Source organism: Massilia agri, assembly GCF_024753255.1.
GTDB lineage: Bacteria > Pseudomonadota > Gammaproteobacteria > Burkholderiales > Burkholderiaceae_D > Telluria > Telluria agri.
This window is the reverse complement of the sequence record NZ_JANUHA010000003.1, coordinates 340,435-396,826: the sequence shown is the minus strand read 5'-3', so window position 1 is coordinate 396,826 and position 56,392 is coordinate 340,435. Positions and strand designations below refer to the sequence as shown.

Annotated in this window: 53 protein-coding genes and 1 tRNA gene (2 of these 54 running past the window's edge); 39 read left to right on the top strand and 15 right to left on the bottom strand. The window is 66.0% G+C overall.

Annotated features, from left to right (window positions below; translation table 11 throughout):
- From NX780_RS06850 to NX780_RS06830, 5 genes are all read left to right on the top strand, one after another.
- Positions 1-414: the 3' portion of an LPS-assembly protein LptD gene (locus tag NX780_RS06850; protein ID WP_258827100.1), read on the top strand. 1,866 nt of this gene lie to the left of the window's left edge; the window shows 414 of its 2,280 coding nt (coding positions 1,867-2,280); the start codon falls outside the window, past its left edge; it ends in the stop codon at positions 412-414.
- Positions 415-562: 148 nt separating this feature from the next.
- Positions 563-1,936, top strand: coding sequence for a peptidylprolyl isomerase (locus NX780_RS06845; protein WP_258827099.1), 1,374 nt, complete (start codon positions 563-565; stop codon positions 1,934-1,936).
- A gap of 4 nt (positions 1,937-1,940) precedes the next feature.
- Complete coding sequence (pdxA, locus tag NX780_RS06840; protein ID WP_370663585.1) at positions 1,941-2,984, top strand: 4-hydroxythreonine-4-phosphate dehydrogenase PdxA; 1,044 nt, start codon at positions 1,941-1,943, stop codon at positions 2,982-2,984.
- A gap of 24 nt (positions 2,985-3,008) precedes the next feature.
- Positions 3,009-3,776 (top strand): 16S rRNA (adenine(1518)-N(6)/adenine(1519)-N(6))-dimethyltransferase RsmA, encoded by a 768-nt coding sequence (gene rsmA / locus NX780_RS06835; protein WP_258827098.1) that lies wholly within the window; start codon positions 3,009-3,011, stop codon positions 3,774-3,776.
- A gap of 195 nt (positions 3,777-3,971) precedes the next feature.
- Positions 3,972-4,145 (top strand): hypothetical protein, encoded by a 174-nt coding sequence (locus NX780_RS06830; protein WP_258827097.1) that lies wholly within the window; start codon positions 3,972-3,974, stop codon positions 4,143-4,145.
- A 168-nt stretch (positions 4,146-4,313) separates the two neighbouring features.
- Here NX780_RS06830 and NX780_RS06825 read toward each other — a convergent pair whose 3' ends face one another.
- Together NX780_RS06825 and NX780_RS06820 are read right to left on the bottom strand one after the other, a co-directional pair.
- Positions 4,314-4,958 carry a hypothetical protein gene (locus NX780_RS06825; RefSeq protein ID WP_258827096.1) on the bottom strand — a complete coding sequence of 215 codons (645 nt, stop codon included), beginning with the start codon at positions 4,956-4,958 and terminating at the stop codon, positions 4,314-4,316.
- A 10-nt stretch (positions 4,959-4,968) separates the two neighbouring features.
- A complete protein-coding gene (locus NX780_RS06820; protein ID WP_258827095.1) occupies positions 4,969-5,559 on the bottom strand; it encodes a hypothetical protein in 591 nt (196 codons plus the stop codon).
- A 225-nt stretch (positions 5,560-5,784) separates the two neighbouring features.
- Between NX780_RS06820 and NX780_RS06815 the strand changes: the two genes are divergently transcribed.
- Together NX780_RS06815 and hrcA are read left to right on the top strand one after the other, a co-directional pair.
- Entirely contained in the window at positions 5,785-6,498 is a 714-nt protein-coding gene (locus NX780_RS06815; RefSeq protein WP_258827094.1) for an HAD family hydrolase, read from the top strand.
- Positions 6,499-6,595: 97 nt separating this feature from the next.
- Positions 6,596-7,612 carry a heat-inducible transcriptional repressor HrcA gene (hrcA, locus tag NX780_RS06810; RefSeq protein ID WP_258827093.1) on the top strand — a complete coding sequence of 339 codons (1,017 nt, stop codon included), beginning with the start codon at positions 6,596-6,598 and terminating at the stop codon, positions 7,610-7,612.
- Positions 7,613-7,681: 69 nt separating this feature from the next.
- On the opposite strand, the gene fur is transcribed toward hrcA, so the two are convergent.
- Positions 7,682-8,110: a ferric iron uptake transcriptional regulator gene (gene fur / locus NX780_RS06805; RefSeq protein WP_258827092.1), complete on the bottom strand. Its 429-nt coding sequence runs from the start codon at positions 8,108-8,110 to the stop codon at positions 7,682-7,684.
- A 92-nt stretch (positions 8,111-8,202) separates the two neighbouring features.
- Here fur and NX780_RS06800 point away from each other — a divergent pair, with 92 nt between their 5' ends.
- The 19 genes from NX780_RS06800 (at position 8,203) to NX780_RS06710 (ending at position 34,902) form a co-directional block, all read left to right on the top strand.
- Positions 8,203-8,841 (top strand): outer membrane protein assembly factor BamE, encoded by a 639-nt coding sequence (locus tag NX780_RS06800; protein WP_258827091.1) that lies wholly within the window; start codon positions 8,203-8,205, stop codon positions 8,839-8,841.
- A gap of 5 nt (positions 8,842-8,846) precedes the next feature.
- On the top strand, positions 8,847-9,653 hold the full coding sequence (dapB, locus tag NX780_RS06795) for a 4-hydroxy-tetrahydrodipicolinate reductase (protein WP_258827090.1): 807 nt from the start codon (positions 8,847-8,849) through the stop codon (positions 9,651-9,653).
- Entirely contained in the window at positions 9,653-9,979 is a 327-nt protein-coding gene (locus NX780_RS06790; protein ID WP_258827089.1) for a barstar family protein, read from the top strand. Before dapB ends, NX780_RS06790 begins: the two co-directional genes overlap by 1 nt.
- 146 nt (positions 9,980-10,125) lie before the next feature.
- Entirely contained in the window at positions 10,126-12,768 is a 2,643-nt protein-coding gene (gene leuS / locus NX780_RS06785; protein ID WP_258827088.1) for a leucine--tRNA ligase, read from the top strand.
- 3 nt (positions 12,769-12,771) lie between these two features.
- Positions 12,772-13,281 (top strand): LPS-assembly lipoprotein LptE, encoded by a 510-nt coding sequence (locus NX780_RS06780; protein WP_258827087.1) that lies wholly within the window; start codon positions 12,772-12,774, stop codon positions 13,279-13,281.
- Between the two features lie 13 nt (positions 13,282-13,294).
- On the top strand, positions 13,295-14,308 hold the full coding sequence (gene holA, locus NX780_RS06775; RefSeq protein WP_258827086.1) for a DNA polymerase III subunit delta: 1,014 nt from the start codon (positions 13,295-13,297) through the stop codon (positions 14,306-14,308).
- 80 nt (positions 14,309-14,388) lie between these two features.
- Positions 14,389-15,654, top strand: coding sequence for a glutamate-5-semialdehyde dehydrogenase (locus NX780_RS06770; RefSeq protein ID WP_258827085.1), 1,266 nt, complete (start codon positions 14,389-14,391; stop codon positions 15,652-15,654).
- 14 nt (positions 15,655-15,668) lie between these two features.
- Positions 15,669-16,082, top strand: coding sequence for a CopD family protein (locus NX780_RS06765; RefSeq protein ID WP_258827084.1), 414 nt, complete (start codon positions 15,669-15,671; stop codon positions 16,080-16,082).
- Between the two features lie 83 nt (positions 16,083-16,165).
- Positions 16,166-17,371 (top strand): THUMP domain-containing class I SAM-dependent RNA methyltransferase, encoded by a 1,206-nt coding sequence (locus tag NX780_RS06760; RefSeq protein WP_441294992.1) that lies wholly within the window; start codon positions 16,166-16,168, stop codon positions 17,369-17,371.
- A gap of 6 nt (positions 17,372-17,377) precedes the next feature.
- Positions 17,378-18,667: a multidrug effflux MFS transporter gene (locus tag NX780_RS06755; protein WP_258827083.1), complete on the top strand. Its 1,290-nt coding sequence runs from the start codon at positions 17,378-17,380 to the stop codon at positions 18,665-18,667.
- Positions 18,668-19,006: 339 nt separating this feature from the next.
- A complete protein-coding gene (locus NX780_RS06750; protein ID WP_258827082.1) occupies positions 19,007-21,172 on the top strand; it encodes an HDOD domain-containing protein in 2,166 nt (721 codons plus the stop codon).
- A 4-nt stretch (positions 21,173-21,176) separates the two neighbouring features.
- Positions 21,177-23,393 (top strand): EAL domain-containing response regulator, encoded by a 2,217-nt coding sequence (locus NX780_RS06745; protein WP_370663584.1) that lies wholly within the window; start codon positions 21,177-21,179, stop codon positions 23,391-23,393.
- Between the two features lie 9 nt (positions 23,394-23,402).
- Positions 23,403-24,947: a tetratricopeptide repeat protein gene (locus NX780_RS06740; RefSeq protein ID WP_258827081.1), complete on the top strand. Its 1,545-nt coding sequence runs from the start codon at positions 23,403-23,405 to the stop codon at positions 24,945-24,947.
- 160 nt (positions 24,948-25,107) lie between these two features.
- Positions 25,108-27,876: a M16 family metallopeptidase gene (locus NX780_RS06735; RefSeq protein ID WP_258827080.1), complete on the top strand. Its 2,769-nt coding sequence runs from the start codon at positions 25,108-25,110 to the stop codon at positions 27,874-27,876.
- Between the two features lie 150 nt (positions 27,877-28,026).
- On the top strand, positions 28,027-29,256 hold the full coding sequence (locus NX780_RS06730) for a putative DNA modification/repair radical SAM protein (protein ID WP_258827079.1): 1,230 nt from the start codon (positions 28,027-28,029) through the stop codon (positions 29,254-29,256).
- Positions 29,253-30,728, top strand: a complete 1,476-nt coding sequence (locus NX780_RS06725; RefSeq protein ID WP_258827078.1) for a UdgX family uracil-DNA binding protein — start codon at positions 29,253-29,255, stop codon at positions 30,726-30,728. Before NX780_RS06730 ends, NX780_RS06725 begins: the two co-directional genes overlap by 4 nt.
- 173 nt (positions 30,729-30,901) lie before the next feature.
- Positions 30,902-31,696 (top strand): TorF family putative porin, encoded by a 795-nt coding sequence (locus NX780_RS06720; protein WP_258827077.1) that lies wholly within the window; start codon positions 30,902-30,904, stop codon positions 31,694-31,696.
- Positions 31,697-31,713: 17 nt separating this feature from the next.
- Complete coding sequence (locus NX780_RS06715) at positions 31,714-33,756, top strand: methyl-accepting chemotaxis protein (protein ID WP_258827076.1); 2,043 nt, start codon at positions 31,714-31,716, stop codon at positions 33,754-33,756.
- Positions 33,757-33,882: 126 nt separating this feature from the next.
- On the top strand, positions 33,883-34,902 hold the full coding sequence (locus NX780_RS06710; RefSeq protein ID WP_258827075.1) for a TraB/GumN family protein: 1,020 nt from the start codon (positions 33,883-33,885) through the stop codon (positions 34,900-34,902).
- A 1-nt stretch (position 34,903) separates the two neighbouring features.
- On the opposite strand, the gene NX780_RS06705 is transcribed toward NX780_RS06710, so the two are convergent.
- Both NX780_RS06705 and NX780_RS06700 read right to left on the bottom strand, forming a co-directional pair.
- Positions 34,904-35,932 (bottom strand): methyltransferase, encoded by a 1,029-nt coding sequence (locus NX780_RS06705; RefSeq protein WP_258827074.1) that lies wholly within the window; start codon positions 35,930-35,932, stop codon positions 34,904-34,906.
- A gap of 81 nt (positions 35,933-36,013) precedes the next feature.
- Positions 36,014-36,646 carry an MSMEG_1061 family FMN-dependent PPOX-type flavoprotein gene (locus NX780_RS06700; RefSeq protein WP_258827073.1) on the bottom strand — a complete coding sequence of 211 codons (633 nt, stop codon included), beginning with the start codon at positions 36,644-36,646 and terminating at the stop codon, positions 36,014-36,016.
- 92 nt (positions 36,647-36,738) lie between these two features.
- Here NX780_RS06700 and NX780_RS06695 point away from each other — a divergent pair, with 92 nt between their 5' ends.
- Together NX780_RS06695 and NX780_RS06690 are read left to right on the top strand one after the other, a co-directional pair.
- On the top strand, positions 36,739-37,542 hold the full coding sequence (locus tag NX780_RS06695) for an AraC family transcriptional regulator (RefSeq protein ID WP_258827072.1): 804 nt from the start codon (positions 36,739-36,741) through the stop codon (positions 37,540-37,542).
- Between the two features lie 12 nt (positions 37,543-37,554).
- Positions 37,555-37,628: transfer RNA gene (locus tag NX780_RS06690), tRNA-Gly, on the top strand.
- Here NX780_RS06690 and NX780_RS06685 read toward each other — a convergent pair.
- Complete coding sequence (locus NX780_RS06685; protein WP_258827071.1) at positions 37,594-38,895, bottom strand: sialidase family protein; 1,302 nt, start codon at positions 38,893-38,895, stop codon at positions 37,594-37,596. The genes NX780_RS06690 and NX780_RS06685 overlap by 35 nt on opposite strands.
- A 62-nt stretch (positions 38,896-38,957) precedes the next feature.
- Here NX780_RS06685 and NX780_RS06680 point away from each other — a divergent pair, with 62 nt between their 5' ends.
- A complete protein-coding gene (locus tag NX780_RS06680) occupies positions 38,958-39,875 on the top strand; it encodes an aldo/keto reductase (RefSeq protein WP_258827070.1) in 918 nt (305 codons plus the stop codon).
- Positions 39,872-40,582, top strand: coding sequence for a DUF6064 family protein (locus tag NX780_RS06675; protein WP_258827069.1), 711 nt, complete (start codon positions 39,872-39,874; stop codon positions 40,580-40,582). Before NX780_RS06680 ends, NX780_RS06675 begins: the two co-directional genes overlap by 4 nt.
- Here NX780_RS06675 and NX780_RS06670 read toward each other — a convergent pair.
- Both NX780_RS06670 and NX780_RS06665 read right to left on the bottom strand, forming a co-directional pair.
- Complete coding sequence (locus NX780_RS06670; protein ID WP_258827068.1) at positions 40,497-41,036, bottom strand: DUF3828 domain-containing protein; 540 nt, start codon at positions 41,034-41,036, stop codon at positions 40,497-40,499. The genes NX780_RS06675 and NX780_RS06670 overlap by 86 nt on opposite strands.
- Before the next feature lie 84 nt (positions 41,037-41,120).
- The gene (locus tag NX780_RS06665) at positions 41,121-42,236 is read right to left on the bottom strand and encodes a succinylglutamate desuccinylase/aspartoacylase family protein (RefSeq protein ID WP_258827067.1); all 1,116 of its coding nucleotides are present in this window, start codon (positions 42,234-42,236) and stop codon (positions 41,121-41,123) included.
- 173 nt (positions 42,237-42,409) lie between these two features.
- Here NX780_RS06665 and trmB point away from each other — a divergent pair, with 173 nt between their 5' ends.
- Positions 42,410-43,090: a tRNA (guanosine(46)-N7)-methyltransferase TrmB gene (trmB, locus tag NX780_RS06660; protein ID WP_258827066.1), complete on the top strand. Its 681-nt coding sequence runs from the start codon at positions 42,410-42,412 to the stop codon at positions 43,088-43,090.
- Positions 43,091-43,236: 146 nt separating this feature from the next.
- On the opposite strand, the gene NX780_RS06655 is transcribed toward trmB, so the two are convergent.
- From NX780_RS06655 to NX780_RS06645, 3 genes are read right to left on the bottom strand one after another with little or no spacing between them, the layout of a single operon-like run.
- Positions 43,237-44,547 carry a sugar MFS transporter gene (locus NX780_RS06655; RefSeq protein ID WP_258827065.1) on the bottom strand — a complete coding sequence of 437 codons (1,311 nt, stop codon included), beginning with the start codon at positions 44,545-44,547 and terminating at the stop codon, positions 43,237-43,239.
- Positions 44,548-44,581: 34 nt separating this feature from the next.
- On the bottom strand, positions 44,582-46,405 hold the full coding sequence (gene recQ, locus NX780_RS06650) for a DNA helicase RecQ (protein WP_258827064.1): 1,824 nt from the start codon (positions 46,403-46,405) through the stop codon (positions 44,582-44,584).
- Positions 46,406-46,441: 36 nt separating this feature from the next.
- The gene (locus NX780_RS06645; protein WP_258827063.1) at positions 46,442-47,275 is read right to left on the bottom strand and encodes an undecaprenyl-diphosphate phosphatase; all 834 of its coding nucleotides are present in this window, start codon (positions 47,273-47,275) and stop codon (positions 46,442-46,444) included.
- A gap of 226 nt (positions 47,276-47,501) precedes the next feature.
- On the opposite strand from NX780_RS06645, the gene NX780_RS06640 reads away from it, so the two are divergent.
- Positions 47,502-47,912, top strand: coding sequence for a hypothetical protein (locus tag NX780_RS06640; RefSeq protein WP_258827062.1), 411 nt, complete (start codon positions 47,502-47,504; stop codon positions 47,910-47,912).
- Between the two features lie 57 nt (positions 47,913-47,969).
- Positions 47,970-48,200, top strand: coding sequence for a hypothetical protein (locus NX780_RS06635; protein ID WP_258827061.1), 231 nt, complete (start codon positions 47,970-47,972; stop codon positions 48,198-48,200).
- A 145-nt stretch (positions 48,201-48,345) separates the two neighbouring features.
- Here NX780_RS06635 and NX780_RS06630 read toward each other — a convergent pair whose 3' ends face one another.
- The 4 genes from NX780_RS06630 to NX780_RS06615 form a co-directional block, all read right to left on the bottom strand.
- Entirely contained in the window at positions 48,346-48,675 is a 330-nt protein-coding gene (locus tag NX780_RS06630; RefSeq protein WP_258827060.1) for a DUF6968 family protein, read from the bottom strand.
- Positions 48,676-48,725: 50 nt separating this feature from the next.
- Entirely contained in the window at positions 48,726-49,586 is an 861-nt protein-coding gene (locus NX780_RS06625) for a DMT family transporter (protein WP_258827059.1), read from the bottom strand.
- A 66-nt stretch (positions 49,587-49,652) separates the two neighbouring features.
- Positions 49,653-50,441, bottom strand: coding sequence for a helix-turn-helix transcriptional regulator (locus NX780_RS06620; protein WP_258827058.1), 789 nt, complete (start codon positions 50,439-50,441; stop codon positions 49,653-49,655).
- Between the two features lie 56 nt (positions 50,442-50,497).
- Positions 50,498-50,776: a YkgJ family cysteine cluster protein gene (locus tag NX780_RS06615; protein WP_258827057.1), complete on the bottom strand. Its 279-nt coding sequence runs from the start codon at positions 50,774-50,776 to the stop codon at positions 50,498-50,500.
- Positions 50,777-50,876: 100 nt separating this feature from the next.
- Here NX780_RS06615 and NX780_RS06610 point away from each other — a divergent pair, with 100 nt between their 5' ends.
- The 6 genes from NX780_RS06610 to glf all read left to right on the top strand — a co-directional run.
- On the top strand, positions 50,877-51,767 hold the full coding sequence (locus tag NX780_RS06610) for an SDR family oxidoreductase (protein ID WP_258827056.1): 891 nt from the start codon (positions 50,877-50,879) through the stop codon (positions 51,765-51,767).
- 102 nt (positions 51,768-51,869) lie between these two features.
- A complete protein-coding gene (locus NX780_RS06605; RefSeq protein ID WP_258827055.1) occupies positions 51,870-52,526 on the top strand; it encodes a TetR/AcrR family transcriptional regulator in 657 nt (218 codons plus the stop codon).
- A 163-nt stretch (positions 52,527-52,689) separates the two neighbouring features.
- Positions 52,690-53,343, top strand: a complete 654-nt coding sequence (locus tag NX780_RS06600; RefSeq protein WP_258827054.1) for a protein-L-isoaspartate O-methyltransferase family protein — start codon at positions 52,690-52,692, stop codon at positions 53,341-53,343.
- A gap of 7 nt (positions 53,344-53,350) precedes the next feature.
- Complete coding sequence (locus NX780_RS06595) at positions 53,351-53,674, top strand: rhodanese-like domain-containing protein (RefSeq protein WP_258827053.1); 324 nt, start codon at positions 53,351-53,353, stop codon at positions 53,672-53,674.
- 39 nt (positions 53,675-53,713) lie between these two features.
- Entirely contained in the window at positions 53,714-55,078 is a 1,365-nt protein-coding gene (locus NX780_RS06590) for a TolC family outer membrane protein (protein ID WP_258827052.1), read from the top strand.
- A gap of 255 nt (positions 55,079-55,333) precedes the next feature.
- Positions 55,334-56,392: the 5' portion of a UDP-galactopyranose mutase gene (gene glf, locus NX780_RS06585; protein WP_258827051.1), read on the top strand. It continues 96 nt past the right edge of the window; only the first 1,059 of its 1,155 coding nucleotides appear in the window; its start codon is at positions 55,334-55,336; its stop codon lies off the right edge, out of view.

Here is a 56,392-nt window from a genome sequence, read left to right as displayed (position 1 = left end):
CTGAGCATGCAGTGGCAGCCGGCCCGGATGAAGGTCCTGAACGCCGAGTACCGTTATCAGCGCGACAGCTTCCGCAACGTCGACCTGTCCGGCCAGTGGCCGCTGTCCAAGCGCTGGTATGGCGTCGGCCGCGTGAGCTATGCGCTGCGCTCGTACACGGTCGGGAATGCGACGCCGGGCAAGGGCAAGCTGCTCGAGAGCCTCATCGGGCTCGAGTACAAGGCCGACTGCTGGGTGTTCCGTTTCGGCGCCCAGCGTTTCGTGACCGCCGCCCAGACCACGTCGACGCCGATCTTCTTCCAGCTCGAGCTCAACGGCCTGTCGCGCCTGGGCCTGGGCAGCAATCCGCTCGAGACATTCAACAAGAGTGTCCCGGGCTATACGCAGCTGAACACCAATGTGGGTCGACCTTAAGCCTGGCTTATCCAAACTACAATTAGTTAAGTAAAACTGATGCGAGCCGGTCGCCAAAAACCGGCTCCTTTAAGCCAAACTTAACAGCGTGTCCCTAAACTGATCCAGTTTTGCCGAACAATCTTTCACCTGAATGAGTGCTTTCCAGATGATGCGTTCCACCCGTTTGCACCACATTACCCTCGCAGCGGCACTGCTGTGCTCGCTTACCGCCGGCCAGGCGCTGGCCCAGGAAGCGGCCAAGCCGGGCAGCGGCTTCCTGCCGCCGGCATCGAGCAATGCCAAGGTGATCGATTCGATCCACGTGGTCGTCAACGATGAAGTGATCACCAAGAACGAGGTGCGCAACCGCCTCGCCGCCACCACCCAGAACCTGAAGGCGCGCAATATGCAGATGCCGGACCAGTCGGTACTGGAGCGCCAGGTGGTCGAGTCGATGATCATCGAGCGCGCCCAGCTCCAGCTGGCCAAGGAAATGGGCGTGCGCGTCAGCGACCGCCAGCTCGACGCCACCATCGGCCGCATCGCCGAGAACCAGAAGATGTCGGTGCAGGAGATGCGCAACCAGATGGAAAAAGAGGGCATGACCTTCGCCCAGTTCCGCGAAGACATCCGCAACGAGATCATGCTGAGCCAGCTGCGCGAGCACGAGGTCGACGCCAAGGTGCAGGTCTCGGAAGCCGAGATCGACACCTACCTGGTCGCCTCCAAGGCGGCGGCCGCCGAGAAGGTCGAGATGAACCTGGCGCAGATCCTGGTGGCGGTGCCCGAGAACGCCTCGCCCGAACAGATCGCCGCACGCCGCGCGCGCGCCGAGGAAGTGGCGCGCCAGCTGCGCACCGGCGCCGACTTCGCCAAGATGGCCGCCACTTACTCCGACGCGCCGGACGCCCTCAAGGGCGGCGATATCGGCTGGCGCGATCCGGACCGCCTGCCGCCGGTGTTCGCCACCGAGCTGCGCAAGCTGAACGCGGGCCAGGTCACCCCGATCATCAAGACCAACGTCGGCTTCCACATCCTGAAGATGGCCGACAAGCGCAGCCTGGCCGAGGCGGCCGAAGGCGGCGCGGAAGTGATCCAGCAGACCCGCGCCAGCCACATCCTCATGAAGCCGACGCCGACCATGGACGTGGCCGCGGTCAAGCGCAAGCTCCTCGAGATCAAGGAAAAGATCGCCAACAATGCCGGCACCTTCGAGGAACTGGCGCGCCAGTACAGCCAGGACAACATCACCGCCGTCAAGGGCGGCGACCTGGGCTGGCTGGCGCCGGGCGACGCCGGCCCCGAGTTCGACCAGGCCTTCGCCAGCCTGAAGCCGGGCGAGGTGTCGGACGTCATCGAATCGCCCTTCGGCTACCACCTGATCCGCGTGGCCGAGCGCAAGAGCGAAGACGTGAAGCAGCAGAAGGAGCGCAATGTGGCGCGCCAGGTCCTGCGCGAACGCAAGATTCAGGAAGCGATGGAAGACTGGATCCGCCAGGTGCGTGACCGCGCCTACGTCGAGTTCCGCGAAGAGGCGTAAGCGCATGACGATGCTGGGCAGCACGCGGCCGGCCCTTGCGATCACGGTCGGCGAGCCGGCCGGCATCGGTCCCGAAATCGCGATCCGCGCGGCCTGGGCGATGCGCGGGGAATCCAATTGCGTGCTGGTCGGCGACGCCGCCTTCCTGGCGCTCACCGCCGGCCTGATCGACCCCGCCATCCGCCTGTCGGCGCTGTCGATCCAGGCCCTGCGCAACGGCGGCCTGCCGCACTTCGGCAAGGAGCGGCTGGCCGTCATCGACGTGCCGCTCGCCGCCCACGTGCTGCCCGGCACCTTGAACCCCGAAAACGGCCGCGCCGTGCTCGACACCCTCGACCTCGCGATCGAGGGCGCCCTCGCGGGCTGGTTCGAGGGCATCGTCACCGCGCCGCTCCAGAAAAGCACGATCAACGACGCCGGCGTGGCGTTTTCCGGCCACACCGAATACCTGGCCGAGAAGACGAATACAGCGAAGGTCGTGATGATGCTGGCGGGCCAGCCCGGCGGCGGCCAGCCCTATCTGCGCGTGGCCCTGGCCACCACCCACCTGCCGCTGAAGGACGTGCCCGCCGCGCTCACGCGCGAGAACCTGGCGCAGGTGATCGGCATCATCGACGCCGACCTCAAATCGAAATTCGGCATCGCCGCGCCGCGCATCCTGGTCACCGGCCTGAACCCGCACGCGGGCGAGAACGGTTACCTGGGCCGCGAGGAAATCGAGGTCATCACGCCGGTGCTGGAGGAGGCACGGGCGCGCGGCATCGACGCGCGCGGGCCTTACCCGGCCGACACCCTGTTCCAGCCCAAGTACCTGGAGGGCGCCGACTGCGTGCTGGCCATGTACCACGACCAGGGCCTGCCGGTCCTGAAGCACGCGACCTTCGGACGCGGCATCAACGTCACCCTCGGCCTGCCCATTGTGCGCACCTCGGTTGACCACGGCACCGCGCTGGACCTGGCGGCCCGGGGCCTGGGCCTGGCCGACTGCGGCAGCATGATCGAGGCGATCCGCGCCGCCATGCAGATGGCGCATGCGCGCCGCGCCTGAAGCAATCAACAAGAAGAGAAACAGATGAAACACGTCGCCCGCAAGCGCTTCGGCCAGAACTTCCTGACCGACGACCACGTCCTGAACAACATCATCGATTCGATCGCGCCGCGCCGCGGCGAGGCGATGGTCGAGATCGGCCCGGGCCTGGCCGCCATGACGGCGCTGCTGCTCAAGCAACTCGACCACATGCACGTGGTGGAACTGGACCGCGACCTGGTAGCGCGCCTCGAAAAAGCCTATCCGCGCGAGAAACTCACCGTGCACTCGGGCGACGCCCTGAAGTTCGACTTCGCCTCCATCCCGGTGCCGGAAGGGCGGAAGCTGCGCATCGTCGGCAACCTGCCCTACAACATCTCGAGCCCGCTGCTGTTCCACCTGGCGGCCTTCTCCTCCCTGGTCGAGGACCAGCACTTCATGCTGCAGAAAGAGGTGGTGGAGCGCATGGTGGCCGAGCCCGGCACCAAGGCCTACAGCCGCCTGTCGGTGATGCTCCAGTGGCGCTACGACATGGACCTGCTCTTCATCGTGCCGCCCACGGCCTTCGACCCGCCGCCCCAGGTCGACTCGGCCATCGTGCGCATGATCCCCAAGCGCCAGATGCTCGAGGTGGACGGCGACACCCTGGAAAAGGTCGTGGCCAAGGCCTTCTCGCAGCGGCGCAAGGTGATCCGCAACTGCGTGGCGGGCATGTTCACCGAGGCGCAGCTGGTGGAAGCGGGCATCGATCCGGGCGCCCGTCCCGAGGCTGTCGGCCTCGAGCAGTACGTCGCGCTCGCCAATCTGCTCTGATGCCGCCGGGTGGCCGGCCTTGCCGGTCACCCTCTGATTTTTGCGGCGCACAATCGCCGCACATCCCCCATTTTCGCCCTTCACCCTCCCATTCCTGCAGTCCGTCGCACCTTGCTGGAGTGAGGGAGAGCCATTGGCTACAGTGCTTCCATCGACAGGCCGTTTTGGCCCGCAAATTCACCGAAGGAGCACGACATGAACGTCCTCAAGCACATGGAAGCCATCTTCCTCGCCGCCCTGGTCCTCGCCGGCGCCAGCAGCTTCGCCAATGCCGCTACCACTCGCGCGGCTGACGCCTACAACGCCCAGGTCTCGGTCGGCGCCTCGCAGGTCGCCGTAGTGAAGGTCAGCGCCAAGCGCGCCAACTGATCGGCCGCCGCGTCCGGCACAGGGACGAAAAAAAAGCCCGCTGTTGAAGGCGGGCTTGAAATCCAATTCTTTTCTGAGGAGAGTTGGAGGAGACAGGAGTAAGTATGCTGCGTCACAGCATATAAGTCCAATTCTCTTTTCGCATATTTATCATACGTTTTTGATATATCACACCGGAACGCAGTTGACGTCGACGTTGGTCACGGCGTTATCGCCCATGGTGCCGGTGGCATTGACCACGGTGCAGAAGCGGCCGACCGGTTGGGTCAGCACCGTCACGCCGTAGGTCACGCCATAGGGAACCTTGACCGGCAGGTCGTAGCGGAAGGGCTTGGCGGCCTTGATGGCGTCGAGGGATGGGGTATAGGTGCCGGTATTGCTGCCGTTGGTCAGCACCAGGCCGGTGTTGGCTTCCGTCAGGCCGGTAATGGTGCCGCCGACTGCTGCAGTGTTGATGTAGCACATCAGGCGCACGTCGATGGTGGCCAGGCGGCCGGCGGTGTCGGTCCGGCCATCCGCCACCTCGGGATCCGCTCCGCAGGTCTGGTGGGCCGGCTGGGTCTTGATGGAGACGTTGTAGACTTCGCCATACTCGATCTTGTTCGGGAAGGAAAAATTCACGCGATCGGTGGCATTGGCCGGCGGATTCAGCGTCAGGTCTTGTCCGCCATTATTCTGCAGCACGAGACCGGGATAGAGCAGGCCGCCGACGGAACCCGCCACCGTGAACTTGTCGTCGTCGCCACCGCCGCAGGATGCCAGGGCCAGCGCCAGGACCAGCGCGCCGGCCGGACGAATCAGGTAAGACTTCATGCATTGCTCCTTAAGTGCGGGGACCGCAGGTGACCGCCACATTGGTGACGTCGTTCGCGCCCATCGTGCCGGTGCCGTTGGCGACGGTGCAGGTCTGGTTGTCGGGCTGGGTCAGGATGGTGATGCCGTAGGGGGCGTCTTCGTCGATCTTGAGCATCGAGAAGGTGGTCGCGCCGGCCGGAACCGGAACCCGGGTCGAGCCGTTGATCAGCACCAGGTTGGCGCCGGTCAGGCCGGTGACGGTGCCGCGCAGCTCGTGCTGCTTGAGCGTGCAGATGATGCGGACGCTGAGCACGTCGTAGACGACGCGACCGGTGTTATAGAAGGGTTCGCACTTCTCGGCATTGCTCGGAATGCTCTTGACCTGCACGTCGTACTTGTCGTCGGATTCCAGCAGGCCAGGGAAATAGAATTCGCCGGTGCCGGTGCCGGTGGGGGTGACCGCCAGGTCGGAGCCGCCGTTGTTGGTCAGGACCAGGCCGGTCTTGGTGACGCCGGAAAACTGGCCGCCGAGCAGCATATTGCCGTCACTACCGCCGCAGGCGGACAGCGTCAGCGCGCATGCCAGTGCAGCACCGGCACGCAGGTAAGAACTCTTCATAATTTCTCCAAAATCTGACGGGTAGGGCGCGCAAGATGCCGCGAGAAAGTAATTTGGACGCGCGCCTTGACTGATAATCGCCCAACATTTTAGTCCATTTGGCAAGCAGCTGGACGGTTTCCCTTTGTATCACGGTGTAACCAACTGCAGATGCAAAGGCGCGTCCGATTGCTTTCCATGCCAGTGCTCGCTATGCTTGGCCAGACCACTTCCACCAATACAACCATGAGCTCCCCGCGCCGCCCCTGGCCCAAGGCCGTCCTGTTCGACCTCGACGACACCCTGTGGCCAATCGCCCCCGTGATCCTGGAGGCCGAACAGATCCTGTTCGCCTGGCTGCGCGAGAACGCGCCCCGGGTGGCGCAGCAGTACACCATCGAGACCCTGCGCCAGGCCCGGCTCGAGCTGCTGGCGCGCCAGCCCGAATTCCAGCTCGACCTCGGCGCCCTGCGCCGCGCCGGCCTGATCGCCGCCTTCGAGCAGGCCGGCGAGGATTCGGCCAAGGTGGAACTGGCGATGACCGAGTTCTTCGCCGCCCGCAATGCCGTGATCCCCTATGACGACGTGCTGCCGGGCCTCTTGCGCCTGAAAGGCCGGGTCCGCATCGGTTCCGTCACCAACGGCAATGCCGACCTGCAGACCATCGGCCTGGCGCGCCATTTCGACGCCTCGGTGTCGGCGCCCGCCTTCGGCGTGGCCAAGCCGAATGCCGCCATCTTCCTGGAATGCTGCCGCCAGCTGGGCGTGGCGCCGGGGGAGGCGGTCTATGTCGGCGACGACCTGCGCCTGGACGTCTACGGCGCCCAGCGCGCCGGTCTCAGGGCTGTGTGGATGAACCGTACCGGCCAGGTGAACTACCTGCCGGACGAGGTCAAGCCCGATGCCGAGGTGCACGACCTGGACGGCCTGCTCGATTGGCTCAAGCGCGAGCACGGATGACTGGCGCCCCCAAGGGCTGAACGTGCATAATATATGGACACACCATAGACACACCTTCCGCGTGTCTCCATCGCGCACCGTCACTCTGTTAGCCTGAATGCAACTCGAACCCCGCGCCCAGACCTTGCTCAAAGCCCTCGTCGAGCGCTATATCGCCGACGGCCAGCCGGTCGGCTCGCGCGCGCTCTCGAAGATCTCCGGCCTCGACCTGTCGCCGGCCACGATCCGCAACATCATGGCCGACCTCGAGGAAATGGGCTATGTCGCCAGTCCGCACACCTCGGCCGGCCGCATCCCGACCCCGCGCGGCTACCGCCTGTTCGTCGACACCCTGCTCACCGTGCAGCACCTCGACGAGCATGCGGTCGGCGCCCAGAACATGCGGCTGCCAAGCCAGCAGCCGCAGAAGATCATCGCCAACGCGGCCCAGATGCTGTCCTCGCTGTCGCAGTTCGCCGGCGTGGTGCAGAGCCCGCGGCGCGAATCCGTGTTCCAGCAGATCGAATTCCTGCGCCTGTCCGAGAAGCGCATCCTGCTCGTGATCGTCGACCCGCGCGGCGACGTGCAGAACCGCCTGCTGCTCACCGAAGTCGACTACACCCCGGCCCAGCTGATCCAGTCGGCCAACTACCTGAACCAGAACTACGCCGGCCTGACCTTCGACGAAGTGCGCGCCCGCCTGTCCGGCGAGCTGGCCCAGCTGCGCGACGACATGGGCCGCCTGATGCAGGTGGCGGTCGAGGCGGGGAGCGAGGCGATGTCCGAAGGCGACGACATGGTCATCGCCGGCGAGCGCAACCTGCTGTCGGTATCCGACCTGTCTTCCAACATGAGTTCGCTGCGCCAGATGTTCGAGATGTTCGAGCAGAAGACCGGCCTGATGCAGCTGCTCGACGTGTCGAGCAAGGCGGGCGGGGTGCAGATCTTCATCGGCGGCGAATCCAAGCTGGTGCCGATGGACGAGATGAGCGTGGTGACGGCGCCCTACGAGGTCAACGGGCGCATCGTGGGCACGCTGGGGGTCATCGGGCCGACGCGCATGGCCTATGAGCGCGTGATTCCGATCGTGGATATCACGGCGAAGCTCCTGTCGAATGCCTTGAGCCAGAATTGAAATTGGGGGAAGAATGCCGACGGCATTGTTCCCCCAATAGTGTAAAAGCGCGTGTAAAAGCGCGTAAATCTACTGCTTGCGCGGGCAGCCTACCTTCACGCAATTTCCGTAGATCGCCAGCGAATGCTCGGCAATCTTGTAGCCGCGCTCCACGGCGATCTTGTGCTGGCGCGACTCGATTTCTTCGTCGTAGAACTCTTCCACGTGGCCGCAGTCAAGGCAGACGAGGTGGTCGTGGTGCGAGCCGGCGTTGAGCTCGTAGATGGCCTTGCCGGTCTCGAAGTGGTTGCGGTTCAGCAGGCCGGCCTGCTCGAACTGGGTCAGGACACGGTAGACGGTGGCCAGGCCCACGTCCATATTGTCGGCCAGCAGAATCTTGTAGACGTCTTCCGCCGTCAGGTGCCGTACGGCGCTGTTCTGGAAGATTTCCAGGATTTTCAGGCGCGGCAGGGTAGCCTTCAGGCCGCTGGCCTTCAGGTCGGTCGGGTTGTTACTCATGGCGGTCGCTCACGTTTTGTTGCTCGTAGTTTTGCATAGTGCTTTATGATATAGCGTTTTGGAGCTCCCGCTCAAACGATTTGAGGTTACCTATGCATGTCAAACAAGCCGTTCTCCGTCGCGGTTTCCAGAAACGGGCAGCCATCGCCGCTGGTCTCGCGTGCGTCCTGACCCTGTCCGGCTGCGCCGCCTGGCGCAACCAGACCCGTCCCGCGCCGCCGGCGAGCACCGATCCGGCCGTCCAGGCCGCCGCTGCCGAGAAAGCGGCCGCCGCCGCGAATGCGGGCGCCCAGACCGTCCAGGCAACCAAGCTGCAGAAGTTCTTCTGGATCTTCTCGCCCTACCGCCCCGACATCCAGCAGGGTAACTTCGTGTCCCAGGAAATGCTCGACCAGCTGAAGGTCGGCCAGAGCCGCGAGCAGGTGCGCTTCCTGCTCGGTTCGCCGCTGCTGACCGACGTCTTCCATGCCGACCGCTGGGACTACCCCTTCTACCTCGCGCGCGGCAACGGCGAGCTGACCACCAGCCGCGTTACCATCTACTTCAAGGACGACAAGGTCGAGCGCTTCGAAGGCGGCAACCTGCCGAGCGAGCGCGACTACATCGAACGCATCGCCGGCCCGATCCGCGGCGCCAAGCAGCCGATCCTGCCGCCGAAGGCGCCCGAGCGCGGTCCGGTGACGATCGAGGGCAGCAGCAACGATCGAAACCCGGACGGAACCAGGAACTGACAGGCATGAGTACTTTGCGTATCGCCGTCGCCGGCGCCAGCGGCCGCATGGGCCGCATGCTGGTCGAAGCCATCACGAACGCCCCCGACGCCACCCTGGCCGGCGCCCTCGACCGCGCCGGCTCGCCGTCCATCGGCCAGGACGCCGGCGCCTTCGCCGGCCAGCCGACGGGCGTCATCATCCAGTCCGACTTCGCGGCCGCCCTGAAGGACGCCGACGTCCTGATCGACTTCACCCGTCCGGAAGGCACCCTCGAGCACCTGGCATACTGCGCGGCCAACAATGTGCAGCTGGTGATCGGCACCACCGGTTTCGATGAGGCCGGCAAAGCCGCCATCCGCGCGGCCGGCGAGAAGGTCGGCATCGTGTTCGCCCCGAACATGAGCGTGGGCGTGAACGTCACCCTCAAGCTGCTGGAAATGGCGGCGAAGAGCTTCAGCGAAGGCTACGACATCGAGATCGTCGAGGCGCACCACCGCCACAAGGTCGACGCGCCGTCCGGCACCGCCCTGAAGATGGGCGAAGTCATCGCCGACGCCCTGGGGCGCGACCTGAAGGAATGCGCCGTCTACGGCCGCGAAGGCGTGACCGGCGAGCGCGACCCGTCCACCATCGGCTTCGCCACCGTGCGCGGCGGCGACGTGGTGGGCGACCACACCGTCATGTTCCTCGGCACGGGCGAGCGCATCGAGATCAGCCACAAGTCCAGCAGCCGCGTCACCTATGCCCACGGCGCGCTGCGCGCCGCGCGCTTCCTGGCCGGCAAACCGAACGGCCTGTTCGGCATGGATGACGTACTGGGGCTGAACTGATGGCAGTCGTCCAGCTGAACGGCGCGGCCATCGTCGATGAAGCGTCCTTCCACGCCGAATCGCGGCGCGCCTTCGGTTTCCCGGAGGGCTATGCCGACTCGATCGACGCCTGGGTGGACTGCATGAGTTACCTGCGCGACGAGGAGAACATGACGCGCTTCCAGCTCAAGCCGAACGAGGTGCTGGAAATCGTCTTCCTGGACGCCGACAAGGTGAAGGCCGCCGTGCCCGAACTGCTGGAGGAAATCGCCTTCTGCGTGGGCGGCATCAACGAGCGCTACGAGGATTACGGCGAAAAGCCGGCCCTGAAGCTGACGCTGCGCTAGGCGTGGTTTTGTTTCCTTGATAACCGCCATCCCTGCTCCCGCAGGCATGGCGGTTTTTCATTCCGCGCTGCACGTCAGCCTTTCGCCGCAGTGCAAAATGAACCAGTATAATGTCCGGTTCCACCCTCATTACGTCTGCAGAAATCATGCAAGAAAAATATAGTCCAGCCGAAGTCGAACAGGCCGCCCAGGCCTACTGGAAGTCGATCGACGCCTACAAGGCCGTCGAGCACGACCCGCGTTTCCCGAAAGGCAAGTATTACGCCTGCTCGATGCTGCCTTACCCGTCGGGCAAGCTGCACATGGGCCACGTGCGCAACTATACGATCAATGACGTGATGTACCGCTACCTGCGGATGAACGGCTACAACGTGCTGATGCCGATGGGCTGGGACGCCTTCGGCATGCCGGCCGAGAACGCGGCGATGGCCAACAACGTGCCGCCGGCCGAGTGGACCTACTCGAACATCGCGCACATGAAGAAGCAGATGGAATCGATGGGCCTGGCCATCGACTGGTCGCGCGAGATGACCGCCTGCAAGCCGGAATACTACAAGTGGAACCAGTGGATGTTCCTCAAGATGCTCGAGAAGGGCATCATCTACCAGAAGACCGGCACCGTGAACTGGGACCCGGTGGACCAGACCGTGCTGGCGAACGAGCAGGTGGTGGACGGCCGCGGCTGGCGCTCGGGCGCGCTGATCGAGAAGCGCGAGATCCCGATGTACTACGTGCGCATCACCGAGTACGCGGACGAGCTGCTGGAATACGTGGAAAACAAGCTGCCGGGCTGGCCGGAGCGCGTGCGCGTGATGCAGGCCAACTGGATCGGCAAGTCGACCGGCGTGCGCTTCGCCTTCCCGCACCAGATCAAGGACGCCTCGGGTGAGCCGATCAACGACGGAAAGCTGTACGTCTTCACCACCCGCGCCGACACCATCATGGGCGTGACCTTCTGCGCCGTGGCGGCCGAGCACCCGCTGGCCCAGCACGCCGCGCAGGACAACCCGGAACTGCAGGCCTTCATCGCCGAGTGCAAGCTCGGTTCCGTCATCGAAGCCGACATGGCGACGATGGAGAAGAAGGGCATGCCGACCGGCCTGTCCGTCACCCACCCGGTCACGGGCGAGCAGGTCCCGGTCTGGGTCGGCAACTACGTCCTCATGACCTATGGCGACGGCGCCGTGATGGGCGTGCCCGCGCACGACGAGCGCGATTTCGGCTTCGCGAAGAAATACGATCTGCCGATCAAGCAGGTGGTGGCTGTCGAAGGCCAGGAATTCTCCCTGGATGCCTGGCAGGAGTGGTACGGCGACAAGGAGCAGGGCAAGACCATCAACTCCGGCAAGTACGACGGCCTCGATTACATCTCGGCGGTCAACGCCGTGGCCGGCGACCTGGCCGCACAGGGCCTGGGCGACAAGAAGGTCACCTTCCGCCTGCGCGACTGGGGCATTTCGCGCCAGCGCTACTGGGGCACCCCGATCCCGATGATCCACTGCGGCGACTGCGGCGCCGTGCCGGTCCCTGAACAAGACCTGCCGGTCGTGCTGCCGGAACACCTGGTCCCGGACGGCACCGGCAACCCGCTGAACAAGGACGAAGCCTTCCTGGCCTGCTCTTGCCCGAAGTGCGGCAAGCCGGCGCGCCGCGAGACCGACACGATGGACACCTTCATCGATTCGTCCTGGTACTACATGCGCTATACCTCGCCTGGTTCGAGCGAGAAGATGGTCGACGAGCGCAACGACTACTGGATGCCGATGGACCAGTACATCGGTGGCATCGAGCACGCGGTCATGCACCTGCTGTACGCGCGCTTCTGGACCAAGGTCATGCGCGACTTCGGCCTGCTGAAGTTCGACGAGCCCTTCGTCAACCTGCTCACGCAAGGCATGGTGCTGAACGAGACCTACTACCGCGAAGACGAGTCCGGCAAGAAGACCTGGTTCAACCCGGCCGACGTGGAACTCACCTTTGACGACAAGGGCCGCCCGCAGAGCGCCGTCCTGAAATCGGACGGCCAGCCTGTGCACATCGGCGGCACCGAGAAGATGTCGAAGTCGAAGAACAACGGCATCGACCCGCAGGCCCAGATCGAGCAGTACGGCGCCGATACCGCGCGCCTGTTCACCATGTTCGCCTCGCCGCCGGAACAGACCCTGGAGTGGTCGAACAGCGGCGTCGAAGGCGCGAGCCGCTTCCTGCGCCGCGTCTGGGCCTATGGCTACGCGCAGCGCGAGCGCATCGCCGCCGCCCTGAAGGGCCAGCAGCAAGGTTCGCTCGACGACGCCCAGAAAACCCTGCGCCGCGAAGTGCACAAGGTGCTGCAGCAGGCCGACTACGACCTGAAGCGCATCCAGTACAACACGGTGGTGTCGGCCTGCATGAAGATGCTCAACACCCTCGAGTCGGCCAAGCTGGCCGACGGTGTCGCATCGGATGCGGTGATTGCCGAAGGCTTCTCGATCTTCCTGCGCCTGCTGAACCCGGTGGCGCCGCACATCACCCACGCGCTGTGGACCGACCTGGGTTACGCCGCCGTCTACGGCGACATCCTGAACGTGCAGTGGCCGGAAGTCGACCCCGCCGCGCTGGAGCAGTCGGAGATCGAGCTGATGATCCAGGTGAACGGCAAGCTGCGCGGTTCGGTAAAAGTGGCCAAGGATGCCGACAAGGCGAGCATCGAAGCCGCCGCGCTGGCCGAGGAATCGGTCAGCAAGTTCATCGAGGGCACGCCGAAGAAGGTCATCGTCGTCCCCGGTAAACTCGTCAACATCGTGGTGTAAGCCATGAAGACCACCGTGGTGCGAGCAGTAGCAGGTCTCTTGTTTGCCGCAACCCTGGCGGGCTGCGGCTTCCAGCTGCGCGGTTCGAGCGGCCAGTACAACATGCCCTTCCAGAGCATCTACCTGGCCTTCCCCGAGACCTCGCCGCTGGGCACGGAGCTCAAGCGCAACCTGCGCGCGGGCGACACCGTGCGCATCGAGAACGACGCCTCGAAGGCGCAGGCGCTGTTCGACGTGCTGGGCGAATCGCGCGGCAAGTCGATCCTGTCGCTGAACAGCCTGGGCCGGGTGCGCGAATACTCGCTCAGCTACACGCTGGTCTTCCGTGTGCGCGACGCCAACAACAAGGAACTGCTGGCGCCGACCGAGATCACCCTGCGCCGCAATATCGCCTTCGACGAATCGCAGGTGCTGGCCAAGGAATCGGAAGAGGCGCTGCTGTACCGCGACATGCAGTCCGACCTGGTGCAGCAGATCCTGCGCCGCCTGGCTGCCATCAAACCCGCCGCCTGAAAGAGATGAAGTAATGCAGCTGCGGCCCGAGGCCCTCGAGGGTCACCTGGCCAAGGGCCTCGCGCCCTTGTACGTGATCACCAGCGACGAGCACCTGCTCGCGCTGGAAGCGGCCGACCGCATCCGCCGCACCGCCCGCGCCCAAGGCTATACGGAGCGCGACGTGCTCACGGTCGAGCGCAACTTCAAGTGGGGCGAGCTGCTGGCGGCGAACCAGGCCATGTCCCTGTTCGGCGACAAGAAGCTGATCGAGCTGCGCATCCCGGGCGGCAAGCCGGGCAAGGACGGCAGCGCCGCGCTGCAGAGCTATGCGAAAGACCTCGGTCCGGACAACCTGACGCTCATCACCCTGCCCAAGCTGGACTGGCAGACGGCGAAGGCGTCCTGGGTGACGGCGCTGCAGCAGGCCGCGGTCTACATCGAGATCCCGAACGTGGAACGCGCCCAGCTGCCGGGCTGGATCGGCATGCGCCTGGGGGCGCAGCAGCAGAGCGCCGAGCGCCAGAGCCTGGACTTCATTGCCGACCGCGTCGAAGGCAACCTGCTGGCGGCGCACCAGGAAATCCAGAAGCTGGGCCTCTTGTACGAGCCGGGCAAGCTGAGTTTCGAGCAGGTGCACGACGCCGTGCTGAACGTGGCGCGCTACGACGTGTTCAAGCTGTCGGAAGCCATGCTGGCGGGCGACGCGGGACGGCTGGCGCGCATGCTCGACGGCCTGAAAGGGGAGGGCGAGGCCCTGCCCCTGGTTCTGTGGGCCGTCAGTGAAGAAATCCGCACGCTGCTAAAATTGAAATCCGGGATGGCGCAGGGCCGGCCGCTGGGCGCCCTGCTGAAGGAATACCGCATCTGGGGTCCGCGCGAGCGCATGATGGAACCGGCCGTGCGGCGCGTGTCGATCGCCACGCTCGAGGCCGCGCTGCAGGAGGCGGCGCAGGTGGACCGCATGGTCAAGGGCCTGCGCGCGAAGGCGTTTGCGGGCGATGCGTGGGATGCGATGCTGCAGCTGGCATTGCGGGTGGCGCGGTAATCGTTCGCGGCTGTTCCCGGGCTGCTTGAACGCGTGGGCGGAGGACCGCCCACCCTACGAAACCCATTACGGGGATGACGATGGATATCACTGAATACATGCACGCGATGGGCCGCAAGGCGCGGCTCGCTTCGCGCGCGATGGCGCGCGCCGACGGCGCGACGCGCAACCGTGCGCTGCTCCTGATTGCCGACGCCATCGAGCGCGACGCCGATTCCTTGCGCGCCGCGAACCGGCAGGACATGGAGGCCGCCCGCGCAGGCGGCCTGGAGCCGGCCCTGCTCGACCGTCTCGCCTTGTCCGACAGCGCCATCAAGACCATGGTCGAAGGCCTGCGCCAGATCGTGACCCTGCCCGACCCGGTCGGCGAGATCACCAACATGAAATCGCGCCCGAGCGGCATCCAGGTCGGCCAGATGCGCGTGCCGCTGGGCGTCATCGGCATCATCTACGAAGCCCGCCCGAACGTGACGGTCGATGCGGCCGGCCTGTGCATCAAGAGCGGCAACGCGGCCATCCTGCGCGGCGGCTCGGAAGCCATCCACTGCAACCGCGCGCTGGCGAAACTCGTGAGCGAAGGTTTGGCTGGCGCCGGCCTGCCGCTGGACGCCGTGCAGGTGGTCGACACCACCGACCGCGCCGCCGTGGGCGCCTTGATCACCATGCCGCAGTACGTGGACGTGATCGTCCCGCGCGGCGGCAAGGGCCTGATCGCGCGCCTGATGGAAGAGTCCACGGTCCCGATGATCAAGCACCTGGACGGCATCTGCCACGTCTATATCGACGACAAGGCCGATCTGGCCAAGGCGCTGCCGGTGGCCTTCAACGCCAAGTGCCACCGCTATGGCACCTGCAACACGATGGAAACCCTGCTGGTCGCCCGCGCGATCGCCCCGACCGTGCTGCCCCAGCTGGCCACCCTGTACGCGGAAAAACAGGTCGAGCTGCGCGCCGACTACGAGGCGCATGCCATCCTGGCCGGCTACCCTTACCTTGCGCAGGCGACGGAACAGGACTGGGCCACCGAATACCTGGCCCCGATCCTGGCGATCCGCGTGGTCGAGGGCCTGGACGCGGCGATCGACCACATCAACACCTGGTCCTCGAAGCACACCGAGTCCATCGTCACCGAAGACTACAGCGCCGCGCTGCGTTTCCTGCGCGAAGTCGATTCCGCCTCGGTGATGGTGAACGCCTCGACCCGCTTCGCCGACGGCTTCGAATACGGCCTGGGCGCCGAGATCGGCATCTCGAACGACAAGCTGCACGCGCGCGGTCCGGTCGGGCTGGAAGGGCTTACCTCGCTGAAGTACGTCGTCTTCGGCCACGGCGAAATCCGCCAATAACAATAAGGAAATGCATGTACCTCTGGATCAAGGCCCTGCACATCGTCTTCATCGCCTCCTGGTTCGCCGGGCTGTTCTACCTGCCGCGCATCTATGTGAACCTGGCGCAGGAAAGCAATCCGGCGGTCATCGAGCGCCTGCTGGGCATGGCGCGCCGGCTGCTGCGCTTCACCACCATCCTGGCCGTGCCGGCCCTGCTGCTGGGCATCTGGCTGTGGCTGGGCTACGGCATCCGGGGCGGCTGGCTGCACGCGAAACTGGCGCTGGTGATCCTGGTGATCGGCTACCATCATGCCTGCGGCTCGCTCCTGAAAAAGTTCGAAGCAGGGCAGAACAAGCGCAGCCACAAGTGGTTCCGCTACTTCAATGAAGTGCCGGTCCTGCTGCTGCTGGCGATCGTCATCCTGGTCGTCGTCAAGCCTTTCTGAACTGCATTAATTGAATCGATTGCCGCCGGTGCGGACCGGCGGTCTGTAACGCATTATTCATCAACGGACAAAGGGTACTCCTCATGGCCTCCTACTTTTGCCCATGCCCGCGCGGCATGGAAGCGGCGCTTGCCGAAGAACTCGGCGAAATCGCCCAACAAAGCACCACGATGCGGGTGCACAACCAGGTGCCGGGCGGCGTGCACTGCTCCGGTTCGCTGGTCGATGCCTACCGCATCAACCTGCACTCGCGCATCGCCTCCCGTGTGCTGATGCGCATGGGCCAGCGCAGCTACAACAACGAAAACGACATCTACGACCTGGTGCTCGAGCAGCCCTGGGAAGACTGGTTCGGCGTGAACCACACCATCCGCGTGGACGTCACCGCCGTGAAGTCGCCGCTCAAGAGCCTCGAGTTCACCACGCTCAAGATCAAGGACGCCGTCTGCGACCGCTTCCGCGACCAGTTCAACAAGCGTCCCTCGGTCAACACCCGCGAGCCGGACATGCGCATCGTCGGTTTCCTCGACCAGCGCAACTTCATCATCTACCTCGACACCTCGGGCGAGGCCCTGTTCAAGCGCGGCTGGCGCGAAGAGACCGGTGACGCGCCGTTGCGCGAGAACCTGGCCGCGGGCATGCTGCGCGTGGCCGGCTGGAAGCCGGGCGTGCCGCTGTTCGACCCGATGTGCGGCTCCGGCACCATCCTCGTCGAAGCGGCGCAAATGGTGCAGGGCATCCCGCCGGGCGCGCGCCGCCGCTTCGCTTTTGAAAAATTCGCCGATTTCGACCGCGAGGCCTGGGCCGCGCTGAAGGCCGAGATCAAGCCGAACCCGATTCCTTCCGAGCCGACCATCTTCGGCTCCGACATCTCGGGCGACATGGTCGCGATGACGCGCCACAACCTGAAGGTGGCCGGCATCCTGTTCGACGTGCCCCTGAAGCAGATTGAGGCCCAGCACGTCTCGCCGCCGACATCGGCGCCGGGCATCCTGCTGACCAATCCTCCCTACGGCGAGCGTATCGGCGTGCGCGGCGACTCGACCGTGCCGCAGGACGAGATGGCGGTGTCCTTCTACTCGGCGCTGGGCACCACGCTCAAGCAGCGCTTCGCCGGCTGGACCGCTTTCCTGTTCACGGCGGACCTGCAGCTGCCGAAGCTCCTGCGCCTGAAGGAAGCGCGCAAGACTCCCTTCTTCAACGGCGCGCTCGAATGCCGCCTGTTCCGCTTCGATATGGTGGCCGGTTTCAACCGCCGCGAGGAAGCCAAACCCAAACAGGAACAATAAGCACCCATGCTGCCGCCGAGCGAACCCGACGACCTGCCCAAGGACCCGGTCACGCCGGTTCCGCTGCCCCCACCCCACAAGATCGCGATGCTGTCGGCCGGCGGCCTGGCCACCCTGCTGGCCATGCTGTCGATGCTGGGACCCTTCTCGATCGACGCCTACCTGCCGGCCTTCCCGCAGATCCGCGCCGACCTCGCCGCGACGCCGCTGGAAGTCCAGCAGACCCTGACGGCCTATATGCTGGCCTTCGCCGGCATGTCGCTGTGGCACGGCGCACTGTCGGACGCCTTCGGCAGGCGCAACGTGGTGCTCACCGCCCTGGTGGTGTTCGCGATCGGCACCTTCGGCTGCGCGGCCGCGTCGTCCGTGCATTACCTGTGGGTGTTCCGCATCATGCAGGGCGTGTCGGCGGGGGCGGGCGTGGTGGTGGGGCGCGCCATCATCCGCGACCTGTACTCGGATGCGGCGGCGGCGCGCCTGCTGTCGATGGTGACGATGATCTTCTCGATCGCGCCGGCCATCGCGCCCGTGCTGGGCGGCTGGATCGTCACCTTCTTCGACTGGCGCGCGATCTTCCTGGCCCTGTGCATCTACACCGTGGGCCTGGGCTGGTTCTCATGGAAGCACCTGCCCGAGACCGTGCCGAAGGAGAAGCGCCAGCCCTTCAATCCGCGCTTCCTGGCGCAGAGCTACGGCGCCATCTTCGGCTCCTTCCTCTTCCACATGAAATCGGGCGTGGTGGCGCTGAACTTCGCCGGCCTCTTCCTCTACATTGCCTCGGCGCCGGTGATGCTGCCCGAGCACCTGGGCCTGGGACCCTCGCAGTTCGCCTGGCTGTTCGTGCCGACCGTGAGCGGCATCTTCCTGGGCGCGCTGGCGGCCAACCGCATGGCGGGCAAGCTCACCTTTGCGCGCCAGATCCGCGTGGGCTTCTTCTTCATGCTGGGCGCGGTCACCTTCAACGTGGTGTACCACAGCTTCCTGCCGCCCGCGCTGCCCTGGAGCGTGCTGCACATGTTCTTCTTCACCTTCGGCAGCTCGATCATCGCGCCGGGCGCCACCTTGATGGCGCTCGACCTGTTCCCGCACATCCGCGGCACCGTGGCCTCCTGCCAGTCCTTCATGACGACGCTGGCCGGCGCCATCGTCGCCGGCGTGGTGTCGCCGATGCTCTCGCATTCGGTGCTGTCGCTGGCGCTGGGCCAGGCCGGCTTCACCCTGCTGTCGATCGCGCTGTGGGCGACGGCGCGGCGCTACCGGCGCGGCCAGATTCGCGAAGGCAAGCAGCTGCCCTGATTCGTCACGTTTCGAACAAAAGGCCCGGACTTGCGCCGGGCCTTTCCATTTGGGGTGAAATATTCTTTCAAATATGCATACAAATCGATATATTATTTCACCCGCTCTGGCAAAGCTTCTTTCTGCTCTTACTATTAGAGCGGCCTCTCGGCAACACTTTTGATTGAAAGTATTGTTCCCGATCAGAAATGTCTATATGCTAAGATAAGTTTTTCGTGCCCAGAACAAACATGTAAACTTTGTTCTGTTTGCACGATCAACAAGCTGGACCTTGTGGCAACCCGTCCTGGGAAGCTTCGGACAAACCTCGCAACCTCGTAAAGCGGCCGCTTTGAGATCATGCAACAATCGGATCAGGACATCCGCAATCGTTTATTGATTGCCAGACTGCCGGCCATGCCGCAGATCCTCGTGCGTCTGATCGAGCACTTGCAGGCCGACGACCTCGGGATGCCCGAGCTTGCCTCCCTGATCTCCAAGGACGCCGGCATGACCGGCAAGCTGCTCGCGGTCGCCAACAGCTCCGCCTACCAGCGCCACCACCGCAACGTCAATCTCGAACAGTCCCTGGTCGCCCTCGGCACCGACATGATCAAGACGCTGGTCATCAGCGACTCGGTGTTCCAGACCTTTAATAACTTCCCGCATTCGGGCAGCACCGACCTGCGCGCCTTCTGGAAGAATTCCCTGGCCGGCGCCGTGATCGCGAAAGAAGTCGCGCGCCTGGTCGAGTATCCGCACCTGGAAGAAGCCTATCTCGCGGGCCTGCTGCACAATGTCGGCCGCCTGGCCCTGCTCGCCACCGCGCCGAAAGAGTACGCCTACAACTTCACCGCGCGCGACGACGAAGACCTGTGCGCGGTCGAGCAGCGTACCCTGCAGATCACCCACGCCGAAGCGGGCGCCTGGCTGATCGAACGCTGGCAGCTCGATTCCTTCCTGGCCGACGCGGTGCTCTACCACCACGAGCCGAGCGACCGCCTGGAGTCGGCCCACCCCCTGATCCGCATCGTGCGCCTGGCCCACGTGCTGTCCAGCCATCCGCACGACGAGCCGGCCGTGCGCGAAGCCGCGGGCCTGTGTGGCGTCGACGCCGGGCAGATCGGCCAGTTGCTCGAAGGCGCGGCGCGCCAGGTCGACAAGGCCGCCGCCCACCTCGGCATCGACCTGGCCGGCGCCGACGATATCCCGGCCCCGCCGGCCTATGCGCCTCCCAACCTGGATCCGGTGCAGCAGCGCCTGTCGGAAGAGGTGCGCAATATGGTGCTGGTCTCGGAAGTGGGCCAGAGCTTCGCGCGCCAGCAGGGAGAATCGGGCCTGCTGGAAGCGATGACGCGCTCGGCGCGCATCCTCTTCGACTTCGGCAATGCCGTCGTCCTGCTGGAAAACCCGACCGGCCACGCGCTGGTGGGCGCGCCGACCCAGGGCAGCAAGCGCATCGCGGAATTCGCCGTGCCGCTCGCGAAAGGCGGTCCGATCGCCAAGAGCGCGCTGGAGCGCCGTCCGGCCTTCATCCAGCGCGAGGTGCAGGACGGCGAGCCGCTTGGCCTGGCCGAGGAACAGCTGCTGCGCATGCTCGGCACCGACAGCCTGGTCTGCGTACCCCTGGTTGCCGGCGCGCGCTGCCTCGGCGTCCTGATCGGCGGCGTCGCCGCCTGGCAGCTGCCTTACTGCCAGCGCCGCGAGCGCTTCATGCAATCCTTTGGCGCCCAGGCCGCGGCCGCGCTGGAAACCATGTTGGCCGAACGCGGCCATGCGCGCCGCCAGCTCGCCCACGTGGCCGAGGAATACCGCGAGGCCTCGCGCCGCGTGGTGCACGAGGTGAACAACCCGCTGTCGATCATCAAGAACTACCTGAGTGTCCTGGACAGCAAGCTGGCGCGCCAGGAACCGGTGACGAGCGAGATGTCGATCCTGAACGAAGAGATCGACCGCGTCGGCCAGCTGGTCGGCAGCCTGGCCGACCTCAAGCCGGCCGACAATGGCCCGCGCCCGACCGACGTGGCCAAGGTGGTGGACGAGGTGCAGCGCCTGTTCCGCAGCACCGGTTTCGTGCCGAGCACGGTCGACATCACAGTCACCATGCACGAAGAGGCGACCCGCATCGAGGGCGACGCCGACGTGCTCAAGCAGATCCTGGTCAACCTGGTGAAGAACGCCATCGAGGCGCTCGGCAACACGGGCGGACGCATCGAGATCATCAACCGCGGCCACGTGAACCGCGAGCGCCAGCTCTACCTGGAGCTGGTGGTCAGCGACAACGGCCCCGGCCTGTCGCGCGATGTGCTGGCTCACCTGTTCTCGCCGGTGAAGAGCACCAAGGACGGCGCGCACCACGGCCTCGGCCTGTCGATCGTGCACAGCCTGGTCAAGAAGCTGGGCGGCCACATCGCCTGCCGCAGCGGCCGCAGCGGCACGGCATTCGAAATTCTCCTGCCGGCGTGGACCGGGTCCGGCGCCGGCACTGCCGTAGCGCTGCCGGCCCGCGCGCTTGGCTCAGCTTAACGTCATGATGAACCCGCACAACGCCATGCTTGCCGGCGAACCCGCACCGTTTTCACCCACGCTCGACCTCGACAGCCAGCCGCGCCTGCTGCTGGTGGACGACGAGCCGCGCCTGTTGTCCTCGCTGTACGAGCTGCTGAAGGGCCGCGGCTACTCCCTGACTACCGCGAGTTCCGGCAGCGAGGCGCTGGCCCACCTGTCGCGCCTGCGCTTCGACCTGGTCCTGCTCGACCTGCGCCTGCCCGACATCGGCGGCCACGAGATCATGGACTTCATCAACGAGAAGGGCATCAACGCCGACGTGATCGTGATGAGCGGCGAAGTCGGCATCGACGCGGCCATCGGCGCCCTGAAGCGCGGCGCCTACGACTACCTGCGCAAGCCCTATGCGCGCGAGGAACTGCTGGCGACTGTCGCCAACGCCCTGAAGGGCCGCCGCCTGGCGCTGGAAAACCAGCGCATGGCGACCCAGCTGGAGAACTCCGAGAAGATGTACCGGTATCTCGTGGACTCCTCGCCGGACATCATCTACACGCTGAACCACGAAGGCCGCTTCACCTTCGTGAACGACCGCGCCTACCAGCTGCTCGGCTACTCGCGCGACGAGCTGCTCGGCCAGCACTATTCCATCCTCGTGCACGAGGAAGACCTGGAGCGCGCACGCTACGTCTTCAACGAGCGCCGCGTCGACGAGCGCGCCTCGCGCAACGTCGAGCTGCGCCTGAAGTGCCGCGGCGGGAACAGCCAGGACCGCACCTTCAACACCACCCTGATGACGATCTCGCTCAACGCGATCGGCATGCACGTGCCGGACCAGGAAGTGAAGAAGCTCGAGTTCTTCGGCACCTATGGCGTGGCGCGCGACATCACCGACCGCAAGCGCGCGGAAGAGGTGATCTCCTACCAGGCCTACCACGACATCCTGACCGACCTGCCGAACCGCATCCTGTTCAAGGACCGCCTGGGCCTGGCCGTGATCCAGGCCAAGCGCAAGCAGACCGAGCTCGCGGTGATGTTCATCGACCTGGACCGGTTCAAGCTGGTCAACGACACCCTCGGCCACGTCAAGGGCGACGAGCTGCTGCAGCAGGCCGCCACCCGCCTGAAGGGCTGCCTGCGCAAGGGCGACACCCTGGCGCGCCAGGGCGGCGACGAATTCACCATCGTGCTGCCCGAGCTGCGCGACCGCGACGACGCGCGCGTCATCGCCGACAAATTCCTCGAGACCCTGCAGGCGCCGTTCGACCTGGACGGCCACGAGGTGCACATCTCGGCCTCGATCGGCATCGCGATCTACCCGACCGACGGCGAATCGATCGACGAGCTGCTGCGCCACGCCGACATCGCCATGTACCAGGTCAAGGCCCAGGGGAAGAACGGCCACAGCTTCTACCACACGTCGATGCTGGACGTGTCGCACCAGAAGATCGCCCTCGAGCAGGCCCTGCGCCGCGCGCTCGAGCAGGACGAGCTGGAGATGTACTACCAGCCGCAGATCGACGCGCTCACCGGCCGTATCGTCGGCGCCGAAGCCCTGATGCGCTGGAACCACCCGACCCGCGGCCTGCTGTCGGCCGGCGAATTCCTGCCCTTCGCGGAAGAGAACTGCCTGATGCTGCCGATCTCGGACTGGATGATCGGCGCCCTGTGCCGCGACATGCTGCAATGGAATGCCACCGGCACCGACCACGTGCGCCTGTCGCTGAACCTGTCGCCGCAATACCTGGACCGCGGCGACTTTTTTGAAAAGATGCGCAATGCCCTGGTGCGCTACGGGATCGCGCCGGGCCAGATCGAAGTCGAGATCACCGAGAACATCTGCATCCGCAACCCGCAGTACGCGATCGAGCAGCTCAACAAACTGTGCCAGCTCGGCGTGTCGGTGGCGATCGACGACTTCGGCACCGGCTACTCCTCGCTCTCTTACCTGCACCGCTTCCCGATCCACACCGTCAAGATCGACCAGTCCTTCGTGAAGGAGATCCACGAGGAAGGCGGCCACTACCCCGTCATCCTGGCGATCATCTCGATCGCGCGCGGCCTGGGGCTGAACCTGATCGCGGAAGGCGTGGAGACGGAGGAGCAGGCGCGCTACCTGCGCTCGAACGGCTGCATGACGATGCAGGGCTACCTGTACTACCGCCCGATCCCGCTGTCCGAGTTCATGAAGGCGCTGCGCACCCAGCCGACCCTGTTCGGCCTGCGCGCAATCCAGGCTTGAGCCAAGGCCATGCTCGACATCCCGGCCCAGCCCAGCGAAGGCGAAGAACGCCATACGGCTGAATACCTGCGCGTGAAGGGCATGGCCGAGCGCGGCGTGCCCACGGCCCAGCACAGCCTGGGCTTCATGTACGCCAGCGGCCAGGGCGTGGCCCGCAACGACGAGATGGCGGTGGCCTGGTACCGCATGGCCGCGGCCAGCGGCCTGGAACTGGCCCAGTACAACCTCGGCGTGATGTACCAGAAGGGCCAGGGCGTGGGCCAGGACTACGGCCAGGCCGCCTACTGGTACCAGCGCGCGGCAAGCCAGGGCTATGCGCCGGCCCAGTACAACCTCGGCTGGCTGTATGCGAAAGGGCAGGGCGTGCCGAACGACGTGCAGCAGGCCCTGCACTGGTTCAGCCAGGCCGCCGAACAGGGAGAGCCGGGCGCCCAGCACAACCTGGGCATGATGTACGAGACCGGCAAGGGCGTGCCGCAGGACTTCGACGTGGCCGCCAGCTGGTACCGCCGCGCGGCCGAGCAGGGCTATGGGCGCTCGCAGTTCAGCCTCGCCCTGCGGAGCAGCGGCGAAGCGGCCGTGGACTGGTTCCGCCAGGCCGCCGAGCAGGGCTATGCGCCGGCCCAGTTCAACCTCGGCCTGCGCTACGACAAGGGCCAGGACGTCGAGCAGGACAGCTTGCGCGCCATCCTCTGGTATGAACGCGCCGCAAGCCAGGGCCACGCCAGCTCGCAGTTCAACCTGGCCCTGATCCATGACAGCGGCCATGGCGTGCCGCGCAACGAAACCCTCGCCCTGGAATGGTTCCGCCGCGCCGCAAGCCAAGGCCATGCGGGCGCCCAGGACACCCTCGGCCTGCGCTACGAGCATGGACAGGGCGTCGAACGCGACCCGGCCCAGGCCGCCCACTGGTACCGCGAAGCGGCCGAGCAGGGCATGCCCTCGGCCCAGTACCACCTGGCCCAGCTGATCGACGCCGGCAACGGCGTCCCGGCGGATGCGGAAGAGGCGGCGCGCTGGTACCGCAAGGCGGCCGAGCAGGGCCACCTGCGCGCCCAGTTCGACCTCGGCCTGCGTTTTGAAGCCGGCATCGGCGTGGCGCGCGACGAGGCGCAGGCGCTCGACTGGTACCGGCGCGCGGCGAACCAGGACTATGCGCCGGCCCAGTACATGGTCGGCATCCTGATCGACCGCATGGAGCACGGCAATCCGATGGAAGCAACCGACTGGTTCCACAAGGCCGCCGACCAGGGCCACGCCCTGGCCCAATTCGAGCTGGGCCTGCGCCACGACTGCGGCAAGGGCATCGAGCGCGATTACGAAGCGGCCCATTTCTGGTACCTGTGCGCCGCGCGCCAGGGCCATGCGCGCGCCCAGTTCAACCTCGGCGTGATGTATTCGGCCGGCCAGGGCGTACAGCGCGACCTGGTGCAGGCCTATGCCTGGCTGCAGCGCGCCGGCGGCGCCGGCGTGGCCGCGGCTTCCGGCTACCTCAAGAAAATCACGGCGCGCATGGAGCCGCAGCTGCTGGCGCAGGCGCAAAACTTCGTGTGACTTTTCCGCGTCCTTACAGGGGCGCGGAGATCGCATATGCATCCATTGCAGCTAGCGCAAGCATACCGTTTCCTGTAGGGTGGTCGGCTGTGCCGACCGCGCGTTCAGCCAGCGTTTGCGTGGACGGGACGTACTTACAACAACCAGTCCACGAGACGCCATGAAAAAACTCGCCCTCCCCATGCTGCTCGGCCTCGCCGCCTTCGCAGCAGTGCCCTCGCAGGCCGCCGCACCGTCCGCAAAATCCACCGCGCCGTTCAAGTTCGACCGCAAGGCCTACAGCATCGATCACAAGAAATTCGTGCTGCCCAACGGCCTGACCCTGCTGGTCCACACCGACCACAGCGTGCCCGTCGTCGGCGTGAACATGTGGTACCACGTCGGTTCGCGCAACGAGAAGCGCGGCAAGACCGGCTTCGCCCACCTGTTCGAGCACTTCTTCTTCAACGGCTCCGAGAACTACCCACACGGCTTCCGCGAAGCGATGGACGACCTGGGCGCGAACAACCGCAACGGCACCACCAATACCGACCGCACCAACTTCTTCGAAGACGTGCCGGTGTCGGCGCTGGAGCGCACCCTGTTCCTGGAATCGGACCGCATGGGCTTCCTCGGCAACTACATCTCGAAGGAGATGCTGGAGCGCGAGCGCGGCGTGGTGTCGAACGAGAAGCGCCAGGGCGAGAACCAGCCGTATGGCCGCGTGCGCATGGAAATCTCGGCCAAGATGTACCCGTACTCGCACCCCTATTCGTGGTCGACGATCGGCTACATGGAAGACCTGCAGGCCGCCTCGCTGGAAGACATCAAGGAGTGGTACCGCACCTACTACGGCCCGAACAATGCGGTGATCTCGCTGGCCGGCGACATCACGCCGGAGCGCGCCTATGAGCTGGTCAACAAGTACTTCGGCGCGATCCCCCCGGGCCCGCCGCTGCCGCGCACCGAGAAGTGGATCCCGCAACTGGACCGCAACATCCGCGACGAGATGGAAGACCACGTGCCGCAGGTGCGCATCTACCGCAGCTGGCACGTCTCCAGCTGGCGCGATGACGACACCCAGCGCCTGAACCTGCTGGCCGGCGTGCTGGCCGGCTCGAAGAGCGCGCGCCTGGACAAGCGCCTGGTGTACGAGAAGGGCCTGGCCACCAGCGTCAGCGCGGGCGTGAACGACGCTGAACTGAGCGGCACCTTCACCATGACCGCCACCGTCAAGCAGGGCGCCGATCCAATGGAAGTCGAGCGCGAGATGGAGCGCGTGCTGGCCGAGCTGCTGGAAAAAGGCCCGACCGAGGCCGAGCTGAAACGCGTGAAGACCAGCGACCTGGCAGGCTTCGCGCGCAGCGTGGAGCGCCTGGGCGGCATGGGCGGCCGTTCCGACGTGCTGGCCGAAAGCGAGACCTACGGCGGCAAGCCGGATGCCTACCTCGACCGCCTCGAGCTGTTCGCCACCAGCACCCCGCAAGACGTCAAGCTTGCTGCGAACCGCTGGCTGCGCGCCAACCACTACACCATGACCGTGCGTCCTTCGGCCAAGCTGGCGGCGACCAAGTCGACCATCGACCGCAAGAAGCTGCCCGCCCTGGGCGACGCGCCGGACGTGAAGTTCCCGGCCCTGCAGCGCGGCCAGCTGAAGAACGGCCTGAAGGTCGTGCTGCTTGAACGCCACACCGCGCCGATCGTCAACGTCTCGCTGGCGGTCGACGCCGGCGCGGCTTCCGACACGGTCGCCAAGGCGGGCGCCGCCTCGCTGGCGCTGGACCTGCTGGACAAGGGCACCAGGTCGCGCGACGCCTTTGCCCTGTCGGACGCGCTGGAAAACCTCGGCGCGCGCCTCTACACCGCAACCGGCCAGGACCAGTCCCTGGTGCGCCTGCAGGCCACCAGCGCCAACCTGGCGCCGTCCCTGAACCTGATGGCCGAAGCGGCGCTGGCGCCGAGCTTCCCGCAAGACCAGTTCGCGCTCGCGAAGACCCGCCGCATCGCCGGCATCGGCCAGGAAAAGGCGCAGCCGAACAGCCTGGCCCTGCGCCTGGTCCCGGCGGTCCTCTACGGCCCGGAGCACGCCTACGGCAAGCCGGCGTCCGGCTTCGAAGGCAGCGTCCAGTCGATCACCCGCGACGACCTCGCCGCATGGCACGCCACCTGGTTCAAGCCGGGCAGCGCCACCATCGTCGTGGCCGGCGACACCACCATGGACAAGCTCCTGCCGATGCTGGAAGCGAGCTTCGGCAAGTGGCAGCAGGGACAAGCCCCCGCCAAGAAGATGAGCACCGTGCCTGCGACCCAGGGCAAGCGCCTGATCCTGGTCGACAAGCCGGACGCGCCGCAGTCGACCATCGTCGCGACCCACGTCTCCCAGGTCCAGGGCCAGCCCGAGGACCTGGCGATGGAGCCGGTCATGATGAACTTCGGCGGCATGGCGACCTCGCGCCTGAACCGCAACCTGCGCCTGGACAAGCACTGGAGCTACGGCACCCAGGCCCGCCTGACCGACGTCCGCGGCCAGCGCCCCTTCTACATCATCGCGCCGGTCCAGACCGACAAGACGGTCGAAGCGATGCGGGAGGTGCAGAAGGAGCTGCGCGGCGTGGCCGGCGAGCGCCCCTTGGCCGGCGCCGAGTACGAGAGCATCATGCGCGGCATGACCTCGCGCCTGCCGGGCCGTTTCTCCACCCTCGCCGCGCTGGAAGCGGCCGGGCTGGAAACCGTGAACCTGGGCCTGGCCGACGACTACTGGAACAAGTACGCGTCGAATGTGCGCGCCTTGAGCCCGGAGCAACTGAACGCGGCATCAAGCAAGTTCATCAAGCCGGATGAGGCGGTGTGGATCGTGATCGGCGACCTGCGCAGGATCGAGGCGGGTGTGCGTTCGCTGGGCTGGGGGACGGTGAGCGTGGTGGATGCGGACGGCAAGCCGATTCGCTGATCTGCTGAGCTTGTTGTAATGAAAAGCCCGGTCCGATGACCGGGCTTTTTTCGCTCCTGCCCCGCCATTGAACCGCGCACAGTTGACCCCGCTCACCTGTGCATACACGCGCGATAGTATACTGTATGCCCATACAGTTCACCTCGTGCGATGGAACTTACCGACAAGCTAGAAATCCTGGCCGACGCCGCGAAATACGACGCGTCCTGCGCCAGCAGCGGTGCGCCGAAACGTAGTTCCGAAGACAAGGACGGCTTCGGCGCCACCACGGGCATGGGCATCTGTCACAGCTACACGCCGGACGGCCGCTGCGTGTCGCTGCTGAAGATCCTGCTCACCAATTTCTGCATCTACGACTGCCAGTACTGCATCAACCGCCGCTCGTCCAACGTGCCGCGCGCCCGCTTCTCGGTGGAAGAGGTGGTCAAGCTCACGCACGACTTCTACGTGCGCAACTACATCGACGGCCTGTTCCTCAGCTCGGGCATCATCCAGTCGGCCGACTACACGATGGAGCAGCTGGTGGCCGTGGCGCGCCGGCTGCGTGAAGTCCACAAGTTCCGCGGCTACATCCACCTCAAGACCATCCCCGACGCCGACCCGCTGCTCATCGAGGAAGCGGGCCGCTGGGCCGACCGCCTGTCCGTCAACATCGAGCTGCCCACCCACGACAGCGTCAGCCGCCTGGCGCCCGAGAAGAACGTCCACACCATCAAGCTGGCGATGGGCTCGATCCGCCGCAAGCTGGACGAAAAGCGTGAAGAGCCGAAGGCGCCGAGTTTCGCGCCGGCGGGGCAGAGCACGCAGATGATCGTCGGCGCCGACGGCAGCGACGACCACACCATCCTGAACACCGCCGAGACGCTCTACGGCAGCTATCGACTCAAGCGCGTCTACTACTCGGCCTTCAGCCCCATCCCCCAGAGCCCGAAGAGCGTGCCGGCGGCGCCCCCGCCGCTGCTGCGCGAGCACCGGCTGTATCAGGCCGACTTCCTGCTGCGCGGCTACGGCTTCACGGCGGGCGAGTTGATGCCGACGTCCGGCAACCTGGCGCTCGACGTCGACCCCAAGCTGGGTTGGGCGTTAGCTAACCGCGAGCACTTCCCGCTGGACCTGAACCGGGCCGACGAGACCATGATCGCGCGCGTGCCCGGCATCGGCATCCGCAATGCCAGGCGCATCGTCGAGCTGCGCCGCATCCGCCGCATCCGCTGGGAAGACCTGTCGCGCCTGCGCTGCAGCATGAAGAAGCTGGCCCCCTTCATCGTCACGGCCGACTACAAGCCGGCCGAGGGAGGCACGAGTTCCCACATCCTGCGGCGCCACCTGGCCGACGCGCCCGAGCAGATGAACCTGTGGCCGGAGCTGCAGGCAGCATGAGCATCGACGCAGCCGGCGCCGCCTTCCTCGAGGTGAACAACTTCGCCGACTGGCGCGAGGCGGCGCGCGAGCTGCTGCGCGCCGGCGTGCCGCCCGAGGCGGTGACGTGGAGCAGGCCGGGCGCCGACGACCTGTTCTCGGGTGCGACGCCAGTCGCCGGGCCGCCCGATAATGCAGCCATCCCATCCAATCAAACGAAAGCGGCGCCGCACCTGCCACGCTCGCTGATGGAGATGCTGGCCCGCGCCGCCTGCTTCCGGGACCCGGACCGCTGGGCCTTTCTCTACCGCGTGGTGTGGCGCTGGACCCAGGGCGAGCATGAGGTGCAGTCGCCCGCCGACCCGGACGGCGGACGCCTGCACGCCATGGTGAAGGCGGTGCGCCGCGAGGAGCACGACATGCATGCCTACATCCGATTCCGCGAACGTCCCGTCGACGCCGGCCCGCCGCGCTTCGTGGCCTGGTTCGAGCCGCGCCACGACGTCCTGCCCCAGGTGGCCGAGCATTTCGTTGCCCGCATGGGCAAGGTGAGCTGGATGATCGCCACGCCCGACGCCAGCGTGCTGTGGGACGGCGCCACGCTGCACAACACCGGCCCCCTGATGTCGAGCGCGGCGGACCTCGACGATGCGGGGGAGGCGCTCTGGCTGACTTACTACCGCAGCATCTTCAACCCGGCGCGCGTGAACGCCCAGCTGATGCAGAGCCACATCCCGGCGCGCTTCTGGAAGAACCTCCCCGAAGGCGCCATCGTGCCTTCGCTGGTGAGCCAGGCCGAACTCGGCGCACGCAAGATCGGGCAGGTCCAGGCGGTCGGCGCCAAGCGTGGGGCGACGACGATCCCGATTTCGGCGGAGAAGGCCCAACCCGATCGCGAGCAGCCCTCCAAACTCGACGAATGCCGGCGCTGCGAGCTGTGGCAGTACGCCACCCAGGCCGTGCCGGGGGAAGGATCGAAACGCGCGCCCATCATGATCGTCGGCGAGCAGCCCGGCGACCAGGAAGACCTGGCCGGCAAGCCCTTCGTCGGCCCGGCCGGCAAACTGCTCGACCAGGTCTTCGCCCAGGCCGAGGTGGACCGCAAGGCCATCTACCTGACCAACGCGGTCAAGCACTTCAAGTGGGAACCGCGCGGCAAGCGCCGCCTGCACAAGACCCCGGTCCAGCGCGAGATCGAGGCCTGCCACTACTGGCTCGAGAAGGAGCTCGCCGCCGTCAAGCCGAAGGTCATCGTGGCGATGGGCGCGACGGCCCTGAAGTCCGTCATGCGCAAGGGCACGGTCGCACTGAAGGACTTCCTCGGCAGGCCGGTGCGCGTCGACGGCTGCTGGGTGGTCACCATCTACCACCCTTCCTACGTCCTGCGCGTCCCCGACGAAGCGTCCAAGCACGAAGCCTTTGCCGTCATGGTGAAGGGCCTGAAGCTGGCGCAGGAGCTGCTCGAGCGGCCCGACGCGCCAAGCCCGCCCTGAACCCGTCCGCCGGCGCGGCTGTTGCGCCGGCGACGCAGGAAATGAAAAATTCTGTTATCGAATATTTACATTTCCGTGAATATTCACATTCGTCTCGTAAAATTTCCGTACGGCATTAATTGCTGAGTAAGCGGAGGCGCCGTGACGCCCCGCCGGATACTGACGAGACTTCCATGACTTCCCTGTTTTCCCGGCTCCTGCCGGCCTTTCTGCTGGCGCCGGCCATGTGCGCCGCCCAAGCCGGCGACGCCACCACCTCCACCGCCGCGCCGTCGCTGACGGCCAGCGCCACGGTCACCCTGGCCTCGCAATACGTGTCGCGCGGCATGCGCCAGACCTGGGGCCGCCCCGCGCTGCAGGCCGGCGTCGACGTCGTCCACGCGAGCGGCTGGTCGGCCGGCACCTGGATGTCGACCGTCAGCGACCGCTTCATCGAGGGCGGCCGCGTCGAATGGGACCTGTACGGCGGCTATGCCGGCACGCTCGGGCCGCTCGGCTACAGCCTGACGGCGGTGCACTACCGCTATCCGGGCGCCCGCATCTCATCCACCGGCACGACATTCGACTACACCGAACTGGCGCCCGGCCTCAGCTACAAGTCCCTGTACGCGAAGTACTACCGCACCGTGTCGCGCGACTTCTTCGGCATCGTGAATGCGCGCGGCACCGGCTACCTGGACATTGGCGCCAACCACGATCTGGGCGGCGGCTGGACGCTCAACCTGCACCTGGGCGACGGCCGCGTTGCCGGCGCCGGCAACGAGGTGTGGGACTGGCGCGACGCGAAGGCGGGCGTGACCAGGACCTTCGACGCAGGCTGGAGCGTCGCCGCCGCCTATACCCGCGCCTGGGGCGCCACCGACGCCTACGACCGCTACACCACGGGCGTGGCGCGCGCAAACGGCGCCATCGCCTATTCGAACCCCGCCGAGGGCACCTTCACCGTCAACCTCACCCGCACCTTCTGAGAACGAGAGACACGACCATGAACAAGCAAACCAGCAGTACGCGCCGCGCCTCCTTTTCCCTCAATTCGCTGTCCCTGACCGCCAAGATCTGCATCACCGCGACCATGCTGGTAGTGGCAAGCATGGGCGTGACCTCCGCCTTCATCGCGGTCAAGAACAGCGCGAGCGCCGAGGAGGCGGCGATGCGCGAGGCGCGTGCCCTCACACTGGAAGCATCGGCGCTGCTCAAGAGCCGCATTGCGGCCAACCTGGCCACGCTGGAAAGTGTCGCCACGACGCTGGGTGCGACCCAGGCAGGCGGCCAGGCGCTGACGCGCGAGCAGGTGGGCGCACTCGTGCGCGCAAACCTGGTCGGCTCGGAAGACTTCATCGGCAGCTCGGCTGCCTACGAGCCGGATGCGCTGGATGGCCGTGACGCCGAGTTCGCCGGCCAGGCGCCGCTGTACGATGCCAGCGGCCGCTACATGCCCTACTGGTCGCGTACGCCGGACGGCAAGGTGAACGTCGAGCCCATCGTCTTCACCACGACGCCTGGCGGCAACGACTGGTACGACGTGCCGAAGGCCAGCGGCCGCTCGCACTTCACCGAGCCTTATCTGTACCCGATCGCCGGCAAGGACGTGCTGATCGCCTCGCTTGCGGCGCCGATCCGCGTGAACGGCCAGTTCGTGGGCGCGGTCACCGGCGACTTCCAGCTCACCAAGCTCGGCGCGATGCTGGCCGAGATGAAGATCATGGACCAGGGCACGCTGACCCTGATCTCGAACCGCGGCATGTACGCCAGCAACCGGGACCACGCCCGCAACGGCAAGAAGGCCGACGACCTGCCGGCCGAAGCGCTGGCGGCGGTCGCCCAGGGCAAGTCCTACGAATACCTCGATGCCAAGGGCCTGGTGCACGTGCTGTATCCGTTGCGCATCTCGCGCGACATCGCGCCATGGGCAGTCTCGCTTACTTTCCCGCACAGCGTGGCGACCGCGCCGGCGCGCGAACTGGCCGGCTACGCGGCCCTCGTCTCGGTGCTGTGCGCCGTGGTCGCCGTGTTCGTGATGGTGACGGTGCAGCGCCGCCTGACCCGTCCGTTGCGCGTGCTGGGTCACGCGATGACCGAGCTCTCGGGCGGCAACGCCGACCTGAGCGCGCGCCTGGAAGTGCGCGGCAACGACGAGCTGGCGGAAATCGCCCGCGGCTTCAACGTTTTCGTGGCCAAGATCCAGGACGTGCTGGCGCGCGTTCGCAACAGCTCCGACGCGGTGGCGGTGGCATCGAACGAGATCCGCCAGGGGAACGCCGACCTGTCGGTGCGCACCGAACAGCAGGCCAGCGCGCTCGAGGAAACCGCGGCGTCGATGGAAGAACTGAACAGCACCGTGAAGCAGAACGCGGACAACGCGCGCCAGGCCAACCAGCTGGCCGGCTCCGCCAGCGACATCGCGGCGCGCGGCGGCGAGGTGGTGGCCCAGGTGGTCGACACCATGGCCTCGATCAGCGACGCATCGAAGAAGGTGGTGGACATCATCGGCGTCATCGACAGCATCGCCTTCCAGACCAATATCCTGGCGCTCAATGCCGCCGTCGAGGCGGCGCGCGCCGGCGAACAGGGCCGCGGCTTCGCCGTGGTGGCGACCGAGGTGCGCAACCTGGCGCAGCGCAGCGCCGCCGCTGCCAGGGAGATCAAGACCCTGATCGGCGACTCGGTCGACAAGGTGAGCATGGGAACCATGCTGGTCGAGGAAGCCGGCAAGACCATGCACGAGGTGGTGTCCAGCGTGCGCCGCGTCAGCGACATCGTCGCCGAGATCAGCGCGGCCAGCACCGAGCAGAGCGCCGGCATCGGCCAGGTCAACCAGGCCATCGTGCAGATGGATGGCGTGACCCAGCAGAACGCGGCCCTGGTCGAGGAAGCGGCCGCCGCGGCGGAAAGCCTGCAGGAGCAGGCCGCCACGCTGGTCGCCCTGGTGGGCGAATTCAGGCTGGAGGCGGCAGGCGAATCCCGGCCGGCCGCGCGTCCGGCCAAGCTTGCCGCGGCGCCGGCAAGGCTGTCCCTGCAGGCGGCGTAAGGGCAGGGCGGCCGCATATCCGGCGTTCATGCGCCGCGCATGGAATCGCGGCCGCGGCAAGGCGTTTAAGCATCGGCTCATCTTGCCGCACTACGCTTCGCGGACTACCAACAACAAGGATGTCCGATGCTGAAACGCGTACTGTTCACCGCACTGTGCCTGGTCTTCTGGTCCGCACCGATCCGGGCCCAGTCGGAACCCGAACCTGCGGCTGCGGCGGCGGCCACCGACACCGATGCCCCGCCGGCGCCGGAACAGATCCTGGTGGTCGGCCAGAAGCCCGGCCCCGGCATGTGGAAGGTGTCGAAAGGCGACCACGTGCTGTGGATCTTCGGCACCTACTCCCCGCTGCCGATCAAGATGGACTGGCGCTCGCACGAGGTCGACGCCGTCATCAAGCGTTCGCAGGAATACCTGGCGCCGCCGGGCTCCAAGCTCGACCTGCCCATCTTCGCGACTGCCCTGGCACTGCCCCAGCTCATCGGCATCAACAAGAATCCGAACGACGCCACCCTGCGCGACGTCCTGCCGCCGGAGGTCTACGCGCGCTGGCTGCCGCTCAAGGCAAAGTACCTGCCCAAGAACAAGGAACGTGACCGCCCCCTCATCGTGGCCTATGAACTCTACGGCGCCGCGCTGTACCAGGCCGGCCTGACTTCCAGCACCGAAGTGCGCAAGCAGATCGAGACGATGGTGAACGACAGGAAGGTCAAGGTGACCCGCTCCACCATCGAGGTCAAGATCGACAATCCGCGCGCCGTCCTCAAGGAACTCAAGAAGGCGCCACTTGAAGACCTGGCCTGCTTCACCGATACCCTGACGCGCCTGGAGACCGACATCGACGCCATGCGTGTGCGCGCCAACGCCTGGGCCAGGGGCGATATCGCCGGCATCCGCAAACTCGACTTCGTCGACCACCAGGAAAGCTGCGCCAACGTCATGCGCAACAACGCGGCGCTGCGCGACCATCCCGCCTTCAAGGAAGCGGAGCCGCGCATGCGCGCGCTCTGGCTCGCGAATGCGCAAGCCGCACTGGAGAAGAACGAATCGACCTTCGCGCTCCTGTCGATCAGGGACTTGCTCGACCCAAAAGGCCTGGTGGCCGCGCTGGCGGCGAAAGGCTATACCGTCGAGCAGCCGGAATGAGTCAATCCTTGGGGGCGCAGCGGATATAGGAGATGTCGAAGATGCGCGAGTGCGTGACCTGCTCGATGCGCAGGCCGGCCTGCGCCGACAGGGCCTCGAATTCCGGCAGGGTGCGCACCCGCCCCGGCGTCCACAGGCGCTGTTCGATATTGCGCGCGTGGAGGTAGCCCGGTTCCGGCTCCACGCCCTCGAAGGGCCGGTCGAGCAGGCCTTCGACGATCGTGAGCCGCGCGCCCGGTTCCATGGCGCGCGCGATGCAGCGCAGGATGGCGGCGGCGTTGGCGTCGTCCCAGTCGTGCAGCACGTGCTTGATCGTGTACAGCTCATAGCCCGCCGGCACGCTGGCGAAGATGTTCCCGCCGATGAAGGCGCAGCGTTCGGACAGGCCGCGCGCGGCGATCTTCTGGGCCGCGTTGCGGCTGTTCGAGGGCTGGTCGTAGACGTCGGCCCGCACGTGCGCATGCCGTTCGACCAGGCCGCAGGCCAGGCTGCCGGTGCCGCCGCCGACAGCCAGCACGCGGCTGGCGCCGTGCAGCGCGAGTTCCTCGATCACGACCGGCAAATGGGCCTGGTTGGTCACGCCGGCCATGTACTCGACGAAGAGTTCGTTCTGGCCTGGGTCGCTCGCATACCAGTCCCAGATGCGCTTGCCGTGGGCGAGTTCGAAGGCGTTGGCGCCGGTGGCCAGGTGCTCGGGCAGCTTTGCGAATGCGGGGTTGAGCTGCTCGCCCCAGAGCAGCAGGTAGGAGCGCAGCCAGGACTTGCCCTTCTCGGCCAGCGGGAAGGCGCGCCGCGCGACCGAATAGACCTCGCCGTCGCGCTTGAGCAGCTGGATCGCATGGGCGAACTGCAGCAGGGCTTGCAGGGCCTGCGCGTCCAGCCCGAGGTCCGCCGCAAGCGCATCGGCGCTGGCGGGCTTCACCAGCAGCTGGTCGAAGACGCGGGCTTTGGTGAGGGCGTACAGGACGTTGGCCGTGTAGGCGCTCTGGATCAGGTCGTAGACATGCTGGTCGATCAGTTTCTTGCTCACCGCTTCCTCGTCGTTGCTGGGCACATGGGCAGGCGGAAGGCCCGCCAACGCTGCCGATCATAGCAGAGGGCCGGCTGATTCCTAACCGTAGAGATCGTGGCGCACCGCATGGTCGTAATGCGCATCGAGCTGTGCCGCTTCATTGCGGTCTGCCGGCTGGCCCCTGGCCGCGGCGTTCATGGCGACGACCATCTGGCCCGGCGTCGGCAGGCTGGTGCGATCGATGTGCGATTCCGCTTTCCACAAGCCGGCGCGGTTGATGGCTTTGCCGCAATGGAACAGCACTTCGTCGATTGCCACCACGATGGCCGTCTTGGGCCGCTTGCCGTTCTCCGCCAGCTGATCGAGCAGTTCCGGCGTGGTGCGCACCCGGCCGCGCCCGTTGATGCGCATGAAGATTTCCAGGCCGGGGAAGAGGAACAGCATGCCGATGCGCTCATCCTGCTGCAGGTTGCGCATCGATTCGATGCGGTTGTTGCCGGGCCAGTCGGCGAAGGCGACATGGTGATCGTCGAGCACGTGGACGAAGCCGGGTGGCCCGCCGCGCGGCGAGGCATCGAGCCCGTGGGCGCTGCCGGTGGCCAGGCAGAAGAAGGTGGCGGTGCGCAGGTAGTCGCGGTGGAAATCGATCAGCCGGTCGAGCACGCTTTTCTGGATGCGCTCGGCAGGGGCGTCGTAGAGGGCGTCGAGATGGGGGAAGTCCTTGTCGGTCATGGTGGTCTCCAGAAGGAGGATCCAGTCTAGGGCAGGCCGAGCTGGCGGCTGTACAATAGATGAGCCAACTTATATCGATTTACCGCCATTCCATGCACGGTTTTTCCGTCGATCGCCATTTCGTCACCGAATCCGACGCGCCGCCGGTGATCGTCCTGGCCGGCAGCGACGAGGAAGAACACGGCTCGGAACCGCACCGCCATCGCCGCGGCCAGCTGTTCGGCTCGCTGCGCGGCCTGCTGACGGTGACGCTGGAAGCCGGGGTCTGGGCCGTGCCGGATACCCACGCGGTCTGGGTGCCGCCCTACCATGTGCACGGCGCCCGCTCGCACGGACCGTTTTCCGGTTTCGCGGTCTACGTCGCCTTCGATGCCTGCGCCACGCTGCCGCCCACGCCGGGCAGCCTGCGCGTGTCCGGACTGCTGCGCGAGGCCGTGCTGCGCGCGGCGGCCTGGCCCGCGGGCGGGCTGGACGAACGCGGCGAGCGCATCGCCGGCGTGATCCTGGACGAGATCCGCACGCTGCCGGTCGATCCCCTCGGCCTGCCGCTGCCGCGCGACGCTCGCCTGCTGCGCATCGCGCGGGCCATCCTCGATGACCCATCCGACAAGCGCAGCCTGGAAGCATGGGCCGCCTGGGCCGCGATCAGCGCGCGCTCGCTGAGCCGCCGCTTCGTCACCGAGACCGGCTTCACCTTCAGCGCCTGGCGCCAGCGCGCACGCCTGCTGCATGCGCTCGCGCTGCTGGCCGACGGGGTGCCGGTGACCCGGATCGCGCTGGAACTGGGCTATTCGACGCCAAGCACCTTCATCGCTTTGTTCAAGCGCACATTCGGGGCGCCGCCGGCCGCCTATCGCGAGCGCCTGCGGTTGTCATCCCCAGCCAAACCCGCGTAGAATGCAGGCAACGCGGGTGTAGCTCAATGGTAGAGCAGGAGCTTCCCAAGCTTAAGACGAGGGTTCGATTCCCTTCACCCGCTCCAGTCTTTCCTCCGGCGGCCTTGCACGCATCAGCCACACCCGGCTGCCGCGCCCCTGATCCAGGCTGCTGTTGACCACCGCGACGGCCCCCTCCACGTTCACCGCCAGCTTGCTGCCCAGGATGCCCTGCTGGCTGCCGCTGCGCCCCTGCGCGTCCCCGCTGCCGGGGATGAAGGAAGGGCGGCCGAAGCCGGCGCCCGCGTCGACCACATGCCACATGCCCTTGCGATCCGCGCCTTCCCAAGTGATGTGCACGCGATCCTGCCTGTCGACGGCAAGCTGTGGCGCCGTCGCGCCGCGCCCGGGCGTCGACAGCGTGCGCAGGTCCTTGCCGTCGCGTGCGTAGCGGATCACTGCCGCATCCTTGCCGGCTCGTTCCATGTAAGTCAGGTGCAGCCGGCCGCTGCGGTCGAGGGCCAGGCGCGGCGCATCCGCACGCGCCCCCGGCGCGCCCAGGAGGACGGGCGGCCCGAAGCTGGCGCCGCCGTCGCGCGACAGGGCGACGCGGATGTCGGCATCCGCATCTTCGCCGACGGTCCAGGCAAGCCAGACCAGGCCGCCGTCGCCGACGGCCAGCGCCGGGCCGCGCGCCGGAGAAGAGGCCGTGCCCGCGATCCGCTGGGGCGCCAGGAAGCTGCGGCCCTTGTTGCGCGAGCGCGCCAGCCACAGCGCGCCGTCGTACTCGGTCCATGCGGCGATCACGCTGCCGTCCGGGCCGGCCGCGATGTCCAGGCTGCCGTTCGACCAGATAGCGCGGCTCAAGCGTCCCTTGCCGTCCCCGCCCCGCGATGCGGACAGGTTCAGCGGCTCTGAAAAGGTGCGCCCGCCGTCCAGCGAGCGCGCGGACAGGATGTCGCCGCCGTGCGAGCCGCCGGAGAAGATGATCTCCTGCCAGAGCACGTGGAGCGTGCCGTCCTCGCCGCTTGCGAGGCGCGGCATCCAGGAGAAGGTCGCCGGGCTGCGCGAGACGTCCACCGGCTCTCCCCGCGGCTTGCCGTGCGCGTCGAGCACGCGCAGCAGCACCTCCTTGCGCCGCTGGTCCACCCACGCGACGGCCAGCGCGCCGCCGGGAAGGAAAACGGCGGTGCCGTCGTCGACGTAGTCGTAGTGCGACTCGTTCTGGCGCCACGGCCCCTTGGTGCCACCGCCTCTGGCGATCTCCACGACAGGCAGCCAGGACAGGGCGCGCGAGGCGGGCGCCGGAATGGCGGGCAGGGCCGCCAGCAGGACTATGCCGGCGAGCAGCCGGCCGAGGCGATGGATGCGCATGTGAATTCCCGGACGCGGTATGCTGGCATCCTATCCGCCACGCCAGGGAGGGAGCGCCCGCCATGCAGTCCGACTTCCGTATCCGCCGCCGCGTGCTGGCCACGCTCGCGGCCCTGCCGGCCATCGCCACCGCCCAGGCACAGGGCCGTCCCGCGCTCCTGACGCGGGCGATTCCCTCGTCCGGCGAGCAGATTCCCCTGGTCGGCCTGGGGAGCTGGATCACCTTCAACGTCGGCCGCGACCCGCAGGCGCGCGCCGAATGCCGGGAAGTCATGCGCGCCTTCTTCGCGGGCGGGGGACGGCTCATCGATTCCTCGCCCATGTACGGCTCGGCGCAGGACGTCATCGGCGAGGCCGTGGCGCAGCTGCGTCCGGCCCAGTTGTTCTCGGCCGACAAGGTCTGGATCGGTTCGGGCGCGCAGGGACCAGGCCAGGCGGAAGCCTCGCGCAGGCTGTGGCGCGTGCCGCGCTTCGACCTGCTGCAGGTGCATAACCTGCTGGCGTGGGAAGCGCACCTGCCCATGCTGCTGCGCATGAAGAAGGAGGGCAAGCTGCGCTACGTCGGCATCACGACTTCGGAAGGCCGGCGCCATGGCGAGATCGAGAAGATCATGGCGAGCCAGCCGATCGACTTCGTGCAGGTCTCCTACAATCCGCTCGACCGCGAGGTCGAACAGCGCATCCTGCCGCTGGCGCGCGAACGCCGCATCGGCGTGATCGTCAACCGGCCCTTCCGCCAGGGCGACCTGACGGCGGCGCTCGCGGGCAAACGCCTGCCCGGCTGGGCCGCGGAGCTCAAGTGCAACAGCTGGGCCCAGGCTATCCTCAAATTCATCGTCGCGCATCCGGCGGTGACCTGCGCGATTCCCGCCACCTCGCAGATTGCCCACGTGCGCGAGAACCTGCTGGCCGCAACCGGTGTGCTGCCCGACGAGGCGCTGCGTCGCCGTATCGTCCAGGACGTCGAAAGGCTGGCATGAGCGAGTGGTGGACCGAGGTTCAGACTTACCGGCTGTCGGATTTCCTGATGTTCTCGGCGAGGAGCTACTACCGCCAGTTCGAGCTGATGAACCGGGAACTGTGGCCGCTGCACCTCTTGGTGCTGGCGGCCGGGGTGCTGCTCCTTGCCGGCATGCTGCGGCCGCGCGCGACGGCATCCCGCGCCGCATTCGGCGTGCTGGCGCTGGCCTGGGCCTGGGTCGGCTGGGCGTATCACCTCCAGCGCTACGCGGACATCAACACAGGCGCGCCCTGGTTCGCTGCTGGATTCGGCATGCAGGCCGTGCTGCTGGCCTGGATGGCGCTGCGCACGGCAGCGCAGCCGGCAGCCGGTGTCCAAGGCCGGCTTGCACGGTTCCTGGTAATCGCAGCCCTGGCCTATCCTCTGCTCGCGCCGCTCGCCGGACGCAGCTTGATGCAGGCCGAAGTCTTCGGGCTTGCGCCCGATCCGACGGTTGTCGCCACGTTCGGCGCATTGCTGTTCTGGCGCGCACCGTGGCCGCTTTGGGTCGTCCCCTTGGCGTGGTGCGCGATCAGCAGCGCGACGCTGTTCGAGCTGCGGGCGGCGCAGGCCTGGGTGTTCCCGCTGTTGGTCCTGTTGCTTATCGCTGTCCGTTGCCAGGCAGTTTGGTGGCCAGCAGTTTTCGAAGCGAAGCGCCGCGCAGATCCTGATAAACGACATCGTTGATGCGCCAGGCTGCGCCGGACTGCTTCATATGGAACAGCAGCTTCGCCTTTTCGCCGCTGGATGGCGAGGTAAATGCCACTGCGATACGTCCAGCGCTTTCACGCTGAATGGTGAAATCGGTCACGGTGGCATCCTGCGATCCGAACAGCGGATCGAAGTCCATATTGCAGACCTCGGCCCGTCGGCTGACGCACTCGCGGTCCTGGACAATCAATGCTGAAAGTGTGGGATCGAAATACTGCTGCAGGACCGTCTCATCCTGCTGCTGGAGTGGTTTGCCGAATACATCCTGTGTCGTACCGAGGGCCTGCCACGCGAAGTTCTTGTATAGCTTCGCAATCAGCGCAATGTCGCCTGATCCATTCTGTCGGGGCGCCGCGTGGGAGTTTCCTGGGGCGAAGATGACCAGCAATATGCTGGCGTATGCCGCATACCTTCCCAGTCCGGTTCGCATATCCACCCTCCCGAGGAACAAGAAGGTGATTGTTCACGGAGTTCCGGTGTAGGAAATTGCGTTGCTTCAATCCCCCAGCATCTGTCATGCGCTCAGCAGGTCACCCGACCGGAACGACTCCGTCCCCGCAATCTTGCAGACATGCATGCCCCGCAGCAAATGCCGATGCGCCGTACTGGCGAACAGCAGCCCGGCATGGCCGGCCGACAGCGTCGTCACCTGTCCGGATACGGGGTTGACGATGTCCGCCACCGGCTCGCCTGCCTCGACCATATCGCCCAGCCGCTTGTGGAACACCAGCACCCCGGCGTGCGGCGCGGCCAGCGGTTCGACGGCGTTCAGCGGCGTCGCGCGGCAGGGCGTCTCCGGCAGCGGCAGCAGGGGAATGTCGAGCACGCCCGCATGCCCGAGGTATTGCAGGATGGCCTGGGCGTCCGGGCGCGCGTAGTCGTAGCGCACGTCGTTTTCGCCGCGCAGCTCGACGGTGACGGCGGCGCAGGCGGGTGGGATGGCCGTACCCTCGAAATGGTCGGCCAGGTCCCACCACAGGCGGCTGCAGGCTTCGTCGAAAGCTTCGCCGCCCGAGGCCTTGGCCACCAGCAGCACGCGCGCGCCGAGCAGGGCAGTGAGCGGGGCGACCGTCTCCACCAGCGGGGTGCCGGTGTACATGTGCATCAGTGCTTCGTTATCGCAGTGCAGGTCGAGCACGATGTCGGCGTCGATCGCCATCGACAGCAGGGTCTTCTTGAGCGTTTCGACGTCGTCCTTCGGTTCCCACAGGGCAACCTGCTGGCGCGCTTCCTCGCGGATCAGGGCGACGTTGGCGTCGATGTCGCTGCCCAGCCGGCCTTCGAGCGACTTTTTCAGCGCGTCGGCGACGTGCAGGTACATGCGGTTGAAGTTGATCCCGGTCGGCAGGTGGTAGCGGCCGAAGGGCGCGCCGTGGATGACCTGGGACAGGCCGATGGGGTTGGCCGCCGGCACCAGGATGATCTCGCCTTTGATCTTTCCCTCGGCATCGAGACGCTCGAGCTCCTGGCGCAGCACGTGGGCCACCAGCATGGCCGGCACCTCGTCGGCGTGCACGGCGGCCTGGATGTAGACCTTCTTGCCGCTGCCCGGGCTGCCGTAGTGGAACGAGGTCAGGTGGGCGGTGGCGACGTTCTCGTCGACGGCGATCGGGTGTTTCATCGAATGCATGGGGGGCGTCTCCGTGCGCGGCAGGGGCAAAGCATGATTATGCGCCATCGGGCGGCGATGCCCGCGCACGCGGCTCAGGCGCTGGCGCCTGGGCTATAATGACAGCCGTTTTTTCCTCACCCCTTCTTCCCATGTCCTCTGATACGCCTACCAACAACGGCCCGGCGCGGCCCATGCTTTACGATCCGACCGAACACCGCATCCGCAGCTTCGTCACGCGGGCCGGCCGCCTGTCGACGGCGCAGGCGCGCGCGCTGGAAGAGCTGGGACCGAAGTACCTGGTCGAGTACAAGCGCGAAGCGCTGGACCTCGAGGCCGCCTTCGGCCGCAAGGCGCCCGTGATCCTGGAGATCGGCTTCGGCATGGGCGACACCACCGCGCACATCGCGCGCCTGATGCCGGAGAAGGATTTCATCGGTGTCGAGGTGCATACGCCGGGCGTGGGCAGCCTGCTCAAGCAGATCGGCGAGCAGGGCATCACCAACCTGCGCCTGATCCAGCACGACGTGGTCGAGGTGCTGAACCACATGATCGCGGACGGTTCCCTGGCCGGCGTGCACGTGTTCTTCCCGGATCCCTGGCACAAGGCGCGCCACAACAAGCGCCGCCTGATCCAGCCGCCCTTCGTGAAGGTCCTGTGCGACAAGCTGGCCCCTGGCGGCTACCTCCACTGCGCGACCGACTGGGAAGACTACGCGGTGCAGATGCTGGACGTGCTGGGCAACGAGCCGCAGTTGCAGAACACGGCCGAAGGCTATGCGCCGCAGCCGGCATACCGTCCGCTGACCAAGTTCGAGAACCGCGGCCTCAAGCTGGGCCACGGGGTGTGGGACCTCGTCTTTACCAAGAAATAACCCGGCTGTTGCCGGGTTTGGTAGGGTGGACGGCTTCGCCGTCCGCGCGTTCAAATCACGGATGAAGTGACGCGGCGCGACGATTCACAGTGTCGTTGAACGCGTGGGCGGAGGACCGTGATTTGGTCCACTGGACCAAATCACCCCTACGAGACAGCAGCCTGCGAACGGCGTGCGTACCAGCCGAAGTACAGGATCACCGCATAGCACACCGCCGGCACCACCAGCGACATCTTCAGGCCGGCCTCGTCGGCCACATGGCCCATCAGCAGCGGCACGATGGCGCCGCCCACGATCGCCACGCACAGCAGCCCCGAACCTTCCGCCGCACGCTTGCCCAGCCCTTCGCAGGCCAGGGTGAAGATGGTCGGGAACATGATCGAGTTGAACAGGCCGATGGCCAGCAGCGTCCAGCCGGACAGCGCGCCGGTGGAGAGGCCCGAGACCAGCAGCAGGCCGATGGTGGCGAGCGCGGCGAAGGCCAGCACCTTGCCCGGCGCGACCAGGCGCAGGAGGCCCGCGCCGATGAAGCGGCCGATCATCGCGCCGCCCCAGTACAGCGGCACGTGCTTGCCCGCTTCCTCCGCCCCGAGTCCCAGCACCTGCGACTCCATCAGGTAGTTCACGATGATCGAGCCGATCGCCACTTCCGCGCCCACGTAGAGGAAGATGCACAGCGCGCCGAGGGCGAAGCGCGGCTGCTTCAGGAGGTCGAAGGCCTGCAGGATGCTTTCCGTCGGCGCCGCGGTTTCTACCAGCTTGCGGCGGTTCAGCCACACGGCGAAGGCCAGCAATCCCAGCGCGATCGCCAGGCCGATATAGGTGTTGACCACCACGCGGGTCTCTTCCTGGCGGTAGGCGTCGAGCGCCGCGCCGCTCAGGGTGCTCACGTCGACGGTCGCGAGCGAACCCAGGATCAGGATCGCGCCCACATAGGGGAAGACCGTGGTGCCGAGCGAATTGAAGGCCTGGGCAAAAGTCAGGCGGCTCGACGCCGTCTGCGGTTTGCCCAGCATCGAGATCAGGGGATTGGCCACCACCTGCACGATGGTGATGCCCGAGGCCAGCACGAACAGGGCCAGCAGGAAGGTCACGAACACGCCGGAGTAGGAGGCCGGGATGAACAGCAGGCAGCCCACCGCCATCGTGACCAGGCCGACCACGGCGGAGCGCATGTAGCCGATGCGCTGGACGATGGCCGCCGCCGGGATCGAGACGAAGAAGTAGGCGGCGAAGAAGGCCGACTGCACCAGCATCGCCTGGGCGTAGCTGAGGGTGAACAGGTCCTTCAGTTTCGGGATGATGACGTCGTTCAGGCTCGTGATGCCGCCGAAGACGAAGAACAGCGCGAACACGAAGCTTTGCAGTCCCGGCGCATTCACGGGGACGTATCCATCGGCGCCGTCCTTGGAAGGCGCGGCGGTGGTGCTGGTGGGAGTGGGTGTCTGGATTGCCATGGTGTCTTGGATTGAATTGAATCAATCCAAGACACTACATCATCTCGTTGATGATGGCGACGATTTCATCGCCGTAGGACACCAGCTTTTTCTCGCCCACCCCCGACACGCCGCGCAGCGCGTCGATCGAGGACGGCTTGACCTTGGCGATTTCGCGCAGGGTCGCATCCTGGAACACGACATAGGCAGGCACGCCGTGCTCGCGCGCGGTGCCCATGCGCCAGGAGCGCAGGCGCTCGAAGATCTGTTGCTCGGAACGCGACAGTTCCATTTCCTCGTAGCCGCCGCTGCGCGAGGACGAGGGCCGCTTGGCCTTGACCGGTTTCTGGTACTGGCGCAGCTGCACCTTCTGCTCGCCCTTGAGCACCGGACGCGCCGCGTCGGTCAGTTTCAAGGAACTGAAGGCGTCGTGGTCGACCGTGACGAAGCCGAGCGCGATGGCCTGGCGCACGATGGCGCGCCATTCCTGCTCGGAGCGGTCGGCGCCGACGCCGTAGACGGTCAGCTTGTCGTGATGCCACTGGCTGATGCGTTCGGTCTGGGCGCCGCGCAGCACGTCGATCACGTGGCCGGCCGCGAAGCGCTGGTCGACGCGATACACGGTGGACAGCAGCTTTTGCATCGGCACGGTACCGTCGACCTGCACCGGCGGGATCAGGCAGGTGTCGCAGTTGCCGCAGGGGCCGGAGCGTTCGCCGAAGTAATCCAGCAGGCGCATGCGCCGGCAGCTGAGCGTTTCGCACAGGCCGAGCATGGCGTCGAGCTTCATCGACAGCACGCGCTTGAAGGTCTCGTCGGCGTCGGATTCGTCGATCATCCGGCGCTGCAGCACCACGTCCTGCAAGCCATAGGCCATCCAGGCGCTGGCGGGAGCGCCGTCGCGGCCGGCGCGGCCGGTCTCCTGGTAGTAGCCCTCGATGCTCTTGGGGAGGTCGAGGTGGCACACGTAGCGCACGTCCGGCTTGTCGATGCCCATGCCGAAGGCGATGGTCGCCACCATCGTGATGTTCTCTTCGCGCAGGAAGCGCGCCTGATTGGCGGCGCGCACACTGTGCTCCATGCCGGCGTGGTAGGGCAGGGCGCGAATGCCGTTCTCGTTCAGGAAGTCGGCGGTCTCCTCGACTTTTTTACGCGACAGGCAGTAGACGATGCCGGAATCCTGCGGGTGCTCGCTGGAGATGAAATCGATCAGCTGCTTGCGGCCGTTGGTCTTCTCGACGATGGAGTAGCGGATGTTCGGGCGGTCGAAGGACGAGACGAACTGGCGCGCATCGTCGAGTTGCAGGCGGTGTGCGATCTCGGCCCGGGTCTGCTGGTCGGCGGTCGCGGTGAGGGCGATGCGCGGGATGGTCGGATAGCGCTCGTGCAGAACCGACAGGCGGATGTACTCGGGCCGGAAGTCGTGGCCCCACTGCGACACGCAGTGCGCCTCGTCGATGGCGAAGAGGGCGATCGGCGAGGCGTCGAAGAGCTCCAGGCAGCGCTGGGTCAGCAGGCGCTCTGGCGCCACGTAGACGAGGTCGATCTCGCCATTGCGCACCAGGCGCTCGATGCGCAGGGTCTCTTCGAAGGTTTGCGTGGAGTTGAGGAAAGCGGCGCGCACGCCGACTTCTTCCAGCGCGTCCACCTGGTCCTGCATCAGCGCGATGAGCGGAGAGACGACCACGCCCACGCCCTCGCGCAGCAGCGCGGGGATCTGGTAGCACAGCGATTTGCCGCCGCCGGTGGGCATCAGGACGAGTGCGTCGCCGCCGCCCGCCACGTGTTCGACGATCTCGGCTTGCTGCCCGCGGAAGGCGGGATAGCCGAAGACCGTCTCGAGGACGTGCAGCGCGCGCGCTTGAAGCTCGGAAGTCATGCTGAGAATGTTCTTACTGAAGTAGCTGCTGGATGCTTATTCCGCCCAGGTCACCAGATCGAAGTGCGCGGTCACGAGAACGACGATACCGAATACGATACGGTACCAGGCGAAGATCGTGAAGTCGTGGGTACTGATGTAGCGCAGCAGCCAGCGCACGCACAGGAAGGCCGAGGCGAAAGCGGCCAGGCCGCCGAGGCCGAACATCGGGATATCGGCCATCGACAGCAGGTGGCGCTCCTTGATCACGGCATACGCCGTGGCCGAGAGCAGGGTCGGGATCGCCAGGAAAAAGGAGAATTCGGTGGCCGCCTTGCGCGACAGGCCGAACAGCATGCCGCCAATAATGGTCGCACCGGAACGGCTGGTGCCGGGAATCAGGGCGAAGGCCTGGGCCAGGCCCACCTTCAGGGCGTCGAGCGGGCTCATGTCGTCCACACTTTCCACGCGCGCCACGTGCTTGTCGCCGGTATGGCGGCGCTCCACCCACAGGATGACCAGGCCGCCGACGATGAAGGCGGTCGCGACCGGCACCGGCGAGAACAGTTCCGCCTTGATCGTCTCGTTGAACAGGAAGCCGAGCAGGGCCGCGGGGATGAAGGCGATGACCAGGTTCGTCACGAACTTGCGCTGCTTCGGATCCGAGCCCAGGCCGGTGGCCACACTGGCAATGCGCTGGCGGTACTCCCAGATCACGGCCAGCATGGCGCCGGCCTGGATCGCAATTTCGAAGACCTTGACCTTGTCGCCGGTGAAATTGAGCAGGCTGCCCGCCAGGATCAGGTGGCCGGTGGAAGAGATCGGGAGAAATTCAGTAAAGCCCTCGACCAGGCCCATGATGATCGCCTTGATGGCGAGAAGGATATCCATGTAGTCGTAACAGTCGGTCAGCGATGAAGGTGGGTTACGGATGCTTGTGGGGGTGCGGCGGGGTCGAAGCTTACCATGCACGAGGCCGGCGCCATTGCGCGCGTCCGCCTCTTGTGCCCGGTATGAGATTGTACCGCGTGGACATTACTGCTGGGTTATAACGCGTGCGAGACATATGCATTTCTGTCGTGCGCCAGTCCCGAAAACGCGTGCTACACTCAAACCCATGAGTATTTTCGTAGTCCTCATCCTTGCCGCACTCGCCTGGGCGGCATTCCATGGTTGGCAGTTGCCCAACGCCTTGCGTTACCGTCCCTCCCAGGGCCGGGCCTGGCGCAGCTCATTCCCCGCCGCTTCCCGTAAAGACATCCGCGACTTCCTGTCGGTGTTCGTGTCGGCCTTTTCCTGCCGCGACAGCGAAAAGCTGCACTTCCGCCCCGACGACGAAGTGCTCGGCATCTACCGCGCGGTCAAGCCCACCCGCCGGCTGCCGGACGCGCAGGAGCTCGACGCGCTGGCCACCGCCCTGCGCGAGAAGTACGGCCTGATGCTCGACGAGATCTGGCACGAGGGATTGACCCTGGGCGGGCTGTTCCAGCGGGTGCAGCAGGCGCGCGGCAAACAGGCTGCGGCGTAAGCGCCCTCAGCCTGTTGTTCAGATTACCCTGCGTGGGTAAGGTGGACACTTGTATTTATGGCAGCACGTTCCCACGTGCGAGCCATGCTCAAACAGAAACTCAACTGGAAGCGGCCCCTGTTCTATCTGCTGCTGCCGATCTTCCTCGTGATGGTCTTCCTCGGCTTTCCCTTGCCGGTCGCGCCGCCGCCCGCGACCAAGCCGGCGCAGGAGCAGACTGCGGTCGTGAAAAAGAAGAAAAAGCGCGTCGGATTGTTCATGTCCGAGGCTGATCGCGATGGCAACTGAACAGCACCGGTGTCAGGTCTGACATCTGAACAGCACCGGTGTCAGGTCTGACATCTAGACACAAGCTCAGCCGTAACTCCACAAACATCAGGCATCACGAGATGGGGTCGTGTCCGGATACCCGACCCTTTGACCGCAGATGTCTTCAGCCTGCAAACACGACGTTGATCGTCTCGGCGTCGACCGCCATCGAGCGATCCTCAGGGTAATACAGCTTGCCGCCATCCTCGATGGTGGCGAGCAGGCGGGTACGGATCAGGCGCAACGCCAGTCCCAGGGGCTGCATCGAGCCTTCGCCGCAGATGTCCGGATATTGCCCGTCGATGCCGTCCAGGGCGGCCGGGCAGCGCCAGAAGGTCGCTTCTTCGAGATAGGGCTTGCCTACCTTCGCCGTCACAGCGACTTCGCTGCCGTCCGGCCTGACCAGGACGTAGTGTTGTTGCGCGATCGGATTGTCTATAGGGCTTTTGGTCATCTTGGAAGGCGGTGTGAAGAAGCGCTTTATGGTAGCGCGTTTTGCACAAGCTACTTGCGCTGCAGGGCTTGGAACACGATCGCGGCGACCACGAAACCCGCGCCGACGAACTGGCGTTCACTCAAGGTCTCGCCCAGCAACACAACCGAGAGCACCATCGCCGCGAGCGGCGCCACTGCCGTGAACAGCGACACCTCGTTGGCACCGACCCGCGCCGAGCCTGCGTACCACGCAATGAATCCGGCGAAGGTCGGAACGAATGCGTAGTAGACGGCGCCGAGCAGTGCTTCCGTGGGCAGCTGCGGCGCCGCGAGCAGCTCGATTGCCGCTGGAATGAGGCTGGCGATCAGGCCAAGCGCCACGAGTACGGTCGACAGCACGAGCGGCGACAAGGGCCTGCGCAGGCGGCGGTTGAGCAAGATAAATATCCCCTCGCAAACCACTGCAGCGCCCACCAGCAGGTTGCCCTCCAGGGAGCTGCCGCCCTGTGCCCCGGCCGTCATATACAGTACCCCACCCGCGGCCAGCACCACTGCGAGCCAGGCGCGCCAGCCCGGCCGTTCACCCAGCAGCAGCACGGACAGCAGCAAGGCGACCACCGGCAGCGTGCCCGTGATGACGCCCGCGGTGGCCGCGCTCGTCAGCCGGAGCCCGAGCAGCAGGAATGCCGTGAAGCCCACGCTGCCCGCGGCCGCCTGCGCCACCAGCAGCCAGCGGTCATGCCTGCACAGTCGCGGTATGGTCTGCCTGGACCAGCGCAGGGCCAGCACGAAGGCCGGCAGCGCAATCCCGAGCCGTAAAGCATTGGCCGTGAACGGCCCGATGTCTGCCATCCACTTCCCTGCCACGACGGTGCTCCCCACCGTCGCCATGGCGAACGACAGTTGTACATATCCTTGAATTGAACGCATGACCCATCCTCCTGATGCAGAGCGTAGGGAAGAAGGGGGTTCGTTTCTTGTACAAAATTGCGTTTGTCAGGAAAAGGCACGGCGGTAGGCAGCCGGCGTGATGCCGAGCGCACGCGTGAACAGCCGCGTGAGATGGCTTTGGTCGGCAAAACCCGCATCCGTCGCCGCCGTGACCACGGGGACGCCTTGCGCCAGGAGCGCCCGCGCCAGTTGCAGGCGCCGTTGCATGAGGTAGGCATGGGGCGTCAGTCCGAAGGCGCGGCCAAAGCCGCGTACCAGCTGGAACTTGTCCATGCCGGCGGCGTGGGCCAGTGCGCCCAGGGAAAGTTGTTCGGATGGACAGTCATCGATGAGCTGGCGCGCCAGCCGCAGCCGCCCTGGCGCCTCGACCCTCCCGAGGGAGCGCCCTGCCGCCAGGCCGAGCAGGCGCATGCCTTCCTGCTCGACCAGCAGGCCGTCGGCCTCCAGGCGCGCCAGGGTCGTGCAGGTCCGGAGCAGCAGGGTGGCAAGCCGTGCGTCGCTCAGGACCGGGCGCGCGAACTCGTAGGCGTCGGCTGCGCCGGCAACGAAGTCCGGGTCCATGTAGAGCATGAACCAGCGGCGCGGCCGGTCGCCGAGCGGCATGCCGTCGTGAACTTCGTCAGGGTGAACGGTGATGCAGTCGCCGGGAAGCGCTTCGACTGTTCCGGCGCAGCTGTGCGAAGCCTGGCCTCCATCCATCACCAGGCCCAGGCCGAACTGGCCGTGCGTATGCCTGCCGAAGCTGCGGGCCGACTCGGTGACGATCGCCTGCACGCCAGGAAGATGGGTGCGCAGGGGGCGGACATGATGGAAGGGGGCTGCCATGCGCATCATGGTAGCTGATGGTTGCGCGGAAAGCAGCGCAGCGGAAGGAAGAGGAAACGCGCCGCTCAGGCCGGCGCCGTCGCCCGCTCCAGCGCGTCCAGCCACCTGATCGCCTGCTCGCGGCTGCTGCCGCACATCTCCGCCGAGGGTTGCAGGCCGCCGCAGAAGGCGGGGCGTTCCGGCTTGCCGAAGATGCGGCAGCGGTTGTCCTCGGCCAGCTGCACGCAGCGCACGCCGGCCGGCTTCCCCTCGGGCATGCCGGGGATCGGGCTGGTGATCGAGGGCGCGGTGCAGCAGGCGCCGCAGTCGCTGCGGCATTGCATGGGAATCGGGGAGGTGGTCATGAGCCCGACAAGTATACCCGCCTTGCCGCCCGAAGCGGGCGCGTCGCCCCTGCATTTCCTGTTACGTTGTGCCTATCGCACAGTGCTCGTGGAGGCCCGCATGTCCAGTCCCCTGAAACCCCTGAATCGCCAGGTCATGGTGATCACCGGCGCCACCAGCGGCATTGGCCTGGCCACCGCCCAGGAAGCGGCGAAGCAGGGCGCGAAGCTGGTGCTGGCGGCGCGCGGCGCCGACGTGCTGGATGCCGTGGTGCAGGGGCTGGCAGACCATGGCTTTGACGCCATTGCGGTGGTGGCCGACGTGGCCGAACGCAGCGACGTCGAACGCGTCGCCCGGATTGCGGTCGAGCGTTACGGGCGCATCGATACCTGGGTCAACAATGCCGGCGGCACCATCTACGGGCGCCTGGACGAAGTGAGCGAGGAAGACAGCCGGCGCCTGTTCGACATCAATTTCTGGGGCATGGTGCATGGCTCGCTGGTGGCCTTGCCGTATTTGAAGCATCAGGGCGGAGCCCTGATCAATCTCGGCAGCGAAGCGTCCGAGGTGGCGATCCCCATGCAGGGCATGTACTCGGCCAGCAAGCACGCCGTGAAGGGCTTTACCGATGCGCTGCGCATCGAGGTGGAGCAGGTCGACCAGGCCCCGGTCTCGGTCACCCTGATCGAGCCGACCGCGGTCGACACGCCGCTGCCCCAGCACGCGCGCAACTACATGGACCGCGAGCCCAGGCTGCCTTCGCCCCAGGTCGACCCGCACCAGGTCGCCGCCGCCATCCTGCACGCGGCCGTGGTCCCGATGCGCACCGTGCGGGTCGGATTGGCGGCCGGGCTCGACATCATGCTGGAACGGCTCGCGCCCGGCGTGGCGGACCGCCTGTCGGTGCTGCAGGTCCCGCGTCAGCAGCGCGACATCCCGCCGCGCGAGCCGGGCGGATCCCTCTACGCCTCGCGCGCGAACGGCCGTATTTATGGGCCGGGCGCCGGCTAGCCATGTTGGTATTGACAGTTTCGTCTAAACAACGTTTCGATTGACTGCTCTACAGGCCCCATCTATATTCTGTGGCTCATGAGTTAGTTTCTAGGCAGAAACATGCAATGTCCACTCGACAGCAAGCCGCGCTGGGAACGCCGCAAGGATGCCCGTCCCCAGGAGCTTCTTGCTGCCGCGATCGACCTGTTCGTGGAACGGGGCTTCGCCGCCACTCGCCTGGAGGACGTCGCGCGCCAGGCCGGCGTGTCCAAGGGTACGCTTTACCTGTATTACACGAACAAGGAAGAGCTGTTCAAGGCCGTCGTGCGTGAAAGCATCGTGCCCGTGATCGGCGAGGCCGAGGTCTCGATCACCGCCTTCGAAGGCCATAGCGGCGACCTGCTGCGCATGGTGATGCTGAACTGGTGGCAGCGCGTGGGCCAGAGCAAGGTCTCCGGCATCAGCAAGCTGATCATGGCCGAGGCGGGCAATTTCCCCGAGCTGGCCAAGTTCTACCAGGAAGAGGTCATTACCCGCGGCACCCGCATGATCTCGTCCATGCTCGAGCGCGGCGTGGCGCGCGGCGAGTTCCGCAGCATCGACGTGACCCAGATGACGCAGGTCCTGATCGCGCCCATGATGATGCTGATTACCTGGAAGCACTCGGCGGTGGCGCCCTGCGACTGCGCCGAGCTGCAGCCCCAGGCCTTCCTCGACGCCTTCCTCGACATGGCCCTGCACGGGCTGCTGCCGCAGGCCGGCCGCCAGCCCGCCTGAGTTGCCGTTTGCATCATTGCGCCGTTTTTCAGGCGTTCAACCCCTCCAAACTGCAGACTGTCGCAATTTACCCTGGTCCCGGGGAGCCCATCGCTAAGATGTGCGTCCTGAGGCCGTTCAACGATAAAATATCGGATTATTTATTTTTCCACCGAGAACTCAGATGAATATCGAACAAGCCCGCTTCAACATGATCGAACAGCAGATCCGCCCGTGGAACGTCCTCGACCAGGACGTGCTGGACATGCTGCACGTCGTCAAGCGCGAACAGTTCGTGCCGGCGGCCTACCAGAACCTGGCTTTCGCGGACGTCGAGATCCCGCTGCCGGGCGGTGAAGCGATGTTCAACCCGAAGGTCGAAGCACGCATCATGCAGGAACTGGCGGTCAAGAAGCACGAGAACGTCCTCGAAATCGGCACCGGTTCGGGCTATATGGCGGCACTGCTGGCGCACAAGGCGCGCCACGTGACCACCGTCGAGATCCAGCCGGAAGCGGCCAAGCTGGCGCGCGAGAACCTGGCCAGGGCCGGCGTCGACAACGTGACCGTCGAAGAAGGCAATGGCGCGGCAGGCTGGGAAAAGGGTGCGCCGTACGACGTGATCGTCGTCTCGGGCGCGCTGCCGGTGCTGCCGGAAGCCCTCGTGAAACAGGTGAAGGTGGGCGGACGCCTGGCGGTGATCCTGGGCGAAGCCCCGGCGATGAGCTTCAACATCGTCACCCGTACTTCGGAAACGGCGACCGACACGGTCAGGATTTTCGAAACCATCGCCAAGCCGCTGACGGGTGCGCAAGCGCCGTCGCGCTTCCAGTTCTGAGGCCGCGATGCAGCACGTGACCGCCCCCGAGTTGGCCGCCAGGCTGGCCGACCCGGCGCAGGAACAGCCTTTGTTGCTGGACGTGCGCGAAAACTGGGAATTCGAGACCTGCCATATCGCGGGCTCGACCCAGATACCGATGCACCTGATCCCGCTGCGCGCCGGCGAACTGCCGGACGAGCGCGAGATCGTGTGCATCTGCCACCACGGAGCCCGCAGCATGCAGGTCGCGAGCTTCCTGGAACGTAACGGATTTGAAAACGTAACGAACTTGACGGGCGGTATACACGCCTGGGCCGTACAGGTCGATCCTTCGATGCCGAAGTACTGACCTGATTCCAAACTTTTGATGACTCCTGTGGAGAATGCAATGCAGAAACCCCTACTTGCCGTGCTGCTTGCCAGCGCATTTTGCTCGCTGAATGCAAGCGCGGCCGACCTGATCCAGGTGTACCAGCAGGCACTGGCCAACGACGCGACCTTCGCCAGCGCGCGTGCGTCGGCGGCCGCCGGCCGCGAGCGGATCACGCAGGGGCGTGCAGGGCTTCTCCCGGTCGTGGGCATCACCGGCAGCAGCATCAAGAACGATCGTGACGAATCGCCGTGGAACGAAAATGCGGTGATCGGCACCGACCCCGTCACCGGCGCCGACATCCGCGTGCCGGGCGGCGGCTCGAACCTGCGTACCTCGCAGTACCAGATCGCGCTGACCCAGCCGCTGTTCCGCTGGGCCGCCTGGGAAACCTACCAGCAGAGCAAGCTGCAGCAGGCCGTCGCCGAGGCGCAGTTCGCCCAGGCCCAGCAAGACCTGATCACCCGCGTGGCCCAGGCCTACTTCGACGTGCTGGCGGCCCAGGACAAGCTGGAATCGACCCGCGCCCAGAAGACCGCGGTGACCGAGCAGCTGGCATCGGCCAAGCGCAACTTCGAAGTCGGCACCCAGACCATCACCGACACCCATGAAGCGCAGGCGGCCTACGACCTCGTGATCGCCCAGGAATTCGCGGCCGTGAACGACCTCGACAACAAGCGCAATGCCCTGCAGGCCATCATCGGCACCGAGCCGGCCAGCCTGGCGCCGCTGAAAAGCGGCATCACCCTGAACGCGCCTTCGCCGGCGAACGTCGACCCGTGGGTGTCTTCGGCCGAGAACCAGAACTACGGCGTGACCGTGTCGCAGCTGCAGGTGGAACTGGCCAAGCGCGAGATCTCGAAGACCCGCGCCGGCCATTATCCGACCCTCGACCTGGTGGCGGGCCACACCCGCACCAAGGTCCATGGCCGCAGCGACACCTCGGGCGTGGGTACCAACAACAGCATCGGCGTGCAGTACACCGTGCCGATCTTCAGCGGCTTTTCCGTCACCAGCCGCGTGCGCGAAACCATCGCCCTGGAAGACAAGGCGCGCAACGACCTCGAAGCCAACCGCCGCCAGGCCGCCCTGCAGGCGCGCCAGGCCTACCTCGGCGTGAACAGCGGCATGGCCCAGGTCAAGGCGCTGGAAGCGGCGGAAGTGTCGAGCCAGTCGGCGCTGGAATCGAACAAGCTGGGTTACCAGGTGGGCGTGCGCATCAACATCGACGTCCTGAATGCGCAGCGCCAGCTGTACCAGACCCGCACCGACCTGTCGCGCGCCCGTTACGACACCATCCTGAACGGCCTGCGCCTGAAGGCGGCCGCCGGCTCGCTGCGCGAATCCGACCTGGCTGCGGTAAACAATCTGCTCGCGAAATAAGCATCTGCGGCAGGGTGCCCTGCCTGTCAAATGTTAAAAGCCCGAATCTTCCCGGTTCGGGCTTTTTCTTTGTGGGCTGCGCCAAGCCCTTGATTTCAAGCTGAAATAGTTGACGCACGACAAGTCGCGCGCCAGCGGATTTTTTTGCAAAACTGATAAACTGGCAAGGTTAATGCTTAATTAAACGGCAGGCTGCAAGAGCCCGCCAGCACTGGTGCTCCAGAATCAGATTTCTATTCCCTAAGGATAAATAACATGCAAAAGAATATCGCGATCGTCGGCGCCGGTTTCTCCGGGGCCGTCATTGCCCGTCAGCTGGCGGAAGCCGGCTACACAGTCGAAATCTTCGAATCGCGCCCTCACATCGCGGGCAACTGCCATTCCGAACGCGACGCCGAGACCGGCGTCATGGTGCACATCTACGGTCCGCACATCTTCCACACCGATATCGAGCGCGTCTGGGAATACGTGAACCGCTACAGCCGCTTCATGCCTTACGTGAACCGGGTCAAGGCGATTACCAACAACAGCGTCTACACGCTGCCGATCAACCTGCTCACCATCAACCAGTTCTTCGGCAAGACCTTCCGTCCGGCCGAAGCCCAGGAATTCCTGGCCTCGCTCGGCGACAAGTCGATCGAGAACCCCGTCACCTTCGAAGACCAGGCGCTGCGCTTCGTCGGCCGCGAGCTGTACGAAGCCTTCTTCAAGACCTATACCGTCAAGCAGTGGGGCATGCAGCCGACCGAGCTGCCGGCCAGCATCCTCAAGCGCCTGCCGGTGCGCTTCAACTACGACGACAACTACTTCGCCCACAAATACCAGGGCATGCCGGAAGACGGCTACACCGCGCTGGTCGAGAAGATCCTCGACGTGCCGGGCGTGACCGTACACCTGAACACCACCTTCGATCCGGCCAACAAGGGTGACTACGCCCACGTGTTCTACAGCGGCCCGATCGACGCCTGGTTCAAGCACACCGAAGGCCGCCTGCCTTACCGCACGCTGGACTTCGAAGTCTTCCGCGACACCGGCGACTACCAGGGCAATGCCGTCATCAACTACTGCGACGACAGCCAGCCCTATACCCGCATCACCGAGCACAAGCACTTCTCGCCGTGGGAAAAGCACGAGAAGACGCTGATGTACAAGGAATACAGCCGCCAGTGCGAAGAGAAGGATATTCCCTACTACCCGATCCGCCAGGCGCGCGACAAGCAGCAGCTCGAACGCTACGTGAACGTGGCGCGCGAGGAGCCGAACGTGACGTTTGTCGGCCGCCTGGGCACCTACCGCTACCTGGACATGGATGTG

What these genes read in the sequence shown, in the direction of transcription:
- NX780_RS06845 (WP_258827099.1), top strand. Translation starts at nt 563, where the DNA reads ATGATGCGTTCCACCCGTTTGCACCACATTACCCTCGCAGCGGCACTG.
- pdxA (WP_370663585.1), top strand. Translation starts at nt 1,941, where the DNA reads ATGACGATGCTGGGCAGCACGCGGCCGGCCCTTGCGATCACGGTCGGC.
- rsmA (WP_258827098.1), top strand. Translation starts at nt 3,009, where the DNA reads ATGAAACACGTCGCCCGCAAGCGCTTCGGCCAGAACTTCCTGACCGAC.
- NX780_RS06830 (WP_258827097.1), top strand. Translation starts at nt 3,972, where the DNA reads ATGAACGTCCTCAAGCACATGGAAGCCATCTTCCTCGCCGCCCTGGTC.
- NX780_RS06825 (WP_258827096.1), bottom strand. Translation starts at nt 4,958, where the DNA reads ATGAAGTCTTACCTGATTCGTCCGGCCGGCGCGCTGGTCCTGGCGCTG.
- NX780_RS06820 (WP_258827095.1), bottom strand. Translation starts at nt 5,559, where the DNA reads ATGAAGAGTTCTTACCTGCGTGCCGGTGCTGCACTGGCATGCGCGCTG.
- NX780_RS06815 (WP_258827094.1), top strand. Translation starts at nt 5,785, where the DNA reads ATGAGCTCCCCGCGCCGCCCCTGGCCCAAGGCCGTCCTGTTCGACCTC.
- hrcA (WP_258827093.1), top strand. Translation starts at nt 6,596, where the DNA reads ATGCAACTCGAACCCCGCGCCCAGACCTTGCTCAAAGCCCTCGTCGAG.
- fur (WP_258827092.1), bottom strand. Translation starts at nt 8,110, where the DNA reads ATGAGTAACAACCCGACCGACCTGAAGGCCAGCGGCCTGAAGGCTACC.
- NX780_RS06800 (WP_258827091.1), top strand. Translation starts at nt 8,203, where the DNA reads ATGCATGTCAAACAAGCCGTTCTCCGTCGCGGTTTCCAGAAACGGGCA.
- dapB (WP_258827090.1), top strand. Translation starts at nt 8,847, where the DNA reads ATGAGTACTTTGCGTATCGCCGTCGCCGGCGCCAGCGGCCGCATGGGC.
- NX780_RS06790 (WP_258827089.1), top strand. Translation starts at nt 9,653, where the DNA reads ATGGCAGTCGTCCAGCTGAACGGCGCGGCCATCGTCGATGAAGCGTCC.
- leuS (WP_258827088.1), top strand. Translation starts at nt 10,126, where the DNA reads ATGCAAGAAAAATATAGTCCAGCCGAAGTCGAACAGGCCGCCCAGGCC.
- NX780_RS06780 (WP_258827087.1), top strand. Translation starts at nt 12,772, where the DNA reads ATGAAGACCACCGTGGTGCGAGCAGTAGCAGGTCTCTTGTTTGCCGCA.
- holA (WP_258827086.1), top strand. Translation starts at nt 13,295, where the DNA reads ATGCAGCTGCGGCCCGAGGCCCTCGAGGGTCACCTGGCCAAGGGCCTC.
- NX780_RS06770 (WP_258827085.1), top strand. Translation starts at nt 14,389, where the DNA reads ATGGATATCACTGAATACATGCACGCGATGGGCCGCAAGGCGCGGCTC.
- NX780_RS06765 (WP_258827084.1), top strand. Translation starts at nt 15,669, where the DNA reads ATGTACCTCTGGATCAAGGCCCTGCACATCGTCTTCATCGCCTCCTGG.
- NX780_RS06760 (WP_441294992.1), top strand. Translation starts at nt 16,166, where the DNA reads ATGGCCTCCTACTTTTGCCCATGCCCGCGCGGCATGGAAGCGGCGCTT.
- NX780_RS06755 (WP_258827083.1), top strand. Translation starts at nt 17,378, where the DNA reads ATGCTGCCGCCGAGCGAACCCGACGACCTGCCCAAGGACCCGGTCACG.
- NX780_RS06750 (WP_258827082.1), top strand. Translation starts at nt 19,007, where the DNA reads ATGCAACAATCGGATCAGGACATCCGCAATCGTTTATTGATTGCCAGA.
- NX780_RS06745 (WP_370663584.1), top strand. Translation starts at nt 21,177, where the DNA reads ATGATGAACCCGCACAACGCCATGCTTGCCGGCGAACCCGCACCGTTT.
- NX780_RS06740 (WP_258827081.1), top strand. Translation starts at nt 23,403, where the DNA reads ATGCTCGACATCCCGGCCCAGCCCAGCGAAGGCGAAGAACGCCATACG.
- NX780_RS06735 (WP_258827080.1), top strand. Translation starts at nt 25,108, where the DNA reads ATGAAAAAACTCGCCCTCCCCATGCTGCTCGGCCTCGCCGCCTTCGCA.
- NX780_RS06730 (WP_258827079.1), top strand. Translation starts at nt 28,027, where the DNA reads ATGGAACTTACCGACAAGCTAGAAATCCTGGCCGACGCCGCGAAATAC.
- NX780_RS06725 (WP_258827078.1), top strand. Translation starts at nt 29,253, where the DNA reads ATGAGCATCGACGCAGCCGGCGCCGCCTTCCTCGAGGTGAACAACTTC.
- NX780_RS06720 (WP_258827077.1), top strand. Translation starts at nt 30,902, where the DNA reads ATGACTTCCCTGTTTTCCCGGCTCCTGCCGGCCTTTCTGCTGGCGCCG.
- NX780_RS06715 (WP_258827076.1), top strand. Translation starts at nt 31,714, where the DNA reads ATGAACAAGCAAACCAGCAGTACGCGCCGCGCCTCCTTTTCCCTCAAT.
- NX780_RS06710 (WP_258827075.1), top strand. Translation starts at nt 33,883, where the DNA reads ATGCTGAAACGCGTACTGTTCACCGCACTGTGCCTGGTCTTCTGGTCC.
- NX780_RS06700 (WP_258827073.1), bottom strand. Translation starts at nt 36,646, where the DNA reads ATGACCGACAAGGACTTCCCCCATCTCGACGCCCTCTACGACGCCCCT.
- NX780_RS06695 (WP_258827072.1), top strand. Translation starts at nt 36,739, where the DNA reads ATGCACGGTTTTTCCGTCGATCGCCATTTCGTCACCGAATCCGACGCG.
- NX780_RS06685 (WP_258827071.1), bottom strand. Translation starts at nt 38,895, where the DNA reads ATGCGCATCCATCGCCTCGGCCGGCTGCTCGCCGGCATAGTCCTGCTG.
- NX780_RS06680 (WP_258827070.1), top strand. Translation starts at nt 38,958, where the DNA reads ATGCAGTCCGACTTCCGTATCCGCCGCCGCGTGCTGGCCACGCTCGCG.
- NX780_RS06675 (WP_258827069.1), top strand. Translation starts at nt 39,872, where the DNA reads ATGAGCGAGTGGTGGACCGAGGTTCAGACTTACCGGCTGTCGGATTTC.
- NX780_RS06670 (WP_258827068.1), bottom strand. Translation starts at nt 41,036, where the DNA reads ATGCGAACCGGACTGGGAAGGTATGCGGCATACGCCAGCATATTGCTG.
- NX780_RS06665 (WP_258827067.1), bottom strand. Translation starts at nt 42,236, where the DNA reads ATGCATTCGATGAAACACCCGATCGCCGTCGACGAGAACGTCGCCACC.
- trmB (WP_258827066.1), top strand. Translation starts at nt 42,410, where the DNA reads ATGCTTTACGATCCGACCGAACACCGCATCCGCAGCTTCGTCACGCGG.
- NX780_RS06655 (WP_258827065.1), bottom strand. Translation starts at nt 44,547, where the DNA reads ATGGCAATCCAGACACCCACTCCCACCAGCACCACCGCCGCGCCTTCC.
- recQ (WP_258827064.1), bottom strand. Translation starts at nt 46,405, where the DNA reads ATGACTTCCGAGCTTCAAGCGCGCGCGCTGCACGTCCTCGAGACGGTC.
- NX780_RS06645 (WP_258827063.1), bottom strand. Translation starts at nt 47,275, where the DNA reads ATGGATATCCTTCTCGCCATCAAGGCGATCATCATGGGCCTGGTCGAG.
- NX780_RS06640 (WP_258827062.1), top strand. Translation starts at nt 47,502, where the DNA reads ATGAGTATTTTCGTAGTCCTCATCCTTGCCGCACTCGCCTGGGCGGCA.
- NX780_RS06635 (WP_258827061.1), top strand. Translation starts at nt 47,970, where the DNA reads ATGGCAGCACGTTCCCACGTGCGAGCCATGCTCAAACAGAAACTCAAC.
- NX780_RS06630 (WP_258827060.1), bottom strand. Translation starts at nt 48,675, where the DNA reads ATGACCAAAAGCCCTATAGACAATCCGATCGCGCAACAACACTACGTC.
- NX780_RS06625 (WP_258827059.1), bottom strand. Translation starts at nt 49,586, where the DNA reads ATGCGTTCAATTCAAGGATATGTACAACTGTCGTTCGCCATGGCGACG.
- NX780_RS06620 (WP_258827058.1), bottom strand. Translation starts at nt 50,441, where the DNA reads ATGATGCGCATGGCAGCCCCCTTCCATCATGTCCGCCCCCTGCGCACC.
- NX780_RS06615 (WP_258827057.1), bottom strand. Translation starts at nt 50,776, where the DNA reads ATGACCACCTCCCCGATTCCCATGCAATGCCGCAGCGACTGCGGCGCC.
- NX780_RS06610 (WP_258827056.1), top strand. Translation starts at nt 50,877, where the DNA reads ATGTCCAGTCCCCTGAAACCCCTGAATCGCCAGGTCATGGTGATCACC.
- NX780_RS06605 (WP_258827055.1), top strand. Translation starts at nt 51,870, where the DNA reads ATGCAATGTCCACTCGACAGCAAGCCGCGCTGGGAACGCCGCAAGGAT.
- NX780_RS06600 (WP_258827054.1), top strand. Translation starts at nt 52,690, where the DNA reads ATGAATATCGAACAAGCCCGCTTCAACATGATCGAACAGCAGATCCGC.
- NX780_RS06595 (WP_258827053.1), top strand. Translation starts at nt 53,351, where the DNA reads ATGCAGCACGTGACCGCCCCCGAGTTGGCCGCCAGGCTGGCCGACCCG.
- NX780_RS06590 (WP_258827052.1), top strand. Translation starts at nt 53,714, where the DNA reads ATGCAGAAACCCCTACTTGCCGTGCTGCTTGCCAGCGCATTTTGCTCG.